Genomic DNA, 56,025 nt, shown 5'->3' on the forward strand with positions numbered 1-56,025 from the left:
GGATCATCGGCGTCTCGCGGCACGACCTCGACCACGACGGCTACCGCGATCTCGTCACCCAGGCACTCTTCGAGCACATCCCCGACGACCAGCTCGAGGCCGGCGCCCTGCACCGGCTCGTCAGCCGGCTGCACCACCTGCGCCTCGACGCCACCGACCCCGAGGGAGGGGACGGGCTGCACTCCCTCCTCAAGGACACCCCCGGCGACGGCGCCGAGGAGACCATCCGCGTCTACTACCTCGCCGTGGGCTCCGACCTCTTCGGCCCCGTCTGCGAACGACTCGACGACCTCGGTCTCGTGACGCCGCAGTGCCGCGTCGTCCTCGAGAAGCCGATCGGCTCCGACCTCGCGTCCTCGCGCGTCGTCAACGACGCCGTCGGCCGGGTCTTCGAGGAGGCGCAGGTCTATCGGATCGACCACTACCTCGGGAAGGAGAGCGTGCAGAACCTCCTCGTCACCCGGTTCGCCAACATCTTCCTCGAGCCGATCTGGAACTCCCGCTGGGTCGACCACGTCCAGATCACCGTCGCCGAGACGCTCGGCGTCGCCGGCCGCGGCGACTACTACGACCAGGCCGGCGCGCTGCGCGACATGGTCCAGAACCACCTGCTCCAGATGCTCTGCCTGGTCGCGATGGAGCCCCCGACGTACGTCGGCGGCGACCCGGTCCGCGACGAGAAGCTCAAGGTGCTGCGGGCCCTGACGCCGCTGACCGGCGCGGACGTGGACCGGTTCACCGTGCGCGGGCAGTACACGACCTACGGCGAGGAGATCGGCGGTCCGAGCACCACCGAGACCTTCGTGGCGCTGCGCGCCGAGGTGCAGAACTGGCGCTGGGCCGGCGTGCCCTTCTACCTGCGCACCGGCAAGCGGCTGGCCACCAAGGAGTCGACCATCGAGGTCGTCTTCAAGGAGCCGCCGCACGCGATGTTCCCGCACAGCGAGGGCGTCACGACCCCCAACCGGCTGACCATCCGCATGCAGCCCGACGAGGGCATGCAGCTGCACCTGACCGCGAAGCACCCGGGCCCCGGCGGCATCCGGCTGCACCCGGCCTCGCTCGACCTGAGCTACGACCACGCGTTCGACGAGCGCAGCCCGGACGCCTACGAGCGGCTGCTGCTCGACGTCATGCGCGGCATCCCGACCCTGTTCATGCGCCGCGACGAGGTCGAGGCCGCGTGGGCGTGGGTCGAGCCGATCCTCGACCAGTGGGACCGGGCCGGCGTCGAGCCGGTCCGCTACCACCCCGGCACCAACGGCCCGGCGGCCGCCGCGACGCTGATCGCGCGCGAGGGCCGCACCTGGCAGGAGTGAAACCCCGATGACCCGATCGCCCAGCCTCCACCCCGTCCTGGCCGACGTGACCCGTCGGCTGACCGAGCGCAGCGCCGCCACCCGCACGGCGTATCTCGCTCGCGTGCGTGAGGCGGCCCTGCGCGGACCCGCGCGCGGCCGCCTCGCGTGCGCCAACCTCGCCCACGGCTTCGCCGCCTCCGAGGGCCCGGAGAAGGTCGAGCTCGCCCGCGGCCAGAAGCCCAACCTGGCGATCGTCACGAGTTACAACGACATGCTCTCCGCGCACCAGCCCTACGGCGACTACCCGCCCGTCCTCAAGGACGCGGTCATCCGGGCCGGCGGGCTCGCCCAGGTCGCCGGCGGCGTGCCCGCCATGTGCGACGGCGTCACCCAGGGCCGCGACGGCATGCAGCTCTCCCTCTACAGCCGCGACGTGATCGCCATGTCGACCGCGATCGCGCTCTCCCACGACATGTTCGACGCCACCCTGCTCCTCGGTGTCTGCGACAAGATCGTGCCCGGCCTGCTGATCGGCGCCCTCTCCTTCGGCCACCTGCCGGCCGTGTGGGTGCCCGCCGGGCCGATGGCCTCAGGGCTCCCCAACAAGGAGAAGGCCCGCGTGCGACAGCTGTTCGCCGAGGGGAAGGTCGGGCGTGAGGAGCTGCTCGAGGCCGAGTCGGCGTCGTACCACTCGAAGGGGACGTGCACCTTCTATGGCACCGCCAACTCCAACCAGCTGCTGATGGAGGTGATGGGCCTGCACCTGCCGGGCTCCTCCTTCGTCAACCCCGACAACCCGCTGCGCGACGCGCTCACCCGCGAGGCCGCGGCCGTGGCGGTCCGTCGGACGCAGCAGTACGACGCCGGCCCCGCCCTCGGCGAGATGGTCGACGAGAAGGTCATCCTCAACGCGTGCGTGGCGCTCCTCGCGAGCGGCGGCTCGACCAACCACACCCTGCACCTGGTCGCGATCGCCCGTGCCGCCGGCATCCTGCTCACCTGGGACGACCTCGCCGACCTGTCGGCCGTCGTACCGCTGCTGGCGCGGGTCTATCCCAACGGCGCGGCCGACATCAACCACTTCCACGCCGCCGGCGGGATCGGCTTCCTGGTGCGCACCCTGCTCGACGCGGGGCTGCTGCACGAGGACGTCGAGACGATCGTCGGGCACGGGCTGCGCCGCTACACCGAGGAGCCGGTGCTCCTCGACGGCCCCGACGGCGGTGTGACCTGGCGCCCGGGTCCGGCCGAGAGCCTCGACCTCGAGGTGCTGCGTCCGGCCACCGACCCGTTCTCGGCCGACGGCGGCGTCAAGGTCGTCCGCGGCCCGATCGGCACCGGTGTCGTGAAGACCTCCGCCGTCGCGGTCGAGCACCGTCTCGTGTCCGCCCCGGCGCGGGTCTTCGACGACCAGCACGACTTCCTGCAGGCCTTCTCGGACGGTCAGCTCGACGGGATCGATCTCGTCGCGGTCATCCGCTACCAGGGCCCCGCCGCCAACGGGATGCCCGAGCTGCACAAGCTGACCCCGGCGCTCGGCGTGCTGCAGGACCGCGGCCAGAAGGTCGCGATCGTCACCGACGGCCGGATGTCCGGCGCGTCCGGCAAGGTGCCCGCCGCCATCCATGTCACCCCCGAGGCGGCGCTCGGCGGACCGCTCGCCAAGGTCCGCGATGGTGACCTGATCACCCTCGACGCCGACGCCGGCACGCTGATGATCGAGGCCGACCTCGCCCACCGCGAGCCGACCGGCGCCGCTCCGTCCGGAGCGACCTGGGCCGGCACCGGGCGCGAGCTCTTCGCCGCGTTCCGCGCCACTGTCGGGCCGGCCGACGAGGGCGCGTCGATCTTCCCCGTCCCTGCCGCCGCTGCCACCCTGGAGGCCTCCCTTGTCCGCTCGTGACGCTGCTGCCAGCACCGCCGCGACGTCGGTGCTCGACGTCGTCCCGGTGATGCCCGTCGTCGTGATCGACGACCTCGCCACGGCCGTCCCGGTCGCCCGGGCGCTCGTCGCCGGTGGCCTGCCTGCCATCGAGCTGACCCTGCGCACCCCGGTCGCCCTCGACGCGCTGCGGGCGATCGCCGCCGAGGTCCCGGAGATCGCACTCGGCGCGGGCACGATCACCACGCCGGCCCAGGCCGAGGCCGCGGTCGCGGCCGGTGCGCGCTTCCTCGTCTCCCCGGGCTTCACGCCCGACCTGCTCACGGCGATGCTCGGCACCGGCGTGCCCTTCCTGCCGGGGACGTCGACGGTGTCCGAGGTGTTGGCAGTGCTCGAGGCCGGGCTGACCGAGATGAAGTTCTTCCCGGCCGAGGCCGCGGGCGGGGCGCCCTACCTCAAGTCCGTCGCGGGTCCGCTCCCCCAGGCCCGCTTCTGCCCGACCGGCGGGATCACGCTGGCGTCGGCGCCCGGTTACCTCGCGCTGCCCAACGTCGGCTGCGTCGGCGGCTCCTGGCTCACCCCCGCCGACGCCGTCGCGGCGGGTGACTGGGAGCGGATCAGCAAGCTTGCTGCCGAGGCCGCCGCGCTGCGGTAGTCCCTATCCCCGATGCGTGGCGAAGAAGGCGTCGAGGAGCGCGGTGGACTCACCGGCCAGGACACCGGCGACGACCTCGGGACGGTGGTTGAGCCGGCGATCGCGCACCACGTCCCACAACGAGCCGACGGCACCGGCCTTGTCGTCGTAGGCCCCGAAGACCACGCGGTCGACCCGGGACAGCACGGACGCGCCCGCGCACATCGTGCACGGCTCGAGCGTGACCACCAGCGTGCAGCCCGACAGCCGCCACTCCCCGCGGACCCGCGCGGCTGCGCGCAGCGCGAGCACCTCGGCGTGACCGGTCGGGTCGCCGTCGCGCTCGCGGACGTTGTGGCCGGCGCCGATCACCTCACCCGACTCGTCGACCACGACCGCCCCGATCGGTACGTCGCCCGACGCCAGCGCCGCGCGTGCCTCGTCGAGGGCGCGCCCCATCGGAGCGTCCCAGCCGTGCCTCACGCGGAGGTCAGGCCGACGACGTCGTCGAACAGCTCGCCGAACCCGAGGGCCCGCGCGATGTCGGACAGCATCTCGTCGGGATAGAGCTCGTCGTCGTCGAGGATCTCGGCGAGGGCGGCCGCCGGCAGGCCGAGGTCGGTCAGCAGGTCGAGGTCGCCCGCCGGCTCGGGGTCGTCGTCGTCCTCGACGACCGGCAGGCCCAGGTGCTCGGCCACGTCGGCCGCGAGCTCCCACTCGGTCGCCGCGGTGACGTCGGAGAGCACGAGCCGGGTCTGCTGCCCGGCGACGCGCAGCACGAGGAAGAAGTCCTCCTCGACGGCCACCAGTCCGACCGCACCGCCGTCACCGGGGAAGCGGCGCAGCGCGGACGCCAGCGTCTCGACGTCGACGGCGTGGTCCGGCGTCAGCTCCGCGACCTGCCACACACCTTCCTCGCGGTAGGCGGCGAGCGCGTAGTCGACCGATTCGGTGGCCGGTTCGCTGGCGGACATGCCACCAAGGGTGACACGCGCAGGCGGCGAGGACCAGACCAATTCGGCCCACCTGTCGGGCGAGCGACTGTCCTACGATCCGTCCATGGGCTGGTGGGAGGAGCGGGTCGTCCCGCGCATGGTCGACGCCGCATTGAAGGGCAAGGAGATCGGCGAGCTGCGCGGCGAGGTCTGCGCCCCGCTGTCCGGCCGGGTCCTGGAGCTCGGCTTCGGCAGCGGCCTCAACATCCGCTGGTACCCGCAGACCGTCACCGCCGTCCACGCCGTCGAGCCCTCCGACCGGGGTTGGGAGCTGTCCGCGCGGCGTCGCGCCCGCAGCAGCGTGCCCATCGTGCGCAGCGGACTCGACGGCCAGGACCTCGCCGAGGACGACGCGTCCTACGACGCCGTGCTGTGCACCTTCACCCTCTGCACCATCCCCGACCCCGCGCGGGCGCTGCGCGAGTCCGTGCGGGTCCTGCGTCCCGGCGGGACCTTCGCCTTCCTCGAGCACGGCCTCGCCCCCGACGCCGGAGTGGCCCGCTGGCAGCGACGACTCGACCCGGTCCAGCGCCGGGTCGCCGGCGGCTGTCACCTCAGCCGCGACGTCGCGGCGCTGGTGGCCGACGCCGGCCTGCGGACGACGACGTTGACGACCGAGTACCTCCCCGGCCCACGCCCCTCCCGGCCGTGGCTGCACGGCTTCCGGGGCCTGGCCGTGCGCGACTGACGTCTCCCACTGGCAGGACTAGGGTCTTCCCATGCGCACCCAGGTCGTGGACCACCCGCTCGTCGCCCACAAGCTGACCGTGCTGAGGGACGAGACCACCGACTCCCCCACCTTCCGCTCGCTGGCCGACGAGCTCGTCACCCTGCTGGCCTATGAGGCGACCCGGGACGTGCGCGTCGAGCCGTGCGACATCGTCACGCCCGTCTCCCCGACGACCGGGGTCCGGCTGGCGTCCCCGCGCCCCCTCGTCGTACCGATCCTGCGGGCGGGGCTCGGCATGCTCGACGGGATGATGCGGCTGCTGCCGACCGCCGAGGTCGGCTTCCTCGGGATGGTGCGCAACGAGGAGACGCTGGCCGCGACGACGTACGCCGAGCGGCTGCCCGACGACCTGTCCGGCCGCCAGTGCTACGTGCTCGACCCGATGCTCGCCACCGGCGGGACCCTGGCCGCGGCGATCCGCTTCCTCGTCGACCGTGGCGCCGACCACATCACGGCGGTGTGCCTGCTGGCCGCGCCCGAGGGGTGCGCGCGCCTCGAGGAGGAGCTGGCGGACCTGACCGTCCCCGTGACCGTCGTCACCGCGGCGATGGACGAGCGCCTCAACGAGAAGGGCTACATCGTCCCCGGTCTCGGCGACGCCGGCGACCGTCTCTACGGCGTCGCGGACTGATCCGGTTACGGGGCACCATGCGCGGGCCGTGAGGCCGTTAGACGGACGTCACACCTGAGACGCATCCCGGCAGGTCCCCTGCGTGTGTAGGTTGGCGTGACTTTTGCCAACGAACCGCTGGAGGCCCTGTGCTGATCGGCATCCCCCGCGAATCAAAAGCGGGCGAGACCCTAGTTGCCGCGACGGCGAAGACCGTCGCGCAGCTGACCAACCTCGGCTACGACGTCATCGTCGAGGCCGGGGCCGGCGAGCTGGCCGACCAGCCCGACGCCGTCTTCACCGAGGCCGGCGTGCGGGTCGGGAGCGCCGAGGAGGTGTGGGCCGCCGACGTCGTCGTGAAGGTCAACGCCCCCTCCGACGAGGAGATCGGGCGGCTCCGTCAGGGCGCCACGGTCATCTCGATCATGGCTCCCGGACGCAGCCCCGAGCTGGTGGAGAAGCTGCAGGCCGCCGGCGTGACCGCGCTCGCCATGGACGCCGTGCCGCGGATCTCGCGCGCGCAGTCGATGGACGTGCTGTCCTCGATGGCCAATGTCGCCGGCTATCGCGCCGTCGTCGAGGCCGCCCACGAGTTCGGCCGGATGTTCACCGGCCAGGTCACCGCGGCCGGCAAGATCCCGCCGGCCCGCGTCTTCGTCGTAGGTGCCGGTGTCGCCGGCCTCGCAGCCATCGGCGCGGCGTCCGCGATGGGCGCCGTGGTGCGTGCGTTCGACGTACGTCCCGAGGTGGCCGAGCAGGTCGAATCGATGGGCGCGCAGTTCGTCCACGTCGACATGGAGCAGGAGGTCTCCTCCGACGGCTACGCCAAGGAGATGTCCGAGGCTCAGGTCGCCGCAACCGCCGCGATGTACGACGAGGAGGCCCGCGCCGCCGACATCGTCATCACGACCGCGCTGATCCCGGGGCGTCCGGCCCCGTCGCTGCTCACGGCCGAGACCGTGGCCGGCATGAGGAACGGCTCCGTCATCGTCGACATGGCGGCCGCCAACGGCGGCAACGCCGCCGGCACGGTCACCGACCAGAAGGTCGTCACCGACAACGGCGTCACGATCCTCGGTTACACCGACCTGGCGGGCCGTCTCGCTGCGCAGACCTCGCAGCTCTATGGCACCAACATCGTCAACCTGCTCAAGCTGCTCACCCCCGAGAAGGACGGCGTCCTGACGCTGGACTTCGAGGACGTGGTCCAGCGCGGCATCACGGTGGTCAAGGACGGCGAGGGGATGTGGCCGCCGCCGGCCGTGCAGGTCTCCGCCGCGCCCGCCGCCGCCGCGGCCCCGGTCGCCGAGCCCAAGCCGGTCAAGGCCCCGATGTCGCCGCAGGCGAAGGTCGGCGCCGTGCTGGGAGCGATCGCCCTGTTCTGGTTGGTCAACGCGACCGCGCCGGGTGAGATCCCGCAGCACTTCAACGTGCTGATGCTCTCGATCGTGATCGGCTACTACGTCATCGGCAAGGTGGCGCACGCCCTGCACACGCCGCTGATGTCGGTCACCAACGCCATCTCCGGCGTCGTGGTCGTCGGAGCCCTGCTGCAGGTCGCCAGTGACGACAAGCTCGTGATCGGGCTCTCCGTGGTCGCGATCCTGCTGGCCTCGATCAACATCTTCGGTGGCTTCGCGGTCACCCGACGCATGCTCGCCATGTTCAGCAAGGGGGCCTGAGCGCCATGGACATCTCTTCCGTCTCGGTCGCGGCCTACATCGTCGCGTCCCTGCTGTTCATCCTGTCGCTGGCAGGGCTCTCGAAGCACGAGTCGGCCCGCAGCGGTCTGACCTACGGCATCGTCGGCATGGGCATCGCCCTCGCCGCGACGGTCGCCGTGACCATCGACGCGAGCGACAAGTACGACGACCAGGCGCTGATCATCGGACTGATGATCGCCGCGATCGTCATCGGCGCCCTGATCGGCCTGTGGCGTGCCCGCATCGTCGAGATGACCGGCATGCCCGAGCTCATCGCGCTGCTGCATTCCTTCGTGGGTCTCGCGGCCGTCGCCATCGGCTGGAACGGCCACATCGGCGGTCCGCACTTCAGCGCGAGCACCCTGCTCGAGGACGTGCCCGCGCTGATCAACATCCACGAGGCCGAGGTCTCGATCGGCATCTTCATCGGTGCGGTCACCTTCACCGGCTCGATCGTCGCCAACCTGAAGCTGTCGGCGAGGATCTCGTCCGCGCCGCTGATGCTGCCCGGCAAGAACTTCATCAACATCGGCTCGCTGGTGCTGTTCGCGATCCTGACCGCGGTCTACGTCTCGCTGGACACCCACACCGCCACCGGTGACACCAGCACCGGCGCGACCATCCTGCTCGGTGTCATCACCCTGCTGGCGCTCGCGCTCGGCTGGCACCTCGTCGCCTCCATCGGCGGCGGCGACATGCCGGTCGTGGTGTCGATGCTCAACTCGTACTCCGGTTGGGCCGCGGCCGCCTCGGGCTTCCTGCTCGGCAACGACCTGCTCATCGTCACCGGTGCGCTGGTCGGCTCCTCGGGTGCCTACCTGTCCTACATCATGTGCAAGGCGATGAACCGCTCGTTCATCTCCGTTATCGCGGGTGGCTTCGGCATCGAGGCGCCGGCGAGCGCCGACGTCGACTACGGCGAGCACCGCGAGATCCAGGCGGACGCCGCCGCGGAGCTGCTCGCCAACGCCGGCTCGGTCGTGATCACTCCCGGCTACGGCATGGCCGTGGCGCAGGCTCAGTACCCGGTCGCCGACCTGACCGCGAAGCTGCGGGCCAAGGGTGTCGACGTGCGCTTCGGCATCCACCCCGTCGCGGGTCGTCTGCCCGGCCACATGAACGTGCTCCTCGCCGAGGCGAAGGTGCCCTACGACATCGTGCTGGAGATGGACGAGATCAACGACGACCTCGGCGAGACCGACGTCGTCCTGGTCATCGGCGCCAACGACACGGTCAACCCGGCCGCGTCCGAGGACCCGACCTCCCCGATCGCCGGCATGCCGGTGCTCGAGGTCTGGAACGCCAAGGACGTCATCGTGTTCAAGCGGTCGATGGCCGTCGGCTACGCCGGCGTCCAGAACCCGCTGTTCTTCCGCGAGAACAGCCAGATGCTCTTCGGCGACGCCAAGGACCGCGTCGAGGACATCGTCCGAGCCCTGGGCTGAGCGAGGAACGAGCTCAGCCCAGAAGGGGCGAGGAGGTCGAGTAGCGCCGCGACCGAGGAACGAGGTCGCGACGCGCGTATCGAGACATCGAGCGCTGAGCAAGAACCACCGTCAGCGGGACCGATCACTGCCACCACACGTGGCTGCGATCGGTCCCGTTGTCACGTTCCCGGCTGAACCCGGACGCCCTACAGCTCGATCTCGGCGAGCGTCTCGTAGCGGGGACTGCGGCGCGGCCCCTCGCCGAGGTGGGAGGCGATCACCTCGATGCCGGCGCAGGTCCAGGTCGGACCGTCGTAGGTGTCGAGGAGGCGCACCCAGCTGGTCAGCTCGACCTTCGGGCCGCCGGTGCGTGCGACGGTGACGTGAGGCTGGAAGCGCTGGCCGTCGACCTCGATGCCCACGGCGACGGCCGCGTTGCGTGCCCGCACCGCCAGCGGGGCCAGGCCATCGCCGCCCCGGACGCCGGTGGCGAGGACCCGGCCTTCGGCGACGTTGGGGAAGGCCACGGCACCGGCCAGGGCGACCTCCACCGCCGGGAGGCCGTCGAGCGCCTCGACGAGACGGTCGACGTAGTCGTCCACCCGCGAGCTCGCGGCGTGGGCCATGAAGGCGAGGGTGACGTGGAGCTGCTCGGGCCGCGTCCACCGGAAGGGAGCGGCGTCCCGGCGCGGGGCGAGGAAGTCGTCGAGGTGGTCGATGGCGTCGTTCGGCGGCACGACGGCCGCGAAGATCCGCTGTCCGGAGGCCATCAGACCTGGGTGCCGACGAGCTGGCCGATGGCGTGGGTGATCCCCATCGCCAGCAGCCCGCCGACGACATTGCGAAGGACGGCCCGTGCCGTCGACCCGTAGCCGAAGTGGGCCGACAGCCAACCGGTGCCGGCCAGGGCGATCGTCACGACGACCACGGTCACCGGCACCCTGACGTCGTCGGACACCAGCACGATCAGGAGCAGCGGTAGGAGGGCGCCTAGCGTGAAGGCGCCCATCGAGGCGAGCGCGGCGTTCCACGGGCTGGTGAGGTCGTCGGGGTCGATGCCCAGCTCGGCCTCGGCGTGCGCGGCGAGGGCGTCCTTGGCGGTCAGCTGCCGGGCGACGTCCAACGCCAGGTCGGGATCGAGCCCCTTGTCGACGTAGAGGCCGGCGAGCTCATGGAGCTCGTCCTCCGGGTCCTCGCGCAGCTCGCGGCGCTCCTTGGCGAGCAACGCCTCCTCCGAGTCGCGCTGCGTGCTGACCGAGACGTATTCGCCCGCGCCCATGCTCATCGCGCCCGCGACCAGGCCGGCGATGCCGGCGGTCAGGATCGCGGAGCGGTCGGTCGTGGCGCCCGCGACGCCCAGCACGATGCCCGCGACGGACACGATGCCGTCGTTGGCGCCCAGCACCCCGGCACGCAGCCAGTTGAGCCGGTCGTTGACCCCCGCTTGGTGGGGCTCGTCCTCGTGCGGACCGATGCCCTCGCTCGCCACCTCTGCCTCTGCCACGCCCCCATGATCCCCGAACTGACGGGCGGGGCGCGAGGGCCTGTGTGGACTCGGGTGGACTCGGGTGGACTCGGGTGGACTCAGGTGGACTCGGGTGGCTCGGGTGGGGCTCAGGTGAGGTGGCGCCGCGGCCCGGGGTTCACGGCTCCCCAGAAGCCACGCAGCATGCTGTCGACGTGGAGGAGCAGGTCGATCTCATCGCGCGGCGCGAGTGCGGCGCGAGCCTTCGTGATCTCGCGGGACAGCTGGTGGAGCCAGTCGCGGACGAGCTGGTCGTGGACGGTCATCGGAGCGTGGCGGGGCAGCGTCGGACGGTGCCGACCGGCCGGCGGGTGGGGTGAGGCATGGGGGGTCCTCCGGGAGCGGGGCGGAAGTCACCATCCCACCGCGAAACGGACGCCCACGTCACGCCTTCGGACCGGATCTAGCCCGCAGCTTCACCCGGCCGCGGCGCGGCCGGCTCGACGACGATCACCCACAGGACCCGCGGCCCGTGCACACCCTCGACCCGGTCGAGCTCGATGTCGCTGGTCGCGCTGGGGCCGCTGATCCACGTGAGCGGACGCCGAGGGTCGAGGTGCGCGAAGGCGTCGGGGACGTCGGCGACCACCTGGCCGGCGTCGACGATGCAGACGTGGAGGTCGGGCACCAGCGTGATCGCGCGCCGGCCCTGGTCGGGCTCGTGGTCGAGGACGATCGTGCCGGTCTCCGCGATCCCCACCCGGCAGCGGGTGACGACCGCGTCGACGGCGTCGAGCTCGACCGCGGTGAGGCCGGCATCGATCACCGCACCGGGGACGAGGTCCCCCAGCCCCGGAGGTACGACGACCCGGACGCCTGCCGGCAGGGAGTCGGCCACCGCGGCGGCGAGTCCGCCGGGGTCGGTGCGGACGACGACGGCTCGGTAGTCGGCGACCCGCTCGGCGAAGTGGGCGACGAGGTCGGGAGCCGTGGCGCCGGGCGGCGGCTGCACGGGGGTGGTGACCGGCGTGGTGCCTGCGATGGCCGAGCGCACCTTGCGCAGGATCTCGTCGCGCGCGCTCATCGCTGCTCCCCGGTCGGGTCGGGGCGACGGCCGCCGTCGGTGCGCTTCCACCAGGCCCGGAAGGACTCCGTCGGCGGGTCGGGGAGATCGCGGGCCGAGGTCCACCCACGGAGACCGGGCAGCCCCGGCAGACGCCGGGCGAGGCGGATGCCCACACCGGCGAAACGCTCGCCGAGGGCGAGGCGGCGGGCGTCGGAGAGGGCGGCGGCGCCGGCGCGCATGGCGAGCTCCTCGCCGCTGGGTCGTCCGCCGCGGCGGGCGTCGACGACCTGGGCACGCTGGTCGACCAGGACGGAGGGGATGTCGATCCGCACCGGGCAGGCCTCGAAGCAGGCGCCGCAGAGCGAGGAGGCGTAGGGCAGCGAGTCGACCTGCTCGTCGTGACCGACGCCCTTGAGCAGCGGGTTGAGGATCGCCCCGATGGGGCCGGGATAGACCGAGCCGTAGGCATGGCCTCCGGTGCGCTCGTAGACGGGGCACACGTTGAGGCAGGCCGAGCAGCGGATGCACCGCAGCGCCTGCCGTCCGGTCTCGTCGGCCAGCGCGCGGGTCCGGCCGTTGTCGAGGAGGACGACATGCACCTCCTGCGGCCCGTCGCCGGGGGTGACCCCGGTCCAGGTGGAGGTGTAGGGGTTCATCCGCTCGCCCGTGGAGGAGCGGGGCAGCAGGCGCAGCAGGGGGTCGAGCTCGGTCCAGGTGGGGACGACCTTCTCGATGCCGACGACGCTGACCAGCACGTCGGGGAGGGTCAGGCACATGCGTCCGTTGCCCTCGGACTCCACGACAACAAGAGTGCCGGTGTCGGCGATCGCGAAGTTGGCGCCCGAGACCGCCATCCGGGCCCGGAGGAACTTCTCCCGCAGGTGCTCGCGAGCGGCACCGGCGAGGATCGCGGGGTCGTCGGTGAGGTCCGCAGGTGCGGGACGCCCGGTCTCGCCCATCCGGCGTAGGAAGATGTCGCGGATCTCAGCGCGGTTGCGGTGGATGGCCGGCACCAGGATGTGGCTGGGCAGGTCGCCGCCGAGCTGCACGATCAGCTCCGCCAGGTCGGTCTCCCAGGCCGCGATGCCCTCGGCCTCGAGCGCCTCGTTGAGGTCGATCTCCTGGGTCACCATCGACTTCACCTTGACGACCTCGTCGACGTCGTGAGCCTTCGCGACGCGGGCGACGATCGCGTTGGCCTCGGCGGCGTCGCGGGCCCAGTGCACGGTGGCACCGTTGGCCACGAGGTTGGCCTCCAGCTGCTCGAGCTGGTCGCCGAGCGACAGCAGCGCCCGCTCCTTGACTGCGGCGCCCGCGAGACGGAGCTCCTCCCACGCCGTACCCTCGGGGGTGCTGGCGTTGACCTCGTCGATCAGTCGCAGCCGCTTGCCGCGGATGGTGCCGGTGGCGTGGGCGAGGTTGTGCCGCAGCTGGGCGTCGCCGAGGGCCTCCCGTGCCGCGACCGGGAATTTCGGCATACCGACGAAGGTGCCCGTCACGACCGCCCCTCCTCGGTGGAGGCGAGGATCTCGGCGAGATGGACGGTCCGGACGGCAGCCCGCTGCCGCGTCAGGACGCCGCCGAGGTGCGTCAGGCAGGAGTTGTCCCCGGCGACGAGGACCTCCGCTCCGGTGTCGCAGACCCGTCGGGCCTTGTCGACGCCCATGGCGATGGAGGTGTCGGCGTTCTTGACGGCGAAGGTGCCGCCGAAGCCACAGCACTCCTCCGCACCCGGCAGGTCGAGGAGGGTCAGACCACGGACGTTCTCCAGCAGCATCCGGGGCCGGTCGCCGACGCCGAGCATGCGCAGCGAGTGACAGGTCGGGTGGTAGGTGACCGTGTGGGGATAGTAGGCGCCGACATCGGTGACGCCGAGGACGTCGACGAGGAACTCGCTGAGCTCGAGGGTTCGCGGCGAGGTCTCCGCGACGGCGCGACGCAGCCCGGGGTCACCGGAGCGCCGGGCGACCAGGTCGTGCTGGTGGCGCACGCTCCCGGCGCAGGAGCCGGACGGCGTGACCACGTAGTCGTAGTCGGCGAACGTGTCGACGTAGTTGCGCACGACGGGCACGGCCGCGGTGAGATAGCCGGTGTTGACCATCGGCTGGGCGCAGCAGGTCTGGCGCTCGGGGAACGCGACGTCGACGCCCAGGCGCCGCAGCAGGGTCACGACCGCCTGACCGGTGCGCGCATAGAGCGCATCGTTGATGCAGGTGACCATCAGTGCGACGCGCACCACGTGCTCCTTCGTGTTCGCGGCCCGACCCCCGGGGACCATCCTGCCTGCTGCAGGGCCCGGGGGTCGCGCCGCACCTGTCGTCGACCCGGGTGTCTCCGGGTCAGGCGGGGATGACCTTCTCGACGTACGGGACCAGCCGGACGGGCCCGACGAGCCCGTAGCTCTGCCGCGCCGCGACCCCGTAGACCGCGGGCGTCACCACGCGCAGCCGGTTGAGCAGCGTGGAGGCGACCTCGACCTCGATCACGTTGGGACCGCGCTGGAGGCGGCGGCCGAGGTCCACCGTCGCGTCGAGGGCGTCGCACGGAGGCAGCAGCTCGCCGTTGACCCGGACGCGGAAGGTGTCGTTGACCTCGCCGAGCTCGAGGAGCGCCCCGTCGTCCTCGGTCCAGTCGGCACCCAGGTCGATGGTGGTCCGGTAGCGGCCGATACCCGAGACGTCCTCGAGGCCGGCGACCTTCGACCATGCCTGCAGCGTGGGGAGGTCCGCGCGGTGGGTCTCCTTGGTCGTGCGGAGGTCCTTGGGGTCGGCGGCGTCGGCCGGCCTCCAGTCCTCGAGCTCGAGCGACCAGGTGGTGGGGCTGACGGGCTGGCGAACCCGGTCGACCCTCACCTTCACGGTGCCACCCTCGGTGCGGGTCAGGTCGAAGGTGCCGGCGGTGGTCGTGCGGAGCGTCGCGTTGGCACCGCGCACCCCGACCTCCTGCCCTGCCGTCGCGACGGGCAGCACCGAGCGGGCCTTGCCCTTCGCGGGCGGGGCCAGCGCGATCACGACCGACTGGCCCGGGACGAGGTCGACCCGCACCCGCACCCGGTCCCCGGAGCGCTCGTACGCCGGCACGCGGGTGACCTCGCCGGTCCACGCGTCCAGCAGCCACGGGACGGAGGAGCGGTCGGAGGCCGTCAGCCACACGTCCTGCGTGACCCGGTTGAGTCGCCGGTTCTCGGCGTGCCGCGCATTGGCGAGGTAGTAGAGGTCGACGTCGTCGACGACCCGGCGCACGTGCATCACGGTCGAGTCCGCGTGCTCGACGTCGCGGGCGACGCCCAGGGCGGCGAGCGCGCTGCCGACCTCCGCCTCGGGGACGGTGCGCGTCGTGGACAGGGCCCCGACCTGGGCCATCAGGCTGCGGACCTCCGCCGTCTCGGCGGCGTCACCCCGGCCGGCGGCCGTCACGGCGCTCCAGTCGCCGATCAGCACCACCGGCAGGCCGGCCCTTCCCACGGCGAGGATCCGCCGCGCTCCGTCGAGGTCCATGGTGACGGCGTTGCTGCGGAGGTTGTCCGGACCGACCACCAGCGCCTTGTACGCCGGGCCTTCGGGGGCCAGCCGCCCGCCCTTCACCTTCGCGGCGTCGAAGGCCAGGAGCGAGGAACTGAGGAAGGAGTGCGACCACCCCAGCTTGGTGCCGTTGTTGGTGATCCACTGCGGACCGATACCGGTGGAGGCCCAGCCCTTGTGCCGCCAGAACGCGACGTCGTACTTCGCCGCACCGGTCTGCAGCACCAGCTGGGTGCGGGCGAGGTAGTCCGCGATGCCGGGGATGTGCTCCCACTGCGGCGTGCGCGGCCCCCACGCCTCGCCGAAGCCGATCGCGCCGTTGTAGTACGGCGAGAACGCGGCGAACCCGGGCCAGGTGACGTCGGGCGCCTCGGCGTAGGGGAAGCCGTGGATGACGAGCTGGTTGACGCCCGCGACGAAGATGCTGTTGATGGTGAACAGCGCCTGGTTCTGCGCGGTCGGGCTGACGCTGTTGGCGCCCCAGGTGGTGTTGTAGGCCGCGCCGTTGTAGCAGATCGCCTCGCACGACAGCAGCGTGTGGCCGGCGATGTCGCGACCCGCCGCCATCACCCGGTAGTCGTCGAGGTTCTTGAACCCCAGGGACTCGGTCTCCGGCACGTCGACGACGCCGGCGTGCTGCATCGTGTCGGTCTCCAGACCGTAGGGCTGGATCCGGATGCCCATGCCCAGGGAGCGCGCGAAGTCCTGGATCGGCCGCAGGTGCTCGTCGAGGTAGAGGTCGGACAGGACCTGGTTGTAGTCGTCGCGGATCTCGTTGGTGCGCAGGGTGTCGGCGGTCGCCGGGTCGGTGGCGGCCAGCACGAACTGGTACTTCTCGTCCTTCTCCAGCACGAACGGCAGCCACGGACGCAGGTCGTAGCCGCGCGACTGCTCGAACTTCTCGAGGAAGTCGCGGGTCCAGATGGTCGCCTCGGTCTCGATCTCGAGGGAGTCCTCGAAGAGGTAGCCACCGGCGGCGCGCAGCAGCGCCCGCATCTCGCCGTCGAGGACGCGGTCCTCCCACAGGTCGATGACGGCCTGCGCGCCGCGCTTGCTGAAGTGGTCGACGACGTAGGACCGCGGGCTGGTGTGGGGACCGGCCTCCGGCTCCTGCGCGGAACCGCGGCGCCACGTCGGCAGGACCACCCAGGTGGCGCCGGCGGGCTCGGCCGGCGCCGTCCAGGTGAGGTGCTCGCCGTCGACGGCGCCGGACAGGTCGGTCCAGGAGTGGGGGGCGAGGATCGTCGCGGTGACGACGTTGTTGCGGTCCCGGACGTAGCCCGTGACCCGGTGGGCCTGCACCGTCACCAGCTCCGCGCGCGTCGCCCCGGACGCGGCCTCGACGACCGGCTCGGGCAGGGCGGCGTCGTACGTGGCACCGGCGAGGACCGTCGCCTGCCCGTGGATGAGCTCCGTGCACGCCTCGTCGCTGTCGGGGGTGATCGTCGGCACGGCCGCGGGCCAGGAGGGCCCCACGGTGATGTCGATCCTCACGTCGCGCTTCGCCGCACGGGCCAGCGCCGCCTTCACGCCCGCGACCCAGCTGGGGCTGCCCCAGCCGTGCTTCGCGACGTCGATCTCGATGCCACGGGCCCGCAGGCTGTGGGTGACGACGGCGACCTCGAGGACGCCGAAGCCGGCGTCGGCGATCACATCGACCTCGCGGGCGATCTCCTTCGGGTCGACGAGGCCGTGCGGCCACCACCAGCGGAAGCCGGCCGCCGTGGCGGTGCCCGGCTTGCGGAACGCCCTGACGAGGTCGGAGGGCAGACCCGCGGACCCGGGGGCGGCCTGGGCGCCGGGCGCCGCGACGGTGCCGGCGGCTCCGACGACGGCGGCCGCGCCGAGCGTGGCGGCCGCGGCGCCGAAGAGGGAGCGACGATCGAGGCGGGCGCCGCGGGCGGGGTCGTTCGAGGTGGTCATGGCAAGGCCTTCCGGGGAGGGGTGGGAGTGGTGGAAGGAAGCAGGGATCAGGACACGCGCGACTCGGCGGCGGCCCAGTCGACGCCGTCGCGCGGCTCGAAGCGGCGGACGTCGTAGGAGCGGCGGACCAGGTCGCGCATGGCCGCGAGGTCGGGGAGGTCCGCCCCCAGGGCGCGGCCCTGGACGAGCACGTTGCCCAGCGCCGCGGCCTCGACCGGTCCGGCGAGCACGGGCAGGCCGCAGGCGTCGGCGGTGAGCTGGCAGAGCACCTCGTTCTGCGAGCCGCCACCGACCACGTGCACGACCTGTGGCGAGGTGCCCGCGAGGGCGGCCGCGCTGCGGACGTGACGCCGATAGGCGACCGCGAGGCTGTCGACGATGCAGCGGGTGATCGCGACGGGCGAGTGCGGCACGACCTCCCCGGCCTCGGCAGCCAGGGCGGCCACACGCTCGGGCATCGGGTCGGCGGCCGTACTGGGGAAGAGCAGCCGGGGATCGTTAATGTCGATCACCGTGCGCAGCGGCTCGAACTCCGCCGCCGCGGCGATCAGCGAGCGCAGCTCGACGTCGGCGTAGCGGCGCTCGCTCCACGACCGCAGTGACTCCGACAGGACCCACAGCCCCATCACGTTCTTGAGGAAGCGGACCGTCCCGTCGACGCCGATCTCGTTCGTGAAGTCGGCCTCGCGTGCCTCCTCGGTCAGCACCGGGGCGTCGAGCTCGAGGCCGACCAGCGACCAGGTGCCCGAGGAGATGTAGGCGAAGTCGCCGGACGCGCTGGACTCCGCCGGCACCCCGACCACCGCGGACGCGGTGTCGTGGGAGCCCACCGCGACGACGGGGACGCCTTCAGAGACGCCGAGCTCGCCCGCGACGTCCGGCAGCAGCGGCCCGAGCACCGAGCCCGGGTCGCGCAGCGGCGGCAGGATCCCCCACGGAAGGCCGAGGGCGCGGCACAGGTCGGTCGCCCACTCGCCGGACCGGACGTCGTAGAGCTGGGTGGTCGAGGCGTTGGTCCGCTCCGCCCCGATCGCGCCGGTCAGCCAATAGCCGAGCAGGTCCGGCAGCAGCAGCATCGTCTCGGCGGACTCCAGGGCAGCCGTGCCGCGGGCGGCCACCAGCTGATAGAGCGTGTTGAACGGCAGCTGCTGGATGCCGGTGGTCGCATAGAGCTCGGCGGCGCCCACCTCGGCGACGACCTTCTCCGCGACACCGTCGACGCGCGCATCACGGTGGCTGAAGACCGGTCCGAGCAGCTGGCCGTCGCGATCCAGCAGGCCGTAGTCGATGGCCCACGAGTCGATGCCGATGCCGTGGAGCGGACCCGTGCGAGCCACCTCCCGGATCCCGGCCAGCACCTCACGGTGGATGCCGACCGCGTTCCAGAAGAGCGACCCGCGGACCCGCACGGCACCGTTGGCGAAGCGGTGGAGCTCGTTGATCTCGACCCGGTCGCCGCCGATCCGGCCGGACATCACCCGACCGGACGTGGCGCCGAGGTCGACTGCGGCGACCCGGACCGCGCTCATCGCAGGAAGGCGGCTGCCACCCCGGCGTCCACCGGGATGTGGAGACCGGTGGTGTGGCTGAGCTCGTCGGTGCACAGGACGAACACGGCGTTGGCGATGTTGTCGGGCAGGACCTCGCGCTTGAGGATGGTGCGCTGGGCATAGAACTTGCCCAGGTCCTTCTCCTCGACGCCATAGACGGCGGCGCGGTTGGCGCCCCACCCGCTGGCGAAGATGCCGGAGCCGGCGACCACGCCGTCCGGGTTGACGCCGTTGACCTTGATGCCGTGCTCGCCGAGCTCGGCGGCCAGCAGCCGGACCTGATGGGCCTGGTCGGCCTTGGCGGCGCCGTAGGCGACGTTGTTGGGTCCCGCGAAAATCGAGTTCTTGCTGGAGATGTAGACGATGTCGCCGCCCATCTCCTGCTCGATCATCACCTTCGCGGTGGCCTTGGCGACCAGGAAGGAGCCCTTCGCCATGACGTCGTGCTGCAGGTCCCAGTCCTTCTCGGTGGTCTCGAGCAGCGAGCGCGAGAGCGAGAGGCCGGCGTTGTTGACCACCAGGTCGACACCGCCGAAGGCGAGGACCGCGGCGTCGACCGCGGCCTGGACGGCGGCCTCGTCGCTCACGTCGACCTGGACGCCGAGGGCGACGTCGGAGCCACCCAGCTCCGCAGCAGCGTCCTGCGCCTTCTCCAGCGACAGGTCGGCGATGACGACGCAGGCGCCCTCGGCGGCGAGCTTGGCCGCGGTCGCCCGGCCGATGCCGGAGGCAGCACCGGTCACGAAGGCGACGCGGGTCGCGAGCGGCTTCGGCTTCGGCATCCGCTGGAGCTTCGCCTCCTCCAGCGCCCAGTACTCGATGCGGAACTTCTCCGCCTCGTCGATCGGGGCGTACGTCGACAGGCCCTCCGCGCCACGCATGACGTTGATCGCGTTGACGTAGAACTCACCGGCGACCCGCGCGGTCTGCTTGTCCTTGCCGAAGCTGAACATGCCGACGCCGGGCACCAGGACGATCAGCGGGTCCTTGCCGCGGATCGCGGGCGAGTCCGGGGTGGCGTTGCGGTCGTAGTAGCCCTGGTAGTCCTCGCGGTAGGACGTCGCCAGCTCACCCAGGCGGGCGAGGCTCTCCTCGACGCCGGCGCTCGGAGGCAGGTCGAGCACCAGCGGCTTCACCTTGGTGCGCAGGAAGTGGTCGGGGCAGGAGGTGCCGAGCGCCGCCAGTCGCGGGTGCTCGGAGCTCGCGAGGAAGTCGAGGACGACGTCCGCGTCGGTGAAGTGACCGACCATCGGCCGGTCCGCACTGGCGATGCCGCGGATCGTGGGGGCCAGCGCCGCGGCGCGCGCCCGGCGCTCGTCGGCCGGCAGGGCGGCGTACCCGTCGAGGGCGGGGCCGAAGGGCTCGGCCTTGCTGTGCTCGGAGATGTGGGCAGCAGCGGTCTCGATGATCCACAGCGAGTTGGCCTCGGCCTCCTCGCTGGTGTCGCCCCACGCGGTGATGCCGTGGCCACCGAGGATGCAGCCGATCGACTGCGGGTTCTCGGCCTTGATCGCGGCGATGTCGAGCCCCAGCTGGAAGCCCGGGCGACGCCACGGCACCCAGACGACCTTGTCGCCGTAGATCTCCTTGGTGAGCGCCTCGCCGTCGGCCGCGGTCGCGATCGCGATGCCGGAGTCGGGGTGGAGGTGGTCGACGTGGGCGGCGTCGACGAGACCGTGCATCGCGGTGTCGATCGACGGCGCCGCGCCGCCCTTGCCGTGCAGGCAGTAGTCGAAGGCGGCGACCATCTCGTCCTCACGGTCGATGCCCGGATAGACGTCGACCAGGCTGCGCATCCGGTCGAGGCGGAGCACGGCGAGGCCGGACTCGGTGAGGGTGCCGAGGTCGCCGCCGGACCCCTTCACCCAGAGCAGCTCGACGGGCTCGCCGGTGACCGGGTCGGTCTCCGTGCCCTTGGCGGACGTGTTGCCGCCGGCGTAGTTGGTGTTGCGGGGCTCGGCACCGAGCCGGTTGGAGCGCGCGATCAGCGCAGCCGCTGCAGGGTTGGTCATCGTCATCCTCAGTTCCACGAGAGCTGGGTGCCGCCGACACGGGCGGCCTCGATCTGCGACTGGTAGTCGGACTCGGCATAGGCACGCATCGGGTCGGCGGGCAGGCCGCGCTCCTCGCGCCAGGCGGCCAGGTCACCACGGACGTCGGTGTAGAAGGCGTCCATCAGGATCCCGTGGGCGCCGAGCACGTCACCGTCGGTCTGGGCGGCGTCGAGCGCGACCCGGTCGACGAGCAGCGCGCGGGCCGTCATCTCCTGGACGTTGAGCACCGACCGGATCTGGCCGGGGATCTTGTTCTCGACGTTGTGGCACTGGTCGAGCATGAACGCGACGTCGCTGTCGGGCCCGAAGCCGCCGCCGCGGATCACCTCGAAGAGGATCCGGAACAGCTGGAACGGGTCGGCCGATCCGACGATCAGGTCGTCGTCGGCATAGAAGCGGGAGTTGAAGTCGAACGAGCCGAGCTTCCCGAGGCGCAGCAGCTGCATCACGATGAACTCGATGTTGGTGCCGGGCGCGTGGTGGCCGGTGTCGAGGCACACGGTGGCGCGCTCGCCGAGGGCGGTGACCTGGGCGTACGACGTGCCCCAGTCCGGGACGTCGGTGTGGTAGAACGCCGGCTCGAAGAACTTGTATTCGAGGACGAGCCGCTGCTCCTCGCCGATCCGGTCATAGATGGTGGACAGCGACTCGGCGAGCCGGTCCTGGCGTCCGCGGAGGTCGGCCTGGCCGGGGTAGTTGCTGCCGTCGGCCAGCCAGCTCTTGAGGTCCCTCGACCCCGTGGCATCCATGATGTCGATGCACTCGAGGTGGTGGTCGATCGCCTTGCGCCGCACCTTCGGGTCGACGTGGGCCAGGGACCCGAACTTGTAGTCGTCGTCCTGGAAGGTGTTGGAGTTGATGGTGCCGAGGGCGACGCCCTGCTCGGCGGCGTAGGAACGGAGGGCGGCGTAGTCGTCGACCTTGTCCCACGGGATGTGCAGGGCGACCGTCGGCGCGAGACCGGTGAACCGGTGCACGGTGGCGGCGTCGGCGATCTTCTCCTCGACACTGCGCGGGGTCCCCGCGCTGCCGAAGACCTTGAAGCGGGTGCCGGAGTTGCCGAACGCCCAGGAGGGGAGCTCGATGGCCTGGCCGTCGAGCTGGGCCGCGATGGCGGCGAAGCCGGTGTGGCTCGTCATGACAGTGTGCTTTCTGCGCGTGCGCGCGACAGCTGGTCGTCGAGGTTGAAGACCTCGCGGAGCAGGGTGAACCCCTGGTCGGGGGCCCGGCCGTCGATGCCGGTGAAGAACTCGGCCATCTGGGCCTGCCACCGGGCGTTGACCTCGGTGCGGTCCATGGCGGCCTGGGCGGCCGCCAGGTCGTCGGCCTCGACGTAGCCGACGAGCAGGCCGTCGTCCCGCAGGAACAGGGAGTAGTTCTGCCAGCCGGTCTCCTCGAGCGCGGCGAGCATGTCCGGCCAGACGGCCTGGTGACGCTCGACGTACTCGTCCCTCCGGTCGGGACGGACCTGGAGACTGAAGCAGTAGCGGGGCATGGGTGGCCCTCCTCTCCCTGTTCCTGCGGGCGGATCGTGCGGTGGTGGGTGGCCAGTCAGCGGCGGCGGAGATGCCGCGGCCGACGGGCACAGCCAGGTTTCGAGACGGGATCCGGCAGTCCTTCGCAAGCTCAGGACTGCCGGTCCCTCCTCAACCCGATCGGCTCTTCAGGTCCTCGCTTCGCTCGGACCTGGCCGATCAGAAGTTGAAGTCGTCGATGTTGTCGGCGTTGTAGCGGAACGGGTCGCCCAGCAGGACGGTGCCGTCGGCGCCGACGGTGAACTCGCCGAGGTCACCGGCCGAGAACGTGTCGCCCTCCTCGCCCGTGATGTCGCCGTCGGCCAGCGCCTTGCCGGCGTACGCCGACAGGAAGCCCAGGTCCTCGGGGTTCCACAGCGCGAACTCGGTGACCGTGCCGTCCTTGACGTAGTCACGCATCTGGTTCGGGGTGCCGAGACCGGTCAGCGCGACCTTGCCCTTGGCGTCCGAGGTCGAGAGGTAGCGCGCCGCGGCGGAGATGCCGACCGTGGTGGGCGAGATGATGCCCTTGAGGTTGGGGTGGTCGGCGAGCAGCGCGGCGGTCTTGTCGAAGGACGTCTGGTCGTCGTCGTCGCCGTAGACGGTGGCGACGAGCTCGATGTCGGGGTGGCTCGCCTCGAGCTCGGCCTCCATCAGCTCGATCCACGCGTTCTGGTTGGTCGCGTTGGCAGCGGCAGACAGGATCGCGATCTCACCGGAGTCGCCGATCTGCTCGGCGATCATGTCGACCTGCACCTTGGCGATGCCCTCGGCGGTGGCCTGGTTGATGAACAGGTCGCGGCACTCGGGGTTGGTGTCGGAGTCGAAGGTGACGACCTTGGTGCCGGCCTCGCGGGCGGCGTTGAGCGAGTCGCAGAGAGCGTCGGGGTCGTTGGCCGAGACCACGAGGACGTTGACGCCCTGGGCCGCAGCGGTGTCGATGTAGCTGACCTGCGCGTCGGGGCCCGCGGTGTCGGGGCCGACCTCGTCGTAGACGCCGCCGAACTCCTTGACGGCCTTCTCGCCGCCCGCGTCGCTGGTCTCGAAGTAGGGGTTGCCGAGGTTCTTCGGCAGGAAGGTGACCGTGGTCCCGTCGCCGTCGCCCGAGCCGCCGTCGTCGCTCCCACAGGCCGCAAGCCCGACCGAGGCGACCAGCGCCAGGGCGGCACCGGCAGCGAACCGCTTGGTGTTGATCCTCATTGAACTACCTTTCGGGTGTCGTCGCCGGGGGTCGGCGTCGGTGGAGTGGTGGTCGACCGCGCCGCGGTCTTCACCGCCCGTCGCGGGAGCAAGGCCCGGACCCGCGACAGGTTGCTGGAGGCGATCACCGAGCCGACCAGGAGCAGGCCGATGATGATCTGGATGACCTCCGAGCCCTGCCCGTCGAGCTGGAGCGCGGAGTTGAGGACAGCGATGAGCAGCACCCCGGCGACCACGCCGTGGAGGGCGCCGCGTCCGCCGAAGATCGAGACGCCGCCGAGCAGGACGCCGGCGATGACCTTGAGCTCGAAGCCCGCGCCGGTGTCGGTGGCGACGGAGTTGGCCTTGAGGGCGACGTAGACGCCGGCCAGGGCGGCAACGGCTCCGCTCAGCGTGAAGAGCACCAGCTTGGTCCGCGCGACGTTGACGCCGGAGAAGTGGGCCGCCTCGTCGCTGAGGCCGATCTCGAAGACGCCGCGGCCGAAGGTGGTGAAGTGGAGCAGGACCGCGAACACCACGACGAGGACGACCACCGGGATCACGATGTTGGGGTACTGCGTCTCGCCGATCCGCTCGGTCGGCCAGTCCTGCCAGGTGTCGGGGAAGCCGGCGATCCGCTTGTCCTGGATCAGCCCCTCGGCGAGGCCGCGATAGAGCGCCAGGGTGCCGATCGTGACGGCCAGCGACGGCAGTCCGACGTAGGCGACGAAGAAGCCGTTGAGCGCACCGAGGACCGCGCCGACGACGACGGCGAGGACGGCGGCCGTCGGCACGCTCAGGTCGTGCTCGATGACCAGGACCCCGGTCACCGCGGCGCTCACGCCGAGCGTGCTGGCGACCGACAGGTCGATCTCGCCGGTGATGATGATGAGCGTCATCGGCAGCGCCATCATGAGGATGGGCGCGTACTCCTTCGACAGGTTGAACAGCGTGAGCGGCCCGTCGAAGAACTGGATGTTGCCCAGGGCGTAGAGATAGACGACCACGAGGGCCACCACGATCGCCATCTCGCGGGTCATCAGGACCCGGAGCGCGACGTTGCGGGAGTACGACGAGTAGGTCCGCGCCGGGGCGCCGGCGGATCCGTCGGTCTGGGTGCTCATGCGTGGTCCCTCGCTTCCAGCAGCCGGTGCTGACGTCGGATGCTGAGCACCCGGTCCAGGACGATCGAGCCGATGATCAGCAGGCCGACGACGGCGCCCTGCCAGAACTCGCTGATGCCGAGGATCGGAAGTGCCCGGTTGATGGTGACGAGCAGGAACGCTCCGATCGCGGCACCCCACACGGTGCCGCTGCCGCCGAAGATCGCGACGCCGCCGATGACGACGGCCGCGACCGCCTGCAGCTCGATGTCCTTGCCGGTGCCGGAGAAGGCCGTGGCGTAGCGGGCGGTGGAGAACACGCCGGCGAGACCGGCCAGGGCACCGCAGAGGACGAACGCGCCGAAGACCCGTCGGGCGGCCGGGAGGCCGTAGAGGACCGCGGCGTCGGGGTCGGAGCCGATGGCATAGAGCTCGCGGCCGCCTCGTGCGGTGTGCAGGTAGTAGCCGACGACGGCGACCACCACGAGCGCGATGATCGTGAGGACGGGGATCGTCAGGACCTGCTGGGTGCCGAGCTTCTCGAAGTGCGCCGGGAAGTCCTGGGCGTTGATGCGCTCGCTCCCGACCTCATGGGTGAGCGCCCCGCGCAGGACGTACATCATGCCCAGGGTGATCACCAGCGACGGGACGTTGAACACGGTCACCAGGAGCCCGTTGATCGCACCGACCACGGCGCCGACGGCGATCCCCGCCGCGAACACGACGAAGACCGACGTGTCGGGGTTGGCGACGAAGATCTTGCCGACCACATAGGCAGAGATCCCGAGCGTCGAGCCGATCGAGAGGTCGACGTTGCGCGTCACCACCACGACCATCTGGCCGACGGCGAGCACCAGCAGGATCGACGGGGCGAGCAGCGTGTCGCGCCATCCGTCGGCGCTGAACACGAAGGAGCTACGCCGGGCGGTGGCGAAGAGGACGATGGCGACCAGCACGATCACGATCGCCAGCTCGCGCGAGCGCAGCACCGTGCGGAGGACGCGGACGCCGGCGCTCTCGGTGGGCCGGGTGGGGGCCAGGGTGGTCATGCGACCGGCTCCTTGTCGCTCGATGCGGTCGGGGCGGGCGGCGTCGTGGCGGCCGAGCGGGTCGCCGCGGCCATCACGAGCTCCGGCGTCGCCTCCTCGCGCGGGATGTCGGCGGTGATCCGCCCCTCGCAGACGACCAGCACGCGGTCAGCCATGCCGAGGACCTCGGGCAGCTCGGAGGAGATCATCAGGATCGCCAGCCCCTCGCCGGCGAGGTCGGAGAGCAGGCGGTGGACCTCGGACTTGGTGCCCACGTCGATGCCGCGGGTCGGCTCGTCGATGATCAGCAGGCGCGGCTCGGTGGCCAGCCACTTCGCGAGCACGACCTTCTGCTGGTTGCCACCGCTCATGGTGGCCGCGCGCATGTCGAGGGCGCTGGTCTTGACCTGCAGCGTGCTGGCCCACGGGGCGGCCGCCCGGTTCTCGGCACGGCTCGTGAGGAGGCCCCCCAGGGAGAGACGGCGCCGGATGATCGAGGCGATGTTGCGGGCGACCGATCCCTCGATCACCAGGCCCTGCTGGCGCCGGTCCTCCGGCACGAAGGCGATGCCGGCGCGGATGGCGCGGCGCGGGCGACGCGCGGCGATGGGCCGGCCGTCGACGGAGACCGAGCCCTCGTCGTAGGCGTCGACGCCGAAGATCGCCCGGGCGATCTCACTGCGTCCGGCGCCCACCAGGCCGGCCAGTCCGACGATCTCGCCGGACCGCACCTGGAAGGAGATGTCGTGGAACTCGCCGGCCGCGCTCAGACCCTGGACGTCGAGGACGACGTCGCCGATCGTGGCGGCGGTCTTGGGGAAGAGCTCGGCGACCTCGCGGCCGACCATCCGGGACACGATCTCGGACTCCGTGGTCTCGGCGACCCGGCTGGTGGACACGTAGGCGCCGTCGCGCATCACCGTCACCGTGTCGCACAGGTCGAAGACCTCGTCGAAGCGGTGGGAGATGAAGACCAGTGCCCGTCCCTCGTCGCGCAGGCTGCGCGCGACGGCGAACAGGCGCTGCACCTCGACACCCGAGAGCGCGGCGGTGGGCTCGTCCATGACGAGCAGGGCGGCGTCGAGCGAGATGGCCTTGGCGATCTCGATGATCTGCTGGTCGGCGATCGAGAGCCCGCGGGCCTCACGGCGCGGGTCGAGCGACACCCCGAGCCGGGCGAAGAGCGCCTCGGAGTCGGCGTGCATCCGCGCGCGGTCGATCCGCCGTCCGCGCCCGAGGGGCTGGCGGCCCATGAAGATGTTCTCGGCGACCGAGAGGTCGGGGAACAGCGTCGGCTCCTGGTAGATGACCGCGACGCCGGCTGCCTTGGACTCGGCGGTCGACCCGAAGTCGACGGCGTCGCCGAGCAGCTCGAAGACGCCCGCGTCACGGCGGTGGACGCCGGCGATGATCTTGACGAGCGTCGACTTGCCGGCGCCGTTTTCACCCACCAGAGCGTGGATCGATCCGGGCGCGACCTCGAGGGTCCCCGACTTCAGCGCCTGCACCGCACCGAAGGACTTGGCGACGTCGCGCAGCGCCAGGGTCAGCGGTGCGGCCGCGTCCCGGGGGGCTGAAGTCGTCATCTCACTCCTCTTGCTCACGTCGTGATTGAAAGGATTCAATCAGCCGAGTGGAACGACGGTAAGTGGCCACGGTCACAGCCGTCAACCCCGCCGCGACACTTTCTTGAAACGAATCAATAACTCTGCGGCAACCCCTAGGCTTGGCTCGGCGCAAGGAGGAACATGAGCGAGTCGCACCGGACGACGGTCTCCGTCAAGGACGTCGCCGCCGCTGCCGGCGTCTCGGTCGGCACCGTGTCCAACGTCCTCAACCGGCCGGAGAAGGTCTCCCCGGCCACGCTCGACCACGTCCAGGCGACCATCGCGCGACTGGGCTTCGTCCGCAACGACGCCGCCCGTCAGCTGCGGGCCGGCAGCAACCGGTCGATCGGCATGATCGTGCTCGACATCCGCAACCCCTTCTTCACCGACGTGGCCCGTGGCGTCGAGGACCGACTCACCGCCCACCGTCGCCCTCTCATCCTGGGCAGCTCCGGCCAGGACGCGAGCCGCGAGTCGACGTACCTCGACCTCTTCGAGCAGCAGCGGGTGAGTGGTCTCCTGATCACCCCCGTCGGCAAGGTCCTGCCCCGCCTCCGGCGACTCCGCGAGCGCGGCACCGCCGTCGTCGTGGTCGACCGTCGCACGGGATCGCGCGAGTTCTCCTCGGTGTCGGTCGACGACGTCCGCGGCGGACGGCTCGCCGGCCAGCACCTCGCCGCCGTCGGGCGACGGCGGATCGCCTTCGTGGGTGGGCCGGCCGACCTCACCCAGGTCCGCCACCGCCTGCGCGGGCTGCAGGAGTCGGTGCCCGCCGACGGCAGCCCGGTGCGGCACGTCGAGACGGCCGCGATGGACGCCGACGCCGGCCGTCGGGCCGCGGAGTCACTGCTCACCCTGCCCGCACCCGAGCGACCGGATGCGATCTTCGGCGCCAACGACCTCGTCGCCCTCGGCGTCCTGCAGGCCCTGACCCTCGCCGGGGTGCGGGTGCCCGACGACGTCGCCATCGTCGGCTACGACGACATCGACTTCGCCGCCTCCGCCGCGATCCCCCTCACCTCGGTCCGGCAGCCGCGCGACGAGATGGGCGCCGTCGCCACCGACCTGCTCCTCGCCGCCATCGACGACCCCGCGGCCCGGGTGCGCGACATCGTGCTCGAGCCCGAGCTCGTCGTACGCCGCTCCACGGGCGGCTGACCCGTCCGGTCATCGGGCTCGGCGCGGGGTGGCTGGCGCGCCGAGGGCATGTAACACGTTGTTGAGCCACCTCCGGTGCCCGTGCCGGATGTACACGACCCGTGCGGCGGCCGAATTCCACGACACGGGTCGTGAAGGTCGGCCAACAACGTGTTACAGCGCCCCCAGCCGCCACCCACCCCACCCGCGCAAAATGAGACCGGCCGCCTCCACGGGGGAGACGGCCGGTTCGAGCAGGCTGGATCACAGCCCCAGATCGCGGCCGATGAGCTCCTTCATGATCTCGTTGGAGCCGGCCCAGATCTTGGTGACCCGGGCGTCGCGCCAGGCGCGGGCGACACGGTATTCGTTCATGAAGCCGTAGCCGCCGTGCAGCTGGACGCAGTGGTCGAGGACCTCGGACTGCACCTGCGAGGAGAACCACTTGGCCTTGGCGGCGTCGATCGCGGTCAGCGTCTTCTGCGAGTGGTTGAGGACGCACTTGTCGATGTAGGCCTCGGCGGCCTCGATCCGGGTGACCAGGTCGGCCAGCAGGAACTTGTTGTGCTGGAAGGTGCCGATCGGGACGCCGAAGGCGTTGCGCTCCTTGGCGTAGTCGATGGTCTCGAGCAGGATCTGCTTGGCGTGGGCGATGTTGGCGACCGCGCAGCCGAGCCGCTCCTGCGGGAGCTTCTGCATCATGTGGATGAAGCCCATGTTGAGCTCGCCGATGATCTCGGCGTCGGTGAGGCGGACGTTCTCGAAGAACAACTCGGCGGTGTCGGACTCCTCCATGCCGACCTTGTCGAGCTTGCGGCCGCGGGAGAAGCCCTCGGCGGTGGCCTCGATGCCGAAGAGGGTGATGCCCTTGGGGCCCTTCTCCGGGTCGGTGCGCACGGCGGTGACGAACAGGTCGCCGGAGTAGCCGTTGGTGATGAAGGTCTTGGAGCCGTTGATGACCCAGGAGTCGCCGTCGCGGACCGCGGTGGTCTTCAGGGCGGCGAGGTCGGAGCCGCCGGACGGCTCGGTCATGCCGATGCCGAGGACGATCTCGCCGGACGCGACGCCGGGGAGCCAGCGCTGCTTCTGCTCCTCGGTGCCGAGCTCGACGATGTAGGGGGCGGTGATGTCGGCATGGATGCCGTGGCAGGTCGGGTACGCCGCGCCGACCTTGGCGAGCTCCTCCTGGAGGACGGCGTTGAACCGGAAGTCGCCGGCGTCGGAGCCGCCGTACTCCTCGGGGACGCAGAGGCCGAGCAGGCCCTGCTTGCCCGCCTCGAGCCAGAACTCGCGCGGCAGCGCCTTGGCGGCGATGTGCTCCTCGACGTGCGGGAGCACCGATCGGTCCACGAACTCCTTGACGGATGCGCGGAAGGCCTCGTGGTCGTCGTCGTAGATCTCACGCTTCATGGACCCGATATTACTCGCGAGTCACTTGGGTGTCGTTGTCGTCGGGCACAACGATTCGCCGCGCTGTTGGTGGCGAGCGGCCGGAGGGCCGGTCAGCCGCTCGGTTGGTAGTCGTCGAGGTCGAAGATCTCGTCCTCGGGCGGCGCGGTGATCTCGACGGGCACGTCGAAGGCGGAGAACTCGAAGGTGTCGAGCGCGCTCTCCTCGATGCGCATCACGTAGTGCGGCTCAGCGGTCCGGACGAAGACCACCTCGCGCTGGTCGCCCTCGGTCTGCTCGATCTTGACGGTGCGCTCGCCACCGACCTCCGCCTCCCCGAGGCTGGTCGTGTCGGCATCCTCCCGCCCGTCGCGCTCGAGGAACTCGTCGAGGTCACAGAAGGCCTCGGTGCTCTCACGCAGCGAGTTCTCCATCACCCAGCGGTCACGGAGGATGTCGTGGGTCGCCTCGCTGGCGCCGGCTGCCGTCCAGTACGCCGCGTCCGCGCGGATGTAGACGTCGTCGGAGACCCGCAGCAGCTCGGCCACTCCCCCGGACTCGCCCGACGTCATGGTGCCCTTGCAGTCGCCGCGGGTCGTGGCGACGACGTCGACGATGAGCCGGTCCTGCCCGTCCTCGAACTGTCCGCGGATCCGGGCCGTCCTCACGACCGCCATCGCGCCCTCCGACGCGCGCAGGATGTCCTGGGGGTCCATCGCGAGGAAGTCCTCCTCCGCGGTCGTGGCCGGCTGCTCCGGATCGTCCGGCTGGTCCTCGGCGGTGACGACCGCGGCCGCGATCCCCACCCCCAGCGCGGTGAGCGCTGCGGCACCCGCCATCCACCACCACTTCCGGGAGGTACGACGCCCGGCCGGCGTCGCGCCGGACAGGAATCCGGGCGACGTCGGAGCGGGTGTCGGCGACGGCGTCGCAGCGGGTGTCGGAGAGGCCGGGTTGATCCCACCCGGCGTCGGCGACCACGGCACCGGCGGCCGGGTGCCGGGGCCGGTCGGCCGCGGCCGGAGTGCCGTCGCAGCGGGCTCGACCGCCGCGGCGGTGGCGGGCAGCCGCAGCGCCGCCTGCAGGTCGGCCCTCATCTCCGCGGCGCTCTGGTAGCGCTCGGCGGCCTCCTTGGCCATCGCCGTGCGCAGGATCCGGTTGGCCGCGTTGACCATCGGGCTGGTGCCGGGCAGCTGCGGCACCGGCTCGCGGACATGGGCCGCGACGAGCTGGTACTCCGAGACGCCCTGGTAGGGCGGGCGGCCGGTCAGCGCGACCCAGAGCACGCAGCCGAGGGCATAGATGTCAGTCGTCGGGCCGGCCACGGCGCCACCGTGCAGCTCGGGCGCCATGTAGGAGGGCGTCCCGGCGGTCGACGAGGTCAGCCGGGTCGCGGCGGCGTTGATCCGGCGGGCGATCCCGAAGTCGGCGAGATAGGCGCGCAGCGCGCCGGGCCGGCGTCGTACGAGCACGTTGCCGGGCTTGATGTCGCGATGCACCAGCCCGGCGTCGTGCGCGTCGGCGAGGCCGCTCGCGACCTGCTCGATGATCTCGAGGGCCTGGGCGACCGGGAGCGTCCCGGAGCCGCGGATCAGCTGGCCGAGGTCGCCGCCGGGGATCAACTGGCTGGCGATGTAGAGGTTGCCGTCCTCCTCGCCGTGGGCATAGACCGCGACGACGTGGGCCGACTCCAGCGAGGCCTGGGCGCGCGCCTCGCGGGTGAACCGCTCGCGGAAGTCGGCGTCGTGGGCGAGGTGGGGCGAGATGACCTTCAGCGCCACCTCGCGACCGAGGTTCTCCTCCATCGCGCGATAGACCACACCCATCCCGCCCTGGCCGAGCTGCTCCACGATGAGGAACCGCCCGATCCGGGCGCCCGGTGCGGGATCGCCGGGAGCCGAGGGAGGGTGCACGCCCTCTGTTCTACCCGACAACGGTGACGAATGCGTGGCCTGCTCGCCGGCGAAACCCGTCGGTGCGGCCGAGCACGTCCTACGATCGCGCCATGGCGTGGGGAGCGGGCGTGACCACCAGCCCACGGCCGCTCCGTCTGCGCCAGCTCACGGGGGCCGTCGAGCGCGGTCTGCAGCTGGCCGTCGGCCTGGTCCTCCTGGTGTCGGTGAGCGCGTTCGCCCTGTCCTACGCCCAGTGGTCGTCGTACGACGGCCAGCGGGCCGTGTTGGCGATCACGATCGTGCTCGCGGTGGGTCTGGCCGGGATGCACTGCGTGCAGCGCCGCCCTCGTGGGTGGGACCTCGCCGCATGCCAGGTGGCGATGATCGGCGGCGTGCTGTTGCGGGGCGACGTGACTCCGGAGCCCGGCACGTCGGAGTCACCCGTGATCCACCTGATGGCGCCGATGCTGATGCTGGTGCTGCGCCCGGGGCAGCGGCCGGTCGCGGCGATGGTCGCGACGACCGTGGCGTTCATCGGAGCCCGCTGGGCCATCGGCGGCGAGGACAGCCTGCTCGCCGCCGCCCAGGAGACGCCGGCGGTCCTGGGCGCGGGGCTCGCGGTCCTCTATCTCGCGAGCCGGATCCGAGCCGCCGCCCGCGCGGCCGAGCAGACCCTCCGGGATCGGCGCGACGCCCACGTGGCCCGGCTCTCGGCCGCGGAGGTCGACGCGGTGGCGTTCATGCACGACGACCTGATCCCGACGCTGCTCGCCGTGGCGTCGATCCCCGACGATCCGGTCACGCTGACCGCCGTCGGACATGCTCTCGAGCGGATCGAGGAACGGCCGCCGGGGCCGGCGCCGCGCGACCTCGCGGTCGCGCTGCGGGCCGTGTGCGAGCGGGAGGGCCTGATCGCGGTCTTCGACATCAGCGGCGTGCGCTGGAGCCTGCCCGAGGGCGTGGGCGACGCCCTGCTGGGCGCGGCCGGCGAGGCCCTGCGCAACGTGGCGCGGCACAGCGGCCAGCAACGGGTGGAGGTCACGGTCCACCGTCGTCCCGGCAGCATCATGATCCGCATCGCCGACCCGGGGGTCGGGTTCGAGGCCGGTCCCGGGGTCGGGCTCCGGGTCGCGGTGACCGAGCGGGTCGCGGCGGTCGGCGGCGTCGCCCGGGTCCACAGCGTGCCGGGCGACGGGTCCACCGTGGAGCTGACCTGGCGCAGCCGGCGACTGGCACGACTGCTCGGGCTCACCGACGACCGCGAGCAGCTCATCCGCGCGGCCATCCCCCAGCCGGGCCGCGTGGCCGCGGCCGCGGGATCGATCTTCGGGCTCGGATACGGCGGGCTGGCCGCCCAGGTCGCCCTCGACACCGGTCCCCAGCCGTGGTGCTGGGCCGGCGCCGGCGTCGCGATCGCCCTCGCCGGCGTGGTGGTGGCCCGGATGGGGCGCCGCACGGTCCCCGTCGTGGTGCAGGTGGCCGTCGCCCTGCTGACGGCCACGATGCTGGCCGTCGCACTGCCCACCGTCTCCGACGGGGGGCTGCGGGGCACGGGCGCCTGGCTGGTCGGCTTCAGCGCCCTGCCGCTGATCGCGCTGGCCTGGGTGACCCCGATCCGGATGATGGTGCTCCTCCTCGCGCCGTCGACGGTCGTGACGGCGGTCGTGGGCCTCGGGACCGACCTGGCCACGGCCGACGTGCTCCACCTGGTGCTGCCGCAGCCGCTGACCGTCCTGTTCGTCTCCGTCCTCGCCGCCACCTGTCTGCACACCGGCAGCGAGCTGGTCGACGTCGACGCAGCGCCGGAGCCCGACTGGAGCTCCTCGCTGGATGCCCAGCTGGGCGCGTTGATCGTGCCGGTGCGGCAGATGCTGCGGCGAGCCGCCGCGCGACAGCTCCTCCCGACCGATGCCGGTGAGGCGACCCTCCTCGCCCGCTCCGTGCGCGACTGCCTCTATCTGCCGGGCGTCGAGCATGCCGACCTGCGGGCCGAGCTCGCTGCGCTGCGCGGCTCAGGTGCGCGCGTGGAGGTGATCTTCGCCGACCGTCCCGTCGGCACGCGGACGCTCGCCAACGCCCTCGCCGCCCTGAGCGGCGCAGGATGTCAGCAGGTCACGATCTCCGGCGGCGACGACGAGGTGCGGGTCGTGGTGGTGCCGGGCCTCGTCGGGGACGACGCGGCCCGGGTCACACGATCGATCTCGATCTCGTGGCAGACGCTGCTCGAGCCGGAGGCGACGGTGCTGACCGGTCCCCCCGACCTGGCGCGCGTCATTCGTCGAGGTGCCCGTCGGCCCGCGCCCGGCTGATGAGGCCGTGCACGTTGCCGGTGTCGACCCCGCCGTCGCGGTAGGACCGTGCGGCGCGCGCCAGGTGCTCGCGCACCGTCACCTCGCTGATCCCGAGGTCGCGGGCGACGAGGCGATAGGGCAGCCCGGTGCTCACGGCCTGGAGGATCTCGATCTGCCGGGTCGACAGCCGGGTGGCGAGGGTCTCGTCGGTCAGCAGCATCGCTGCCAGCTGGCTGGAGCAGGCGAGCTCACCCGCGACGACGTCGCGGATCGCCTGGGCGATCGTCTCGATCGGGTCGACCTTGAGCACCAGCCCGGCAGCGCCTGCTGCGATCGCGCGGCGGACCGGGACGGGCCGCTCCTCCGCCGTGAACAGCAGGACGACGAGCCCGTTCTCGATCAGCCGCGCCACGGCCACCTCGACCGGCGCCTGCTCGGGGATCCTCATGTCGAGGAGGACGACGTCGAGCCCCGCCTCCTGCCCCGCAGCCTTCTCCAGCAGCTCGTCGACGGAGCCCGCGATCGCCACCAGCGACATGTCCGGCGCAGCCTGCGCCAGCGCAGCAGCCACCCCGGCCAGCACCACGGGGTGGTCGTCGATCGCCCCGACGCGGATCATCGTTCCCACACCCAGCAGTATGCCGACACCGGCGCCCTCGGCACGGCCGTTCGGCAGAACTCGTGCCGGCCCCGGGCCCGGGGAGGTCAGGCCCCGGCCGGCACCCGGCCGGTGGCATCTCCGTCGAGGTCGCCGTCGAGGTCGCCGTCGCGGGGTGCGACCTCGCCGGCGGCCGGCTTCTCGTCGTACTCGTCGCGGAAGCCGTAGCGCTCCCACCAGCGCGCGAGCGGGGCGGGCGCCCACCAGTTCCAGCGCCCCAGGAGCTTCATGGTGGCGGGCACGAGGAGCGCCCGGACGACGGTGGCGTCGATGATGATCGCCACGAGCATGCCGATACCCATCATCTTCATGAACACCACGCCGCTGAGGCTGAAGGCGCCGATCACGACGCCGAGGAGCAGCGCGGCGCTGGTGATGATCCGGCCGGTCTTCTGCACCCCGGTCTGCACGGCGAGGTCGTTGTCGCCGGTGGCGTCCCACTGCTCGCGCACCCGCGAGAGGAGAAAGACCTCGTAGTCCATCGACAGCCCGAAGAGGATCGCCAGCATGACGATCGGGTTGGTGAGGTCGAGGAAGCCCTGCGGGGTGAAGCCCAGCAGGTCGGCGAGGTGGCCGTCGCTGAAGATCCAGGTGACGACCCCGAACGAGGCGGTGATCGAGAAGGCGTTCATCAGCACCGCCTTCAGCGGCAGCACCAGTGAGCCGAACGCGAGGAAGAGCAGCACCAGCATAACGCTGATGACGATCACCCCCATCAGGGGCAGGTGGTTGCCGATCGAGTCGGCGAGGTCGACGGTGTCCGCCGTCAGGCCACCGACGAGTGCCTCGCCGCCGGCCGGGGTGTCGATCGCGCGGAGGTCCTCGACGACCTGCTTCGAGGCCTCCGACTGGCTGTTGCCCTCCCACGACACCCGCAGCAGCGTGGTGTCGCCCTCGGCGGTGACGGGGCTGACGTCCACAACGCCGCCGACGCCCCGCAGGGACTCGGTGTAGCCCGCCAGATCAGCCTCGTCGGCGCCGGTCACCAGGACGTTGGCGGTCGACCGCTCGGGGCCGAACTCGGTGCTGAGCCGGTCGGAGGCGACGTGCGAGGGCGTGTCGGAGGGCAGCACGCGGTAGTCGACGCTGCCCCACTTCACGCCGAGGAACGGCGCGGCGATGGCGAGGAGGCCCACCACGACGACGGTGGCGACGAGGATCGGGCGGCGCATGACGCCGCGGGCCAGGCGGGCCCAGGCGCCGTGGTCGGTCTCGACCGCGCGCGACTGCTTGAGGAAGGGGATCCGCCCGGCGTCGATCCGCCGGCCGAGCAGGGCCAGCGTCGCGGGGAGCACGGTGAGCGCCGCGACCATCGCGATGAGCACCGCGGCGATGCCGCCGTAGCCGATGGACTTGAGGAAGGTCTGCGGGAAGACGAGCAGCGAGCTCATAGCCGCGGCGACGGTCAGCGCGGAGAACGCGACGGTGCGACCGGCGGTGCCCATGGTGCGCACCAGCGCCCGTCGTACGTCGTCGGGCGTGGCCGCGATCTCCTCGCGGAAGCGCGAGACGATGAACAGCGCGTAGTCGATCGCGAGCCCGAGGCCGAGCAGGGTGATGATGTTGGGCGCGAAGATCGACACCTCGGTGAGCTCGTTGAGGCCGGCCATCATGGCCCGGGCGCCGATGACCGCGACGATCCCGACGAGCAGGGGCATCAGCGCGGCGACCACGCTGCGGAAGATGATGAGCGAGAGCAGCAGCACCACGGGGAGCGAGACGAGCTCGGCGAGGAGCAGGTCCTCCTTGGTCTCGTGGTTGACGTCGACATAGACGGCGTAGGGGCCGGCGAAGGCGGTCTCGAGGTCGCTCTCGGCGATGACCGGCTCCATCCGCTCGTAGGAGTCGCCGAAGTCGTTCTGGATCTCACCGGCGAGCGAGACGTAGACCAGCGCGGAGTGGCCGTCGTCGCTGACCATCGCGGGGTCCTGGGTGTCGTACCACGCCTGGGTCGCGACGACGGTGTCCTCCGGGACCGCCGCGAAGGCCTCCTCGACCTCGGCGCGGAAGGCCGGGTCGGACGCCTGGAGGTCGTCGCTGGTGAAGATGACGATGGCATCGACCGTGCGGTTGCCGAAGGTCTCCCGCTCGAGGGCGAGCTCCTCCGCGGCCTCACTGCCCGGGTCGTCGAACCCACCGGCGGAGAGCTTGTCCTCCAGGCCGATGCCCGCGACCGCGGCGAGTGCGGTGACGAACAGTCCGACCAGCACCACGACCAGCGACCGTCGGACGATCATTGCGCCCCATCGCTCCAGCATGTCCACTCCTGGGAAGTCCTCGACGACGCTAGGGTGAAGCACCGTCAGTTTGGTTTACGCCGTTAACGGTAAACGGTGTAAACTGATCTCGTCAACCGACGATCCCGTCACATCCCGTCACATCCGTCGAGCACCAAGGAGTACGCGTGGGCCTCGTCCGCACGCCAGCCACCCGGCGCGAGCGCCAGCGCGAGGCGACGTACGACGAGATCGTGAGCGTCGCGGCGCAGCTGCTCGCCGACGGCGAGGACCTGTCCCTGCGTGCCGTCGCCGGGCGGATGGGGATGACCGCTCCCGCGCTCTATCGCTACGTCGCCAACTACCAGCAGCTCATCGACCTCGTCGCCTTCGAGCTCGACAAGGCGGCCACCGCCGAGTGGGCCGCGGCCGCCGAGCGCTTTCCCGCCGAGGACCCCGCCGCCCGGCTGAGCGTCGCCTGTGCCCGCTTCCGGCAGTGGGCCCTCGCGCGACCGCGGGAGTTCGCGCTGATCTTCGCCAACCCGATCGCCGAGGAGGACACCGAGCGGCGCGAGCTGCTCACCGTCTCGACGTCGGGCCGCTATCTGACCGACCTGCTCTGGCAGGTCTGGGGGCAGACGAAGTTCCCCTACCCCCGCCTCGAGGAGCTCCACCCCACCGTGCGCGAGGCCGTCCTCGACCCGCTGATCCCCGCGGAGTCCGGCCACATCCCCGCCGAGGAGCGGGGCATCCTGTGGATCTACATGCGCGCCTGGTCCGCGCTCTACGGCGTGGTCACCCTCGAGTCGACCGGCCACTGCGACCCCCGCGTGATCGCGTCCGGCCAGCTCTTCCGCTCCACGATGCTCGACTGGCTCGGCGTCATCGGCCTCGACGACCAGAGGGAGCGGCTCAGCGCGATCCTCGACGAGGAGCTGGCGGCGGACTGAGGTCGGGGCCGGACCGGGGACGCGCTGTAACACGCTGTTCGCGGATGTAACACGCTGTCCGCCGCTCTTCGGTGCCTGTGTCGGCATTTCATCGCCGAATGGATCGATCCAATCAACGTGGGCAACGTGTTACATGCGTACGCCGGCCCGCAGCCCGCCCACGCGGACCGACCGCGAAACGGGCTCAGCCCCAGAGCACCTCGCGCACCCACCGCGGCACGAGCTCGCCGGCCTTGCCCTGCCGGGCCTCGTGGAAGAACACCGAGCCCTCGGAGGGCTCCAGGTTGAGCTCGAGGGTCTTCGCACCGTGGCGGCGGGCGTGCTGCACGAAGCCGGCGGCGGGATAAACCGCGCCCGACGTACCGATAGAGACGAAGAGGCTGGCGTCGGTCAGAGCATCGGTGATGCGGTCCATCTCGTAGGGGACCTCGCCGAACCAGACCACGTCGGGACGCAGGTCCGCGACGCCGCAGCCGGGGCAGTCGGGCTCGGCCTCGAGGGCGGCGTCCCACGGCGAGGCGACGCCACAGGCACGGCACAGCGCCTTGCGGAGCTCGCCGTGCATGTGGACGACGTTCTTCGACCCCGCCCGCTCGTGCAGGTCGTCGATGTTCTGGGTGACCACGAGCAGGGCGTCGCCGAGGGTCTCCTCGAGCTCGGCCAGCGCCCGGTGAGCGGCGTTGGGCTCGACGGTCGCCAGAGCCGCGCGGCGCTCGTCATAGAAACGCTGCACGGTGGCGCGATCGCGCGCGAACCCCTCCGGCGTCGCGACGTCTTCGACGTGGTGGCCCTCCCAGAGCCCGTCGGCATCCCGGAAGGTCGCGATCCCGCTCTCGGCGGAGATCCCGGCACCGGTGAGGACGACGATCTGGGGCACGCTCGGAGGCTACCCGCTGCCGGCGTGACGGGCGCCACGTGTCCAGCCCACCGGGCCACGCAGAGCCTGGCCGCCGGTCAGCCGCGCAGCACCTTCTCCATCGCCCTGCCCTTCGCCAGCTCGTCCACGAGCTTGTCGAGATAGCGGATCTGCTGCATGAGCGGGTCCTCGATCTCCTGGACCTTCACCCCACAGACGCTGCCGGTGATGAGCCCGACGTGGGGGTTGAGGTCGGCGGCGGCGAAGAAGTCGGCGAACGTGGTGCGCTCCGCGAGCTGCCGGTCCAGCGTGGCCTGGTCGAAGCCGGTCAGCCACCGGATCACCTCGTCGACCTCCGCCTTGGTGCGGCCCTTCTTCTCCGCCTTCGTGACGTAGTGCGGATAGACGTCGGCGACGGCGGTGGTGAAGATCCGGTGCACGGGGCCAGTGAAGCAGAGCCACCGACCGCGTGGCGTCAGCCGCCGAGGTCGAAGGCGACGCCCGTCAGCTCCTCGCTGCGCTCCCAGAGCCGCTCGGCGAGCTGCTCGTCGCGCGCCCGCGGGTGGAGGGCGGCCGGTCCCGCCGGCCCCCGCCAGCCACGGAAGCGACGAGGCCCGCGCCGGAAGTGCTGGGGCCCGCTGTACGTCGCCGGGCCGGCCACGGCTGCGGCGTACAACGTCGGCGCGGCGCCGGCCTCCGCCGACTGCAGCAGGACGCGGAGGCCCAGCTCGACGACCGGCGTCGGCACCGCCTTGAAGAAGCGGCGGGCGCCCACCCCGTCGGGGTCGGTGGCGAGTCCGGTGGCGGCGACGCCCGGGTGGGCGGCATTGGAGACGAGGGTCCGCCCGGCCCGGTCCGCGCGCCGCTGCAGCTCGAAGGCGAAGAGCAGGTTGGCGAGCTTGGAGTTGCCGTAGGCCACCATCGGTTCGTACGACGCCTCCGGGTTGCCGTCCACCACGCTGTCGCGTCCGTAGACATGGGCGAGGCTCGACACGGTCACGACACGTGGCGCGGGGGCGGCGAGCAGGTGCGGCAGCAGCCGCCCCGTGAGGGCGAAGTGCCCCAAGTGGTTGGTGCCGAACTGCAGTTCGTGGCCGTCGGCCGTCGCCCGCCAGGCCGGCGGCGTCATCAGGCCGGCGTTGTTGACCAGGAGGTCGAGCGGGCCCTCCCAGTGCTCCGCGAACGCGGCGACGCTGTCCAGCGAGGCCAGGTCGAGCTGCTCGAAGCGGCCACCGATCGCGGAGGCGGTGGCCCGGCCGGCGTCGGCCTTGCGGCAGGCCAGCACCACGTCGGCGCCGTGCGCGGCCAGCTCACGGGCGGCGTGGAGGCCGATGCCGGAGTTGGCGCCGGTCACGACCGCGGTGGTGCCGGTCAGGTCGGGGAGGTCGGCAGGCGTCCAGGTCATCGCGGTCCCTCTCGTGTGCGCTCCTCCGCCCGTCGGCCGGTTGGCCGGTCGGCTCGCGGAGGCGTCACGCCAAGGTAGCGACGGATGCTGCTGGGCGGAGCCCTGCCCAGATCACCGGGGCTGGCGCGGGACCCAGACCAGGCCGTCGCCGGTCGGCTCCGAGGAGGTCACGGAGGGCACGCCACCCCACAGGATCAGGCGATCGCCGGCCCAGGCGACCAGGTGGTAGTACTCGTGCCCGGGACAGGAGGGCACCTCCAGCGCATCGGCTGGCTGACTCGAGACCAGCCGATCGCCAGCGGTGATCCACGACGGCCCTGCGGAGGCTGCGCCGAGCCGGCATTCGCCATTCCCGGGCTCTCCCGATGCCAGCTCGTGCCAGGTGTCGGCCGTCGGGTCGTAGGCCCAGTTCCGCGCGGCCGGGTCACGGTTCTCGGCCGCGACGAGCAGGTCGCCCTGCGGGACCAGCCACTGCTGCTGGGTCATGTCGGGCGTCTCGGCGTCGACCACCCGCCAGTGCCCGTCCTCGAGCACCGCGAGTCGTGAAGGACTGCCCTCATGGGCGTCGAAGTGGTGCTCGACGTCCATCGACAGCAGCCACAACCGGCCGTCGAGCCACGCCATGCTCCGGTCGTAGGACTCCCCGAAGGGGTCGGCCGGCAGGGTCACCCACGTGCCCGTCGCGGTGTCGAAGCGATGGTCGGTCGGGCCGTCGCCGCGGCTGCTGTAGGAGAACCGGACGACGTCGTCCCCGGCGGGGACGAGGCCACCCCCGTCGACGTACCCGGGGACGCGCGGGCCGCGGGACCACACACCGTTCGCCGGGTCGAGGAGGAAGGTCGCCGACCTGGACGTGACGAAGAGCGCCCGACTCCCCAGCCACACGCCGAGGCCGGACGCGAAGGCCCGCGGTGCGGGCGGAAGCTCGCGCCACGTGTCGGTCTCCGGGTCGTAGGCCGCTGCTGCGTTCGAGCTCCGCCCCGCGCTGGCGCAGTCGGCGGCGGGCGGGCACACCGGTTGCGCCTCACCACCCGCGACGACGAGCTCCTCGCCGGTCCACACCGCCACCGCGTTGGCGCGGCCGCCCAGCGGGGACTCGGCGATCGGCTGCCAGCCGTCCGTCGACGGCAGGGGCGTCGAGCCACTGGCACGGTCCACCGGGTCATCGGCTGGGTGCGCACCGCAGCCGACCAGCAGCAGGGCGGGCAACGACAACAGCAGCCTTCGGACCATGTCCGTTACGACGACAGGAGTCGCCGGGCGGTTCCCTGCCCCCGCCGACCACCATCGGCCACACCCGCCGCCCCTGGTGGTCGGCGCCGATGGCTCCGCCGACTTCGTGCCCGTCCCTACCGGCCGCCCGCTGGGCACCGGAGCCGACACCTACGAGGCGACGACCCTGACGCTGCCACCCGGCGCCACCCTGCTGTGCTTCACCGACGGTCTCGTCGAGCGGCGCACCGAGGACATCGACGCCGGGCTGGCCCGGCTCGCCAGCGTCGCCGGCAGCGGCGGCATCGGCGCAGGGCCCCTGGAGCCCACCCTGGACGGCCTGCTCGACCGCATGCGCGACCCGGACCGCCAGGACGACATCGCGGTGCTGGCACTGCGTCGTGCCGACTCTGCGGACTGACCTGCCGCCCCCCGCAGGCCAGTCCGCCGATCGGATCGCCGGTGGCGCGTCAGTCGACGCCCTGCAGCGCGGCGACCTCGTCCCGGGCCGCGACGACGGCGGCGTGCTGTCGGGTGACGACCTCCCGGAAGCCGGCGCTGAGGTCGCTGCCGAGTGCCTTCTCGTACTCGGAGACCGCGTGGTTCTCCCCGGTGACGCAGGCGCCCAGCACGCTGCCCGCGTCGTCGCCGGTCAGGGCATCCTTGAGCGCGATCCATCCTCGGTGGAGGGCAGCGGCCGCGGTCCCGCTCTGGTCGACGTCCTCGTCGTAACGGTGGCCCAGGTCGACGATCTCCTGGCGGAAGGCCGACCGCTGCTCCGAGAACCGCTGCAGCGTCGTGGCCCAGTCGGCGCGGTCGCTGCTCCTCAGCTTCTCGGCCGCGCTGGCGTAGCCGCGCTCGCCGTCGCGGAGGGTCTCCACCAGTTCCTTGGCTGCACTGTTGTCCTCGGTCATCGATCCGCTCCTTCGTCCGTGCGCTCGTCGTTCCGCGGCCTCGGTGCCGCACCCGACAGGTACCCCGGTGCTCCCGGGGCAACAGGGGCCTGACGCGCGGACGTGTGGGTAACGGGCAGACATGGACAATGAGCCGGCGCCTGTCCTCGATGACCGCTACCGGCTGCTCGACGAGCTCGGCCATGGCGGGATGTCCGACGTCTACCGGGCGAATGACGAGGTCCTCCAGCGCGAGGTGGCCGTCAAGGTGCTGCGCGAGGTGGAGGACCCGACGCTGCACGCACGCTTCATCGCCGAGGCCAAGTTGCTGGCGGGGCTCAACCACCCCGGGCTCGTCACGCTGCTGGACGCGGGCATCCGCTCCGACCGGCCCTACCTCGTGATGACCCTGGCCGAAGGGCCGACCCTCAGCGCGCGGCTGAGCGCAGGCGCGCTGCCCCCGACGGCGGTCGCTGACATCGGCACCCAGGTCGCCGCGGCGCTCGCGTACGCCCACCGCGAGGGCGTGACCCACCGCGACGTCAAGCCGAGCAACGTCCTGCTGTGCGACGACTCCCGGGCGCTGCTCTCCGACTTCGGGATCGCCCGGCTCACCGGCGATCTCGAGCAGCACACCCGCACCGGCGAGACGATCGGCTCCCCGGCCTACCTCGCGCCGGAGCAAGCCGCCGGAGAGCCGATCACACCAGCCGCGGATGTGTACTCCCTCGGCCTCGTGCTGCTCGAGGCACTCACCGGCGAGCGGGCGTTCCCCGGCCCGCCGGTGGAGGCCGCCGTACGACGCCTCATCGCTCCTCCGGTGCTGCCCACGTCGCTCCCGGACCCGTGGCACGAGCTGCTGGAGCGAATGCTGGCGCGGGAGCCGGAGGCCCGGCCGGCCGCGGGTGACGTCGCCGTGGCGCTGGCCGCCCTCGGCGATGGTCCCGGGACGGGGACGGCGGAGCGGGCCTATCCGCCGCTCGCACGAGTGCAGGATCAGGACCGTCGCTACGACGCCGAGGGCACCGGCACGCTCGCCGTCGCGCCGACAACGCCCTCGGACGACGCCATGGAACCCGTGGAGCCTGCTGCCCCGACGCGCCGGCAGGGTCGACCGTGGCTCAGGGCCGCTGCGGCGGCGGTGGCGCTCCTCGTCGTCGGGCTGGTCGTGCTCCTCACCCTGCACGACCCCGAGCCGGTGCCACAGCGCTCGGAGGTCCCGGCGGAGGTGCCCGCGCGTTACCAGGCGCCACTGCAGGAGCTGCACGACGCGATCGAGGGCCCGCGATGACCGGCCGGCTCCGCACGGCCGTTGGCGCGGTCGCGACCCTGATCTCGGTGGTGCTCGGCGGGTGCGGGTCGACGGATGAGGGGACGCGGTCGGCGGCCGACGACGTCCCGGCGCTGCGCGCCGCACTGGGCGAGATCGACGCTGTGATGGTGGAGCGGGACCACGGCGAGGCCCGGCGCCTGCTGCGGCAGCTGATCGCCGACGTACGGCGCGCACAGGCGGCCGGGGAGCTCGATGACGCGGTGGCTGCCGACATCGTCGCCGCGGCACGGCGGCTGCTGGCCGAGCTTGCCGATCGCACCCAACCCTCGGACGGGGCGGCAACGACGCCCACGGAGGGCGTCACCGACGACACCTCCGCGCCCTCCGACACGCACACTGAGCGCGCGAGCTCGGAGTCGACTCCTCAGCCCACCCGCCAGGCCACCGAGGAGCCGACCGCGACTCCCTCCGATCCCGTCAGCCCCTCGAGCCCGGCCCCTACCCCGGAGCCCACGCCCGAAGTGCCCGAGGCCTCCAAGCCGGCTGCGTCGGCGATCACCGCGAGTCCGTAGGGCCAGGAGCGATCCACGGGCCCCGGCACGCGTGGACCGACCGGCATCGCCTGTGGACGAAGCGGTCGCGATGTCGGGGGTCGCAGCGAGGCTCCTTCGCATCCATCACCCACGAGGATGCGAGGACCACCAATGTGCTGGAAGTGCGACCACCCGCAAGCGACCGACGAGGACTACCTCGGCATGATCCAGGGCCACATCGAGGCCCGCGACTACTTCATCCAGGGGGTCGAGGCGGATCGCTGGCGACCGGGCTTCACCTACACCGTCGGGCTGACCCTTCACGGTCATCCGGAACTGCTGGTGACCGGGTTGCCCCACCGCACGTCGGTGCGACTCCTCGACGGCATCGCCCACCAGTTGGTCCGGCACGGGGCGGAGCCCTACCGTGCCGGCGACCTGCAGTCCTGGCCCGTCGGCGTCGACGATTCGCTGCCCCGCGACCGCACGGCCGCCGAGTGGCACCATGGACAGCATGACCCAGGAAAGCGACTTCACCGTGCTGCCCGAGCAGGTGCCGCTCGACCAGACGGTGACCAGCGCGGACGAGCGCCCGGTGCGAGATCCCGCAGGCGATCGCAACCAGGCGCTGTGGGAGGCACAGGAGGCCGGCGGCTGACTTCCGCCTGCTGAACCGGCGGCGCGTTGGTCCTCGACGAGTTCCGACGACTCTGCTGCCACGTTGTTGCCACGCATCCGTCAGCGCGGAACTCGGCCTGAGCCTCCGGATGCCAACTGACGTTCAACGTCAGGTTTGCTGGCGCGTAGCGTGGCGAGCGGCGCGATCTTCTGCCAGCTTGGCCATGACCTCAGCGTGCGGAATGGTCTGAATCTTGCCGCTGAAGAAGTCATCGATGCGTGACCCGATCTCGACCGTCCAGGCTTCGTGGACCGCGTCATCGTCGGCGACCTCAAGGGATTCGAGTAGCCGAAGCGCCACGTCCTTGCGCACCGAAGGAGGCAGGTTCATCGCCGCCTCGTAGAACTCCGATGCGCTTAGCCACATGCGCTCAGCGACGCGCGGAACGGCGCACCCGGAGTCAGCTCTCAACCGCCTTCAACCTGAAGGAAGGTCGACCTCGTCGACGCACGAGCGCCGGCTGCCCGCAGCATCCACCCGACCTGCGGTTTCGACAGGCTCGACCACCGATGACGATCAGTAGTACCAGGGGTACGGCGACCAGTCCGGCTCGCGCTTCTCGAGGAACTGGTCGCGACCCTCCTGCGCCTCGTCGGTCATGTAGGCGAGGCGGGTGGTCTCGCCGGCGAAGAGCTGCTGACCGACGAGGCCGTCGTCGAGGAGGTTGAAGGAGTACTTCAGCATCCGCTGCGCGGTCGGGGACTTGCCGTTGATGAGGCGGCCCCACTCCAGGGCGGTCGCCTCGAGCTCGGCGTGCGGGACGGCGCGGTTGGCCGCCCCCATGCGGACGGCGTCGTCGGCGTCGTACTCCTCACCGAGGAAGAAGATCTCGCGGGCGAACTTCTGGCCGACCTGGCGGGCGAGGTACGCCGAGCCGTAGCCGCCGTCGAAAGAGCCGACGTCGGCGTCGGTCTGCTTGAACTTCGCGTGTTCCTGGGAGGCGAGGGCGAGGTCGCAGGTGACGAAGAGGCTGTGACCGCCGCCGGCCGCCCAGCCGGGGACGACGCAGATGACGACCTTGGGCATGAAGCGGATGAGCCGCTGGCACTCGAGGATGTGGAGGCGGGCGAGCTTGGCCTTGTCGATGACGCTCGGCTCCTCGGCGCCGGTGTCGGCGGACCCGATCTCCTTGTCCTCGTACTGATAGCCGGCACGGCCGCGGATGCGCTGGTCGCCGCCGGTGCAGAAGGACCACTTGCCGTTCTTGGCGCTCGGACCGTTGCCGGTGAGCAGGACGCAGCCGACGTCGGCGGACTGGCGCGCGTGCTCGAGGGTCCGCAGCAGCTCGTCGACCGTGTGCGGCCGGAAGGCGTTGAGCACGTCGGGCCGGTCGAACGCGATCCGGACCGTGCCGTGCGCCTTGGCGCGGTGGTAGGTCAGGTCCGTCAGGTCGTCGAACCCGGGGACGACGTCCCACTGGCTCGCGTCGAACGTCTCGCTCACGCCCTCGATCGCACTCATGGGTCGAACGCTAGTGGCCATCTAGTGGCTCTGGAATACCGGACGGTCGCGTGGTCTTGTGGAGACATGACACTTGAAGGCGAGTACGAGCCGAGCCAGTGGGAGTGGGTCCGCAACCAGGTCGAGAAGTACGAGGCCTCGGGCGGCCGCGAGGCCAACACCCTCCAGGGGTCGAAGGACCCCATCGTCGTCATCACCTCCGTCGGCGCCAGCTCCGGCAAGCTGCGCAAGAACCCGGTGATGCGCGTGGAGAAGGAGGGCACCTACGTCGCCGTCGCGTCGAAGGGCGGCGCCGACGAGAACCCTGCGTGGTATGCCAACTTCGTCGCCCACCCGCTCATCGACCTGCAGGACGGGCCGGAGGCGAAGCCCTACCGGGCGCGCCTCGTCGGGGGTGACGAGCGCAGCAAGTGGTGGGCGCACGCCGTGGCGACGTGGCCGACCTATGCGTCGTACCAGGAAAAGACGAAGCGCGAGATCCCGGTCTTCGTGCTGGAGCCGGTCAACGGCTGACTCCCCTCACGGAGTCCCACCTCGTGCCGCGCGGAGTCCCACTTCGCGCCGCGCGGAGTCCCACTTCGTGGGTCAGGCGGTGGCGATCGAGTTGGCGAGGCCGCAGAGGTGGCCGAGGCGGGCGATCTCCGAGTCGGCGAACTCCGGGCCGCCACGACGTCCGATGACGACGATCTCGTTGCCGTCGAGGCGCGCCGCGGCATAGAGCGTGATCTCGTCCTCGGGGACCTCGAGCCGGACCGGGCCCTCCTCGAGCTCCACGAACTCGAGGTCGTCGGGGGCGGCCGAGGTGCCCAGGACGACACCCTTGGCACGGTGGACGCGGGCGGCCCAGTCGACGCGGAAGGTCGCAGGCAGCAGGTTGACGAGCTTCTCGAAGGCGTCGGCCGGTGAGGCGGTCAGCTCCTCGACGGCCTCGAGGTCGAGGGTCAGGTTGCCGCCGGCCGGGTAGCGGCTGATCCACAGCACCTCGACCCCGTCGAGCGCGCTGCAGGCCGAGACCACCGAGTCCGGCATCGTGCCCTCGGCGACCTCGAGCAGCACGTCGTCGACCGCGGTGCCGTCGTCGCGCTTCTCGACGATCTCGATCGCCTCGATGTCGCCGCCGGCCATACCGATCGCGGTCGCGACCCGACCCAGCGAACCGGGGATGTCGGGCAGGTGGACGCGCAGGAGGAAGGGCACGTGCTCGACCCTAACCCGGCTCCGTTTCGCCGCGATTGCGGACCCGCGAGGCGGTACGACGACTCCCGCGCGTTCCATCGGACCGACCTCCCGACGAGATCGCGCGGGTAGGGCCGCCGGCTCGCGCCGCCCCGCGGGCCCTCGGCGGCGTTGCGGACGCTCGATGGTGCAACCAGACCGCGGTCGCGCCCGCGCCTTGCCGAGCATCCCGCGGATGCGACGCTCGCTGATCGACGTCCCTACCCGCGCGATCTCTAAGGTTCAGGTGTGCTGACCATCCACCGCGGACCCGGGACCGCCGCCCTCGCCGATGCGCTGGGCGAGGTGCTGGCGACGCCGCCGACGGACCCGTTCGCGAAGGATCTGGTCGTCGTGCCCGCGAAGGGTGTGGAGCGCTGGCTCGCCCAGCGCCTCTCCCACCGCCTCGGCACGGGCGAGCGCGGCACCGACGGCGTGTGCGCGGGCATCGACTTCGTCCGGCCGCGCTCGCTGGTCGCCCTGCTGACCGGCACCGAGCACACCGACCCGTGGCACCCCGACCGTCTGGCCTGGCCGGTCCTGGAGGTCATCGACGCCGGCCTCGGCGAGCCGTGGGCGGCGCCGCTGGCCCGGCATCTCGGCGAGGACCGCGAGGGCGTCGAGAGGGAGTTGCGGCGGAGTCGTCGCTATGGCCTCGCCCGTCGGCTGGCCGGGCTGCTGTCGTCGTACGCCGTGCAGCGGCCGGGCCTCCTGACCGACTGGGCCGCGGGGGGCGACGGCGGGCCGGACGACCTCGCCGCGGACCTGGCCAACGACCTGGCCTGGCAGCCCGAGCTGTGGCGGCGCGTGCTGGAGCGGGTCGGCGCGACGCCACCCGACGAGCGACACCGCCGCACCTGCGCCGAGCTCGCGGAGCAGCCGGACCGCTTCGACCTCCCGACGCGGCTCAGCCTGTTCGGCCACACCCGCATCCCGGTGACCGAGGTCGAGCTGCTGGGTGCCGTCGCCCGGCACCGCGAGGTCCACCTCTTCCTGCCGCAGACCTCCGCGGTGCTGTGGGACGACCTGCGTCCCGTGCTGGCCGCCGGACCGGTGCCGCGCGCCGACGACGACTCGGCGGCCGCGGTCCGCCATCCCCTGCTCGCGACCCTGGGTCGCGACGCCCGCGAGGTCCAGCGACAGCTCGCGCCGCTGCTGGACGGCTCCTTGCTGGACGGATCGCCCGGCGGCGGGGTGGCGGAGGTCGTCCACCCCGGTCCGGAGCCGGGGAACCACCTGCTCGGCTGGCTCCAGGCCGACCTGCGGGCAGCCACGCCCCCGGCCGACACCCGCCACCGGGTCCTCGACCCCGCCGACCGGTCCGTCCAGCTGCATGCCTGCCACGGCGCCGTCCGACAGGTCGAGGTGCTGCGCGACGTCCTGCTCGGACTGCTCGACGCCGACCCCACCCTCGAGCCACGCGACCTCCTGGTGATGTGCCCCGACGTCGAGGGCTTCGCGCCGCTGCTGCATGCGGTCTTCGGCGCCGTCCCCGACGACCACCCCGCCCGCCAACTGCGGGTCTCGATGGCCGACCGCGGGCTCGCCGCCACCAACCCCCTGCTCGCGATCGCCGGTCAGCTGGTCGCGCTCGTGGAGGGCCGGGCCCGGGCCACCGACGTCCTCGACCTGGTCGGCGCGCCACCGGTGCGGCGCCGCTTCCGGCTCACCGACGACGACCTCGCGACGATCACCCGGTGGACCACCTCGTCCGGGGTGCGGTGGGGCCTCGACGCCGGCCACCGGCGGACCCACGGCCTCGAGCTGGGCGAGAACACCTGGCGCTCCGGGATCGACCGCATCCTCGCCGGGGTGGCGATGCCCGAGGAGCAGGTCCTGCTCGGGTCGACCCTCCCCCTCGACGACGTCGGCTCCTCCGACCTCGAGCTGGCCGGCCGGTTCGCCGAGGCGATCGCCCGGATCGAGGAGGCGGTGGCCGCCCTCGCCGCCGCCGGCACCGCCGCCGAGTGGGCCGCCGCACTGCTCACCCATGTCGGCGCCCTCACCTCGACCTCCTACGACGACGCCTGGCAGTCGGCGCAGCTGGACCACGAGCTCGGCCGGCTCGCCGCCGACTCCGGCCCGGCGCGGTTGACCGTGGCCGACGTACGCCGTGTCATCGAGGACCACACCGCCCCCCGGCCGACTCGCACCAGCTTCCGCACCGGCGCCCTCACCGTGTCGTCGCTGGTCCCGATGCGGTCGGTCCCCCACCGCGTGGTCTGCCTGCTCGGCATGGACGCCGACGTGTTCCCGCGGACACTGACCGTCGACGGCGACGACGCCCTCGCCCGCTCCCCGCGCACCGGCGAGCGCGACGCCCGCGCCGAGGACCGCCAGCTCCTGCTCGACGCGGTCCTCTCCGCGCGCGACGCGCTGGTCATCACCTATGCGGGGATGTCCGAACACTCCGGACAGGACAAGCCGCCCGCGATCCCCGTCGGCGAGCTGCTCGACGCCCTCGACGCGACAGCGGCCGGGCCCGTACGCCGGCACGTGGTGACCCGGCAGCCGCTGCAGCCCCACGACGAGCGGCTCCTGGCAGCCGACGACCCGCGCTCCTTCGACCCGGTGGCGCTGGCCGCGGCGACGGCCGCACGACACACCCAGCCGGCCGCCCCCTTCTTCACCGGGCCGGTCTCGCCGCCAGGCCCCGACCTGACCCTCGACGACCTGCGCCGCTTCCTCGCCAACCCGGCGCGGGCCCTCCTCGACCACCTCGAGATCGGCCTTCCCTTCGACACCGATCCGCCCTCCAACGACATCCCGCTCGCCCCGGGCAACCTGGAGAAGTGGGCGGTCGGCGACCGGATGGTCGCGGCCCTGCTCGCCGGAGGCACCGTCAGCGACATCGAGGAGGCCGAGCTGCGGCGCGGCACGCTCCCGCCAGGCGCTCTGGGACGGACCGCGCTCACGGACATCTCGAGCGCCGCAGGTGACGTGGTGCGCGCGGCCGCGGCCCGCCGCGTCGGCGACCCCGTCACGACCGACATCACGCTGGACCTGGGCGACGACGTCCGTCTCACCGGACGGGTCGGCGACCTCCACGACGACACGATCGTGCGGGTCACCTACTCCCGGCTGGGCGCCAAGCACGCGCTCGAGCTCTGGCTCGACGTGCTCGCGGTGCAGGCGATGCGCCCCGACCGGCAGATCCGCGGCGTGGTCGTCGCGAAGGGAGTGCCCGGCGAGATCCGTCCCGTCGACCCGGACCTGGCCCGGGCGACCCTCGCCGCGTGGGTGCGGCTGCGCCACGACGGACTGCAGCAGCTCTGCCCGCTGCCCCTGCAGACCGGGCGTGCGTGGGCGCTGGGCCGCGGCCATCGTCGTACGGCGTGGACGAATGCGATGCGGAAGTGGCAGTGGGACCGCTTCAAGCCCGAGCGGGACGACCCGGCGTGGAGCTGGTTGCTCGGCCCGCGCGCCGACCTCGACCGGCTTCCCGACCTGGGCGCGACCGCCGAGGCGGTGTGGGGCGACCTCGTCCCCTTCGAGAAGGGATGGTCCGCCCGATGACCGCCGCACTCGACGCCTTCGACATCACCGCTCCCCTGCCGGGGGCGGGAGACGGTCGGGCACCACGCCACCTGGCCCCGTCGACCACGCTGCTCGAGGCGAGCGCCGGCACCGGCAAGACCTGGACGATCGCGGCCCTCGTGACGCGCTACGTCGCCGAGGGGCACGCCACGATCGACGAGATCCTCGCCGTCACCTTCACCAACGCCGCCACCAGCGAGCTGCGCGACCGGGTGCGCGGGCGACTGGCCGAGGTCGCCGCCGGCATCGAGGCCGAGCTGGCGGGTGAGCAGCCGGCTCGTCACGACGCCCTGGTGGCGCACCTTCTCACCGGCACGCCCACGGAGCTCGCGCAGCGTCGCGACCGGCTCCGCGCCGCACTGGCGACCTTCGACACCTCCACGATCGTCACCATCCACCAGTTCTGCCAGCTGGTCCTGCGCGGGCTCGGCATCGCGGGCGACACCGATCCGCGAGCGACGCTGGTGGAGGACCTGACGGACCTGCGCAAGGAGGGCGTCGACGACCTGTGGCTGCGCGACCGCTCGGGCGACGACCGGCTGCCGCACGACGCGGCCGGCGTCCTTGCCCGGGCCGTCGTCGACAACCCCGGCTCCCGGCTCGAGCCCGCAGACCCGGCCGCCGGGTCGGTCGACGCGGCCCGGGTCGACTTCGCCCGCTCGGTCGTGGCCGAGTTCGACCGCCGCAAGCGGCGCCTCGGCGTGCTGTCGTTCGATGACCTGCTGATCCAGCTCCGCGACGTCCTCGACGATGCCGACGCGGTGGCCGGGGAGCGGATGCGGGCACGTTGGCGGGTCGTGCTGATCGACGAGTTCCAGGACACCGACCCGGTGCAGTGGGACGTCTTCGAGCGGGCGTTCCACGGCCGGGCGGTGATGGTCCTGATCGGCGACCCGAAGCAGGCGATCTATGCCTTCCGCGGCGGCGACGTCTTCACCTACCTCAAGGCGGCCGCCGTGGCCGACGCCCGGCAGACCCTCACCGTCAACCAGCGCAGCGACCACGCCCTCGTCGCCTCGGTGCACCGGATGCTCAACCACGCCCAGCTGGGCGACCCGCTCATCGACGTGCACCCGATCGAGGCCGCCCGCGACGCCGACGACGACCACCTGCGTGGTCTCGACGGTGACGCCTTCCAGCTCCGTGCGCTGCTCCGGGCCGACCTCGGCGTCGGGGAGGACCAGCTCGCCAAGGTCGACCAGGTGCGTCCGCGCATCGCCGCCGACGTGGCCGTCCAGGTCCGGACCATGCTCGGCTCGGGCGCCGAGGTCCTCGACACCGAGCAGGACCAGTGGGTTCCCCTGACCGCCGGCCACATCGCGGTGCTGGCACATGCCCGACGCGACCTCGAATACGTCCAGGCCGCGTTGCGCGACGTCGGCGTCCCGGCCGTCATCACCGGCGGACAGAGCGTCTTCGCCACCGAGGCCGGCGCCCAGTGGCGGGCCCTGCTGGAGGCGATGGCCCAGCCACACCGTCCCCGCCTCGCGCGCGCTGCCGGCGCGACCCCCTTCTTCGGCCTCGACGGCAACGCCCTCGACCAAGGCGGCGACCAGCTCACCGACCGTCTCTCCGAGCAGCTGCGCGACCTCGCCCGGACCTTCACCACCCGCGGCATAGCAGCCGTCTTCGAGACCCTCGTCGCCGACGGCCTGTCCGCGCGCGTCCTCGGCATCGAGGGCGGGGAGCGACGGCTGACCGACCTGCGCCACCTGGCCGAGCTGCTGCACGACACCGCGACCCGCGACGCCCTCGGACTCGCCGGCCTCCTCGCCTGGTTCCTCGACCGCCAGCGTGACGCGTCCGACGCCACCTCGGAGCGGACCCGGCGGATCGACTCCGACGCCCATGCCGTCCAGCTCGTGACGATCCACGGCAGCAAGGGGCTCGAGTACCCCGTCGTCCTCGCGCCCTATCTGTCCGACCGCTGGGTCGACGACAAACCACCGTCGTCGCTGATCTATCACGACGGTCGCGACCGGGTCCTCGACATCGGCCTGCCCTCCCAGCGCCCCGCGCAGCTGGTCGCCCGGCACCGCAGCGAGGACGCCGGCGAGTCCCTCCGCATGCTCTACGTCGCCCTCACCCGCGCCCGCTCCCGCCTGGTCGTGTGGTGGGCCGCCGGCAGCAACGTGTCCTGCTCCGCCCTGCACCGGATGCTGCTCGGCCGCACGCCCGGCGAGCCGACCGTGCCCGACCGCGTCGCCCCGCCCGCCGACGAGGTCGTGGTCAGCTGGTTCCGGCGCTGGGGTCACCCCGACGTCGGCGGCCCCAGCCTCGCCCGCGCCGAGCTCACCGAGCCACCCCCGCTGCCCGTGGGCGCGGCGCCGGGCGAGCTCGCCGTCCGGGCGTTCGACCGCGAGGTCGACCAGCTCTGGCGTCGTACGTCCTATTCGGCGCTCTCCGCCGCCGGCGAGGCCGAGCAGGCCGCGGTGAGCAGCGAGCCGGAGGTCGTCGAGAAGGACGACGAGCCCGAGCTGTCGGCGCCACCGGTCCCTGCCACGACGGGCGAGACCGATGACGAGACCCGCGACGGGGCCAGCGACGTGCCCTCGCCCCTCGCCGACTTCCCGAGCGGGGCCCGCTTCGGCTCGTTGGTCCACGGCGTCCTCGAGCACGCCGACCCGCAGGCGGCCGACTGGCCGGCGGAGCTGCTGCTCCGCGTCCGCGAGCAGCTCGTGGAGTGGCCGGTCGACCTCGACGCCGAGGCGCTCGCCGCGGCGCTGGTCGAGGTCTGCGACAGCCCGCTGGGCCCGCTCGCGCCCGGCCTCACGCTGCGTGGTCTCCCGCTGGGCGACCGGCTGCGCGAGCTCGACTTCGAGCTGCCGATCGGCGGCGGGGACGAGCCTGTCCCCGACCCGCGCCTGCTCGGCGAGATCGGCGGGCTGCTGCGCCAGCACCTGCCGGCCGACGACCCGCTGCTGGGCTACGCCGACGCCCTCGACCAGCCCGAGCTCGGCGGGCAGGTGCTGCGCGGCTTCCTCACCGGCTCCGTCGACGTCGTCTTCCGGGTCGGCTCCGGTGGTCAGGAGCGCTACGTGATCTGCGACTACAAGACCAACTGGCTGGGCGATCCCGACGAGCCGCTCACCGCCGCGGCCTACGCGCCCGACCGGCTCGCGGCGGCGATGGGCCACTCGTCGTACCCGCTCCAGGCGCTGCTCTACGCCGTCGTCCTGCACCGCTTCCTGCGCTGGCGGCTGCCCGCCTACGACCCCGAGCAACACCTCGGCGGCGTCGTCTACCTCTATCTCCGCGGCATGTGCGGCCCGGACAACCCGATCGTCGACGGCTCCCCCTGCGGGGTCTTCTCGTGGAGCCCGCCCGCCACGCTCGTCGTCGCGCTGTCCGACCTCCTCGACGGCGCCCCGGTCGGAGGTGCGGCATGACCGAGCTGTTCGAGACCACCGAGGCGACCGATCACCGCCTCCTGCAGGACCACGACGGTCCGTTGGCCGCACTCAACGCCGCCGGCCTGCTCACCGCCGGCGACGTGCGCACGGCCGACGCCGTGTGCCGCCTGGGGGGCGAGTCCTCTCCCGACGTCGCGGTCGCGGTGGCGCTGCTGGTCCGGGCGGCACGCTCGGGGTCGGTCTGCGTCGACCTCGCGGAGGCGGCCGAGCTGCTCCCCGAGCACCCCTGGCCGGAGCCCGGCCGGTGGCTGGTCGAGGTGACTGCCAGCCCGCTGGCCGATGTCGCCCTGCGCGTCGACGACGACCTCGTCTACCTCCACCGCTACTGGGCGGAGGAGGGCGCCGTCGTGGACGACCTGCAGGAGCGGATGGCGCGCGTGCAGCCTCCCGTCGACGAGGACCGGCTCGCCCAGGCGCTGGACCGGCTCTTCCCGCCCGACTACGAGGAGCAGCGCACGGCGGCCGAGGAGTCGGCGCGGCGCTGGACGTCGGTCATCACCGGCGGCCCCGGCACGGGCAAGACGACCACCCTGGCCCGACTGCTCGCCGTCCTCGCCGACCAGTCGCCGCGACCGTTGCGGATCGCGCTGGCCGCGCCGACCGGCAAGGCCGCGGCGCGGATGTCACAGTCGCTCGCCCGGACCCTCGCCGACCCCGACGTCGTGTTCCCGGCGCAGGACCGCGCGGCCGTGCAGGGGCTGGAGGCCTCGACCCTCCACCGCCTGCTGGGCTTCCGTGGCGACAACCACAGCCGCTTCCGCCACCACCGGGGCAACCGCCTGCCGCATGACGTCGTCGTGGTCGACGAGGCGTCGATGGTCTCGCTGAGCATGATGGCCCGCCTCGTCGAGGCGATCCGGCCCGATGCACGGCTGGTGCTGCTCGGTGACGCCGACCAGCTGGCCTCCGTCGAGGCAGGCGCCGTGCTGCACGACGTCGTCGCCGGCTTCTCGGGCGGCTCCCCCACCCCGGTCAGCCGTCTGGAGACCTCCCACCGCTTCGGCGAGGACATCGGCGACCTGGCCGCCGCCGTCCGTGACGGCCACGCCGGCACGGCCTGGGACCTCCTCGAGGCCGGCACCGCACGCGTCGAGCTCGTCGATCCCGGCGACACCGCCCGGATCCGCGCGCTCGTGCTGCCCGCCGCCCGCACACTGCGCGCCGCCGCGCTCGACGGCGACCACGACGCGGCGATCAAGGCACTCAACAGCCACCGACTGCTGTGCGCCCACCGCGAAGGCCCCTTCGGCGTCGCCCGCTGGAACGACCAGGTGGCGCAGTGGCTCAGGGACGACGAGGGGCTGGAGTGGCTCCCCCTGCGCTATCCGGGGCAGCCGCTGCTGCAGACCAGCAACGACTACGGCCTCAAGCTGTGGAACGGCGACACCGGGGTGGTCCTCGGCGGCGAGGAGCGCCAGGCCCTCTTCGACGACGGCGCGGGCGGACGCGTCGTCTCCCTCGCCCGGCTCTCCGACGTGGAGGTCGCCCACGCGCTGACCGTGCACCGCAGCCAGGGCAGCGAGTTCGGCGAGGTGACCGTGATCCTCCCCGACGCCGACTCCCGCCTGCTCACCCGCCAGCTGCTCTACACCGCGATCACCCGCGCCGTCGACGTCGTCCACGTCGTCGGCACCGAGGACGCCGTCCTCGAGGCCGTACGACGACAGGCCGGCCGCGCCTCCGGCCTCACCCAGCGACTCCGCGACTGACCTCCTCGACC

At 72.1% G+C, this 56,025-nt stretch carries 47 protein-coding genes and 1 pseudogene; 19 read left to right on the plus strand and 29 right to left on the minus strand.

The annotated features are described in order from the left end of the window. From zwf to eda, 3 genes are all read left to right on the plus strand, one after another. Positions 1 to 1,319 (plus strand): glucose-6-phosphate dehydrogenase (zwf, locus tag E9934_RS12750; protein ID WP_136563281.1); only part of this gene is annotated, 1,319 nt, incomplete at its 5' end. 7 nt (positions 1,320 to 1,326) lie between these two features. Further along, a complete protein-coding gene (edd, locus tag E9934_RS12755) occupies positions 1,327 to 3,204 on the plus strand; it encodes a phosphogluconate dehydratase (RefSeq protein WP_136563282.1) in 1,878 nt (625 codons plus the stop codon). Next, entirely contained in the window at positions 3,191 to 3,838 is a 648-nt protein-coding gene (gene eda / locus E9934_RS12760; RefSeq protein WP_238694941.1) for a bifunctional 4-hydroxy-2-oxoglutarate aldolase/2-dehydro-3-deoxy-phosphogluconate aldolase, read from the plus strand. Before edd ends, eda begins: the two co-directional genes overlap by 14 nt. A gap of 3 nt (positions 3,839 to 3,841) precedes the next feature. On the opposite strand, the gene E9934_RS12765 is transcribed toward eda, so the two are convergent. Then, positions 3,842 to 4,276, minus strand: coding sequence for a nucleoside deaminase (locus E9934_RS12765; protein ID WP_136563283.1), 435 nt, complete (start codon positions 4,274 to 4,276; stop codon positions 3,842 to 3,844). 20 nt (positions 4,277 to 4,296) lie between these two features. Next, positions 4,297 to 4,791: a tRNA adenosine deaminase-associated protein gene (locus E9934_RS12770; RefSeq protein WP_136563284.1), complete on the minus strand. Its 495-nt coding sequence runs from the start codon at positions 4,789 to 4,791 to the stop codon at positions 4,297 to 4,299. A gap of 85 nt (positions 4,792 to 4,876) precedes the next feature. Between E9934_RS12770 and E9934_RS12775 the strand changes: the two genes are divergently transcribed. The 4 genes from E9934_RS12775 (at position 4,877) to pntB (ending at position 9,300) form a co-directional block, all read left to right on the plus strand. Then, positions 4,877 to 5,500 (plus strand): class I SAM-dependent methyltransferase, encoded by a 624-nt coding sequence (locus E9934_RS12775; RefSeq protein WP_136563285.1) that lies wholly within the window; start codon positions 4,877 to 4,879, stop codon positions 5,498 to 5,500. 31 nt (positions 5,501 to 5,531) lie between these two features. Then, positions 5,532 to 6,173 carry a uracil phosphoribosyltransferase gene (gene upp, locus E9934_RS12780; RefSeq protein WP_136563286.1) on the plus strand — a complete coding sequence of 214 codons (642 nt, stop codon included), beginning with the start codon at positions 5,532 to 5,534 and terminating at the stop codon, positions 6,171 to 6,173. A 128-nt stretch (positions 6,174 to 6,301) separates the two neighbouring features. After that, positions 6,302 to 7,834: a Re/Si-specific NAD(P)(+) transhydrogenase subunit alpha gene (locus tag E9934_RS12785; protein ID WP_136563287.1), complete on the plus strand. Its 1,533-nt coding sequence runs from the start codon at positions 6,302 to 6,304 to the stop codon at positions 7,832 to 7,834. 5 nt (positions 7,835 to 7,839) lie between these two features. Continuing rightward, complete coding sequence (gene pntB / locus E9934_RS12790) at positions 7,840 to 9,300, plus strand: Re/Si-specific NAD(P)(+) transhydrogenase subunit beta (protein ID WP_136563288.1); 1,461 nt, start codon at positions 7,840 to 7,842, stop codon at positions 9,298 to 9,300. A gap of 188 nt (positions 9,301 to 9,488) precedes the next feature. Here pntB and thpR read toward each other — a convergent pair whose 3' ends face one another. The 15 genes from thpR to E9934_RS12860 form a co-directional block, all read right to left on the minus strand. Then, positions 9,489 to 10,052 carry an RNA 2',3'-cyclic phosphodiesterase gene (thpR, locus tag E9934_RS12795; RefSeq protein ID WP_136563289.1) on the minus strand — a complete coding sequence of 188 codons (564 nt, stop codon included), beginning with the start codon at positions 10,050 to 10,052 and terminating at the stop codon, positions 9,489 to 9,491. Further along, positions 10,052 to 10,786, minus strand: a complete 735-nt coding sequence (locus tag E9934_RS12800; RefSeq protein ID WP_202977288.1) for a VIT1/CCC1 transporter family protein — start codon at positions 10,784 to 10,786, stop codon at positions 10,052 to 10,054. The genes thpR and E9934_RS12800 overlap by 1 nt, the downstream gene beginning before the upstream one ends. Positions 10,787 to 10,896: 110 nt before the next feature. Beyond that, positions 10,897 to 11,073, minus strand: coding sequence for a hypothetical protein (locus E9934_RS19630; RefSeq protein WP_158294992.1), 177 nt, complete (start codon positions 11,071 to 11,073; stop codon positions 10,897 to 10,899). Positions 11,074 to 11,210: 137 nt separating this feature from the next. Beyond that, a complete protein-coding gene (locus tag E9934_RS12805) occupies positions 11,211 to 11,831 on the minus strand; it encodes a LutC/YkgG family protein (RefSeq protein ID WP_136563290.1) in 621 nt (206 codons plus the stop codon). Continuing rightward, the gene (locus E9934_RS12810; RefSeq protein ID WP_238694942.1) at positions 11,828 to 13,312 is read right to left on the minus strand and encodes a lactate utilization protein B; all 1,485 of its coding nucleotides are present in this window, start codon (positions 13,310 to 13,312) and stop codon (positions 11,828 to 11,830) included. Before E9934_RS12810 ends, E9934_RS12805 begins: the two co-directional genes overlap by 4 nt. Beyond that, positions 13,309 to 14,091 (minus strand): (Fe-S)-binding protein, encoded by a 783-nt coding sequence (locus E9934_RS12815; protein WP_202977289.1) that lies wholly within the window; start codon positions 14,089 to 14,091, stop codon positions 13,309 to 13,311. The genes E9934_RS12810 and E9934_RS12815 overlap by 4 nt, the downstream gene beginning before the upstream one ends. Before the next feature lie 61 nt (positions 14,092 to 14,152). Continuing rightward, positions 14,153 to 17,257, minus strand: a complete 3,105-nt coding sequence (locus tag E9934_RS12820; RefSeq protein WP_136563291.1) for a glycosyl hydrolase — start codon at positions 17,255 to 17,257, stop codon at positions 14,153 to 14,155. A 47-nt stretch (positions 17,258 to 17,304) separates the two neighbouring features. Next, positions 17,305 to 18,786: a rhamnulokinase gene (locus E9934_RS12825; RefSeq protein WP_136563292.1), complete on the minus strand. Its 1,482-nt coding sequence runs from the start codon at positions 18,784 to 18,786 to the stop codon at positions 17,305 to 17,307. After that, positions 18,783 to 20,819 (minus strand): bifunctional aldolase/short-chain dehydrogenase, encoded by a 2,037-nt coding sequence (locus tag E9934_RS12830; protein ID WP_136563293.1) that lies wholly within the window; start codon positions 20,817 to 20,819, stop codon positions 18,783 to 18,785. The genes E9934_RS12825 and E9934_RS12830 overlap by 4 nt, the downstream gene beginning before the upstream one ends. Positions 20,820 to 20,827: 8 nt before the next feature. After that, positions 20,828 to 22,000 carry an L-rhamnose isomerase gene (gene rhaI / locus E9934_RS12835; RefSeq protein ID WP_136563294.1) on the minus strand — a complete coding sequence of 391 codons (1,173 nt, stop codon included), beginning with the start codon at positions 21,998 to 22,000 and terminating at the stop codon, positions 20,828 to 20,830. Continuing rightward, the gene (locus E9934_RS12840) at positions 21,997 to 22,356 is read right to left on the minus strand and encodes an L-rhamnose mutarotase (protein ID WP_136563295.1); all 360 of its coding nucleotides are present in this window, start codon (positions 22,354 to 22,356) and stop codon (positions 21,997 to 21,999) included. The genes rhaI and E9934_RS12840 overlap by 4 nt, the downstream gene beginning before the upstream one ends. 199 nt (positions 22,357 to 22,555) lie before the next feature. After that, the gene (gene rhaS / locus E9934_RS12845) at positions 22,556 to 23,575 is read right to left on the minus strand and encodes a rhamnose ABC transporter substrate-binding protein (protein ID WP_136563296.1); all 1,020 of its coding nucleotides are present in this window, start codon (positions 23,573 to 23,575) and stop codon (positions 22,556 to 22,558) included. Continuing rightward, complete coding sequence (locus E9934_RS12850; protein WP_136563297.1) at positions 23,572 to 24,678, minus strand: ABC transporter permease; 1,107 nt, start codon at positions 24,676 to 24,678, stop codon at positions 23,572 to 23,574. The genes rhaS and E9934_RS12850 overlap by 4 nt, the downstream gene beginning before the upstream one ends. Beyond that, the gene (locus E9934_RS12855) at positions 24,675 to 25,706 is read right to left on the minus strand and encodes an ABC transporter permease (RefSeq protein WP_136563298.1); all 1,032 of its coding nucleotides are present in this window, start codon (positions 25,704 to 25,706) and stop codon (positions 24,675 to 24,677) included. Before E9934_RS12855 ends, E9934_RS12850 begins: the two co-directional genes overlap by 4 nt. Beyond that, positions 25,703 to 27,271: a sugar ABC transporter ATP-binding protein gene (locus tag E9934_RS12860; RefSeq protein ID WP_136563299.1), complete on the minus strand. Its 1,569-nt coding sequence runs from the start codon at positions 27,269 to 27,271 to the stop codon at positions 25,703 to 25,705. The genes E9934_RS12855 and E9934_RS12860 overlap by 4 nt, the downstream gene beginning before the upstream one ends. Positions 27,272 to 27,433: 162 nt before the next feature. On the opposite strand from E9934_RS12860, the gene E9934_RS12865 reads away from it, so the two are divergent. Then, positions 27,434 to 28,450 carry a LacI family DNA-binding transcriptional regulator gene (locus tag E9934_RS12865; RefSeq protein WP_136563300.1) on the plus strand — a complete coding sequence of 339 codons (1,017 nt, stop codon included), beginning with the start codon at positions 27,434 to 27,436 and terminating at the stop codon, positions 28,448 to 28,450. 243 nt (positions 28,451 to 28,693) lie between these two features. On the opposite strand, the gene E9934_RS12870 is transcribed toward E9934_RS12865, so the two are convergent. Both E9934_RS12870 and E9934_RS12875 read right to left on the minus strand, forming a co-directional pair. Beyond that, a complete protein-coding gene (locus E9934_RS12870) occupies positions 28,694 to 29,839 on the minus strand; it encodes an acyl-CoA dehydrogenase family protein (RefSeq protein ID WP_136563301.1) in 1,146 nt (381 codons plus the stop codon). Positions 29,840 to 29,931: 92 nt separating this feature from the next. After that, positions 29,932 to 31,731 (minus strand): serine/threonine-protein kinase, encoded by a 1,800-nt coding sequence (locus E9934_RS12875; RefSeq protein ID WP_136563302.1) that lies wholly within the window; start codon positions 31,729 to 31,731, stop codon positions 29,932 to 29,934. A gap of 92 nt (positions 31,732 to 31,823) precedes the next feature. Here E9934_RS12875 and E9934_RS19635 point away from each other — a divergent pair, with 92 nt between their 5' ends. Beyond that, complete coding sequence (locus E9934_RS19635; protein WP_158294993.1) at positions 31,824 to 34,022, plus strand: ATP-binding protein; 2,199 nt, start codon at positions 31,824 to 31,826, stop codon at positions 34,020 to 34,022. On the opposite strand, the gene E9934_RS12885 is transcribed toward E9934_RS19635, so the two are convergent. Further along, complete coding sequence (locus E9934_RS12885; RefSeq protein WP_238694951.1) at positions 33,985 to 34,623, minus strand: response regulator; 639 nt, start codon at positions 34,621 to 34,623, stop codon at positions 33,985 to 33,987. The genes E9934_RS19635 and E9934_RS12885 overlap by 38 nt on opposite strands. Before the next feature lie 86 nt (positions 34,624 to 34,709). Next, entirely contained in the window at positions 34,710 to 36,920 is a 2,211-nt protein-coding gene (locus E9934_RS12890) for an MMPL family transporter (RefSeq protein ID WP_136563304.1), read from the minus strand. Positions 36,921 to 37,066: 146 nt separating this feature from the next. Between E9934_RS12890 and E9934_RS12895 the strand changes: the two genes are divergently transcribed. Further along, on the plus strand, positions 37,067 to 37,828 hold the full coding sequence (locus tag E9934_RS12895; protein WP_136563305.1) for a TetR/AcrR family transcriptional regulator: 762 nt from the start codon (positions 37,067 to 37,069) through the stop codon (positions 37,826 to 37,828). 184 nt (positions 37,829 to 38,012) lie between these two features. Here the strand turns inward: E9934_RS12895 and E9934_RS12900 are convergent, their stop codons facing one another. The 4 genes from E9934_RS12900 to E9934_RS12915 all read right to left on the minus strand — a co-directional run bounded on the left by E9934_RS12900 (position 38,013) and on the right by E9934_RS12915 (position 41,304). Next, positions 38,013 to 38,705, minus strand: coding sequence for an NAD-dependent deacylase (locus E9934_RS12900; protein ID WP_136563306.1), 693 nt, complete (start codon positions 38,703 to 38,705; stop codon positions 38,013 to 38,015). Positions 38,706 to 38,782: 77 nt separating this feature from the next. Beyond that, positions 38,783 to 39,124 carry a DUF2200 domain-containing protein gene (locus tag E9934_RS12905; protein WP_136563307.1) on the minus strand — a complete coding sequence of 114 codons (342 nt, stop codon included), beginning with the start codon at positions 39,122 to 39,124 and terminating at the stop codon, positions 38,783 to 38,785. Between the two features lie 35 nt (positions 39,125 to 39,159). Then, entirely contained in the window at positions 39,160 to 40,089 is a 930-nt protein-coding gene (locus tag E9934_RS12910; protein ID WP_136563308.1) for an oxidoreductase, read from the minus strand. A 111-nt stretch (positions 40,090 to 40,200) separates the two neighbouring features. Beyond that, on the minus strand, positions 40,201 to 41,304 hold the full coding sequence (locus E9934_RS12915) for a Kelch repeat-containing protein (RefSeq protein ID WP_158294994.1): 1,104 nt from the start codon (positions 41,302 to 41,304) through the stop codon (positions 40,201 to 40,203). Positions 41,305 to 41,320: 16 nt separating this feature from the next. Between E9934_RS12915 and E9934_RS12920 the strand changes: the two genes are divergently transcribed. Beyond that, entirely contained in the window at positions 41,321 to 41,722 is a 402-nt protein-coding gene (locus tag E9934_RS12920) for a PP2C family protein-serine/threonine phosphatase (protein WP_136563310.1), read from the plus strand. Positions 41,723 to 41,771: 49 nt separating this feature from the next. Here E9934_RS12920 and E9934_RS12925 read toward each other — a convergent pair whose 3' ends face one another. Next, a complete protein-coding gene (locus E9934_RS12925) occupies positions 41,772 to 42,215 on the minus strand; it encodes a PA2169 family four-helix-bundle protein (protein ID WP_136563311.1) in 444 nt (147 codons plus the stop codon). Between the two features lie 121 nt (positions 42,216 to 42,336). On the opposite strand from E9934_RS12925, the gene E9934_RS12930 reads away from it, so the two are divergent. From E9934_RS12930 to E9934_RS20280, 4 genes and pseudogenes are all read left to right on the plus strand, one after another. Next, on the plus strand, positions 42,337 to 43,485 hold the full coding sequence (locus tag E9934_RS12930; RefSeq protein ID WP_136563312.1) for a serine/threonine-protein kinase: 1,149 nt from the start codon (positions 42,337 to 42,339) through the stop codon (positions 43,483 to 43,485). Beyond that, the gene (locus tag E9934_RS12935; protein WP_136563313.1) at positions 43,482 to 44,039 is read left to right on the plus strand and encodes a hypothetical protein; all 558 of its coding nucleotides are present in this window, start codon (positions 43,482 to 43,484) and stop codon (positions 44,037 to 44,039) included. The genes E9934_RS12930 and E9934_RS12935 overlap by 4 nt, the downstream gene beginning before the upstream one ends. 183 nt (positions 44,040 to 44,222) lie before the next feature. Beyond that, positions 44,223 to 44,432, plus strand: a pseudogene (locus E9934_RS20575) (DUF4262 domain-containing protein); the annotation flags it as partial. 82 nt (positions 44,433 to 44,514) lie between these two features. Continuing rightward, complete coding sequence (locus tag E9934_RS20280; protein ID WP_238694943.1) at positions 44,515 to 44,658, plus strand: hypothetical protein; 144 nt, start codon at positions 44,515 to 44,517, stop codon at positions 44,656 to 44,658. Positions 44,659 to 44,787: 129 nt separating this feature from the next. On the opposite strand, the gene E9934_RS12945 is transcribed toward E9934_RS20280, so the two are convergent. Further along, complete coding sequence (locus tag E9934_RS12945) at positions 44,788 to 45,009, minus strand: addiction module protein (protein WP_238694944.1); 222 nt, start codon at positions 45,007 to 45,009, stop codon at positions 44,788 to 44,790. Positions 45,010 to 45,195: 186 nt separating this feature from the next. Next, on the minus strand, positions 45,196 to 46,140 hold the full coding sequence (locus tag E9934_RS12950) for a 1,4-dihydroxy-2-naphthoyl-CoA synthase (RefSeq protein WP_136563316.1): 945 nt from the start codon (positions 46,138 to 46,140) through the stop codon (positions 45,196 to 45,198). A gap of 66 nt (positions 46,141 to 46,206) precedes the next feature. On the opposite strand from E9934_RS12950, the gene E9934_RS12955 reads away from it, so the two are divergent. Then, positions 46,207 to 46,653 (plus strand): nitroreductase family deazaflavin-dependent oxidoreductase, encoded by a 447-nt coding sequence (locus E9934_RS12955; protein WP_136563317.1) that lies wholly within the window; start codon positions 46,207 to 46,209, stop codon positions 46,651 to 46,653. A gap of 72 nt (positions 46,654 to 46,725) precedes the next feature. Here E9934_RS12955 and E9934_RS12960 read toward each other — a convergent pair whose 3' ends face one another. Then, complete coding sequence (locus E9934_RS12960; protein ID WP_136563318.1) at positions 46,726 to 47,337, minus strand: ACT domain-containing protein; 612 nt, start codon at positions 47,335 to 47,337, stop codon at positions 46,726 to 46,728. A gap of 267 nt (positions 47,338 to 47,604) precedes the next feature. Between E9934_RS12960 and recC the strand changes: the two genes are divergently transcribed. From recC to recD, 3 genes are read left to right on the plus strand one after another with little or no spacing between them, the layout of a single operon-like run. After that, positions 47,605 to 50,871, plus strand: coding sequence for an exodeoxyribonuclease V subunit gamma (recC, locus tag E9934_RS12965; RefSeq protein WP_136563319.1), 3,267 nt, complete (start codon positions 47,605 to 47,607; stop codon positions 50,869 to 50,871). Then, complete coding sequence (locus tag E9934_RS12970; RefSeq protein WP_136563320.1) at positions 50,868 to 54,281, plus strand: UvrD-helicase domain-containing protein; 3,414 nt, start codon at positions 50,868 to 50,870, stop codon at positions 54,279 to 54,281. The genes recC and E9934_RS12970 overlap by 4 nt, the downstream gene beginning before the upstream one ends. After that, a complete protein-coding gene (gene recD / locus E9934_RS12975; protein WP_136563321.1) occupies positions 54,278 to 56,014 on the plus strand; it encodes an exodeoxyribonuclease V subunit alpha in 1,737 nt (578 codons plus the stop codon). Before E9934_RS12970 ends, recD begins: the two co-directional genes overlap by 4 nt. The last annotated feature ends 11 nt before the right edge of the window (positions 56,015 to 56,025 follow it).

The organism is Nocardioides caeni (genome assembly GCF_004912195.1).
In the GTDB taxonomy this organism is placed as follows: Bacteria; Actinomycetota; Actinomycetes; order Propionibacteriales; family Nocardioidaceae; genus Nocardioides; species Nocardioides caeni.

Bases quoted from the DNA above. Each gene is read 5' to 3' on its own strand.
- edd (WP_136563282.1), top strand. From the start codon at position 1,327: ATGACCCGATCGCCCAGCCTCCACCCCGTCCTGGCCGACGTGACCCGT.
- E9934_RS12765 (WP_136563283.1), bottom strand. From the start codon at position 4,276: ATGGGGCGCGCCCTCGACGAGGCACGCGCGGCGCTGGCGTCGGGCGAC.
- E9934_RS12770 (WP_136563284.1), bottom strand. From the start codon at position 4,791: ATGTCCGCCAGCGAACCGGCCACCGAATCGGTCGACTACGCGCTCGCC.
- E9934_RS12775 (WP_136563285.1), top strand. From the start codon at position 4,877: ATGGGCTGGTGGGAGGAGCGGGTCGTCCCGCGCATGGTCGACGCCGCA.
- upp (WP_136563286.1), top strand. From the start codon at position 5,532: ATGCGCACCCAGGTCGTGGACCACCCGCTCGTCGCCCACAAGCTGACC.
- pntB (WP_136563288.1), top strand. From the start codon at position 7,840: ATGGACATCTCTTCCGTCTCGGTCGCGGCCTACATCGTCGCGTCCCTG.
- thpR (WP_136563289.1), bottom strand. From the start codon at position 10,052: ATGGCCTCCGGACAGCGGATCTTCGCGGCCGTCGTGCCGCCGAACGAC.
- E9934_RS19630 (WP_158294992.1), bottom strand. From the start codon at position 11,073: ATGACCGTCCACGACCAGCTCGTCCGCGACTGGCTCCACCAGCTGTCC.
- E9934_RS12805 (WP_136563290.1), bottom strand. From the start codon at position 11,831: ATGAGCGCGCGCGACGAGATCCTGCGCAAGGTGCGCTCGGCCATCGCA.
- E9934_RS12815 (WP_202977289.1), bottom strand. From the start codon at position 14,091: ATGGTCCCCGGGGGTCGGGCCGCGAACACGAAGGAGCACGTGGTGCGC.
- E9934_RS12820 (WP_136563291.1), bottom strand. From the start codon at position 17,257: ATGACCACCTCGAACGACCCCGCCCGCGGCGCCCGCCTCGATCGTCGC.
- E9934_RS12825 (WP_136563292.1), bottom strand. From the start codon at position 18,786: ATGAGCGCGGTCCGGGTCGCCGCAGTCGACCTCGGCGCCACGTCCGGT.
- E9934_RS12830 (WP_136563293.1), bottom strand. From the start codon at position 20,819: ATGACCAACCCTGCAGCGGCTGCGCTGATCGCGCGCTCCAACCGGCTC.
- rhaI (WP_136563294.1), bottom strand. From the start codon at position 22,000: ATGACGAGCCACACCGGCTTCGCCGCCATCGCGGCCCAGCTCGACGGC.
- E9934_RS12840 (WP_136563295.1), bottom strand. From the start codon at position 22,356: ATGCCCCGCTACTGCTTCAGTCTCCAGGTCCGTCCCGACCGGAGGGAC.
- rhaS (WP_136563296.1), bottom strand. From the start codon at position 23,575: ATGAGGATCAACACCAAGCGGTTCGCTGCCGGTGCCGCCCTGGCGCTG.
- E9934_RS12850 (WP_136563297.1), bottom strand. From the start codon at position 24,678: ATGAGCACCCAGACCGACGGATCCGCCGGCGCCCCGGCGCGGACCTAC.
- E9934_RS12855 (WP_136563298.1), bottom strand. From the start codon at position 25,706: ATGACCACCCTGGCCCCCACCCGGCCCACCGAGAGCGCCGGCGTCCGC.
- E9934_RS12860 (WP_136563299.1), bottom strand. From the start codon at position 27,271: ATGACGACTTCAGCCCCCCGGGACGCGGCCGCACCGCTGACCCTGGCG.
- E9934_RS12865 (WP_136563300.1), top strand. From the start codon at position 27,434: ATGAGCGAGTCGCACCGGACGACGGTCTCCGTCAAGGACGTCGCCGCC.
- E9934_RS12870 (WP_136563301.1), bottom strand. From the start codon at position 29,839: ATGAAGCGTGAGATCTACGACGACGACCACGAGGCCTTCCGCGCATCC.
- E9934_RS19635 (WP_158294993.1), top strand. From the start codon at position 31,824: ATGGCGTGGGGAGCGGGCGTGACCACCAGCCCACGGCCGCTCCGTCTG.
- E9934_RS12885 (WP_238694951.1), bottom strand. From the start codon at position 34,623: ATGATCCGCGTCGGGGCGATCGACGACCACCCCGTGGTGCTGGCCGGG.
- E9934_RS12890 (WP_136563304.1), bottom strand. From the start codon at position 36,920: ATGCTGGAGCGATGGGGCGCAATGATCGTCCGACGGTCGCTGGTCGTG.
- E9934_RS12910 (WP_136563308.1), bottom strand. From the start codon at position 40,089: ATGACCTGGACGCCTGCCGACCTCCCCGACCTGACCGGCACCACCGCG.
- E9934_RS12920 (WP_136563310.1), top strand. From the start codon at position 41,321: ATGTCCGTTACGACGACAGGAGTCGCCGGGCGGTTCCCTGCCCCCGCC.
- E9934_RS12925 (WP_136563311.1), bottom strand. From the start codon at position 42,215: ATGACCGAGGACAACAGTGCAGCCAAGGAACTGGTGGAGACCCTCCGC.
- E9934_RS12930 (WP_136563312.1), top strand. From the start codon at position 42,337: ATGGACAATGAGCCGGCGCCTGTCCTCGATGACCGCTACCGGCTGCTC.
- E9934_RS12935 (WP_136563313.1), top strand. From the start codon at position 43,482: ATGACCGGCCGGCTCCGCACGGCCGTTGGCGCGGTCGCGACCCTGATC.
- E9934_RS20280 (WP_238694943.1), top strand. From the start codon at position 44,515: ATGACCCAGGAAAGCGACTTCACCGTGCTGCCCGAGCAGGTGCCGCTC.
- E9934_RS12945 (WP_238694944.1), bottom strand. From the start codon at position 45,009: ATGAACCTGCCTCCTTCGGTGCGCAAGGACGTGGCGCTTCGGCTACTC.
- E9934_RS12950 (WP_136563316.1), bottom strand. From the start codon at position 46,140: ATGAGTGCGATCGAGGGCGTGAGCGAGACGTTCGACGCGAGCCAGTGG.
- E9934_RS12955 (WP_136563317.1), top strand. From the start codon at position 46,207: ATGACACTTGAAGGCGAGTACGAGCCGAGCCAGTGGGAGTGGGTCCGC.
- E9934_RS12970 (WP_136563320.1), top strand. From the start codon at position 50,868: ATGACCGCCGCACTCGACGCCTTCGACATCACCGCTCCCCTGCCGGGG.
- recD (WP_136563321.1), top strand. From the start codon at position 54,278: ATGACCGAGCTGTTCGAGACCACCGAGGCGACCGATCACCGCCTCCTG.